General features: G+C 70.4%; 47 protein-coding genes and 1 tRNA gene (1 of these 48 running past the window's edge). 11 read left to right on the forward strand and 37 right to left on the reverse strand.

Annotated elements, in window-relative coordinates:
- Window positions 1-681: the 3' portion of a mechanosensitive ion channel family protein gene (locus ABD883_RS08415; RefSeq protein ID WP_137319442.1), read on the forward strand. The gene continues 393 nt to the left of window position 1, outside the view; only the last 681 of its 1,074 coding nucleotides appear in the window; its start codon lies beyond the left edge, outside the window; it ends in the stop codon at window positions 679-681.
- Window positions 682-772: 91 nt separating this feature from the next.
- The gene (locus ABD883_RS08420; RefSeq protein WP_276087543.1) at window positions 773-1,201 is read left to right on the forward strand and encodes a globin; all 429 of its coding nucleotides are present in this window, start codon (window positions 773-775) and stop codon (window positions 1,199-1,201) included.
- Between the two features lie 45 nt (window positions 1,202-1,246).
- On the opposite strand, the gene ABD883_RS08425 is transcribed toward ABD883_RS08420, so the two are convergent.
- The gene (locus tag ABD883_RS08425) at window positions 1,247-1,945 is read right to left on the reverse strand and encodes a DUF8185 domain-containing protein (protein ID WP_247425399.1); all 699 of its coding nucleotides are present in this window, start codon (window positions 1,943-1,945) and stop codon (window positions 1,247-1,249) included.
- A gap of 1 nt (window position 1,946) precedes the next feature.
- Window positions 1,947-2,483 carry an acyl-CoA thioesterase gene (locus ABD883_RS08430; RefSeq protein WP_247425397.1) on the reverse strand — a complete coding sequence of 179 codons (537 nt, stop codon included), beginning with the start codon at window positions 2,481-2,483 and terminating at the stop codon, window positions 1,947-1,949.
- Between the two features lie 242 nt (window positions 2,484-2,725).
- Here ABD883_RS08430 and ABD883_RS08435 point away from each other — a divergent pair, with 242 nt between their 5' ends.
- The gene (locus tag ABD883_RS08435) at window positions 2,726-3,607 is read left to right on the forward strand and encodes an acyl-CoA thioesterase (protein WP_295687634.1); all 882 of its coding nucleotides are present in this window, start codon (window positions 2,726-2,728) and stop codon (window positions 3,605-3,607) included.
- A gap of 123 nt (window positions 3,608-3,730) precedes the next feature.
- Here the strand turns inward: ABD883_RS08435 and ettA are convergent, their stop codons facing one another.
- The 5 genes from ettA to ABD883_RS08460 form a co-directional block, all read right to left on the reverse strand.
- Window positions 3,731-5,413 (reverse strand): energy-dependent translational throttle protein EttA, encoded by a 1,683-nt coding sequence (gene ettA / locus ABD883_RS08440; RefSeq protein ID WP_137319437.1) that lies wholly within the window; start codon window positions 5,411-5,413, stop codon window positions 3,731-3,733.
- A gap of 66 nt (window positions 5,414-5,479) precedes the next feature.
- Window positions 5,480-6,139, reverse strand: a complete 660-nt coding sequence (locus ABD883_RS08445) for a DUF6993 domain-containing protein (RefSeq protein WP_295687637.1) — start codon at window positions 6,137-6,139, stop codon at window positions 5,480-5,482.
- Between the two features lie 77 nt (window positions 6,140-6,216).
- Window positions 6,217-6,834, reverse strand: a complete 618-nt coding sequence (ssb, locus tag ABD883_RS08450; RefSeq protein WP_175406938.1) for a single-stranded DNA-binding protein — start codon at window positions 6,832-6,834, stop codon at window positions 6,217-6,219.
- Between the two features lie 136 nt (window positions 6,835-6,970).
- Window positions 6,971-8,554, reverse strand: coding sequence for a GTPase (locus ABD883_RS08455; RefSeq protein WP_295687642.1), 1,584 nt, complete (start codon window positions 8,552-8,554; stop codon window positions 6,971-6,973).
- On the reverse strand, window positions 8,551-10,263 hold the full coding sequence (locus ABD883_RS08460) for a dynamin family protein (RefSeq protein ID WP_295687644.1): 1,713 nt from the start codon (window positions 10,261-10,263) through the stop codon (window positions 8,551-8,553). Before ABD883_RS08460 ends, ABD883_RS08455 begins: the two co-directional genes overlap by 4 nt.
- Before the next feature lie 215 nt (window positions 10,264-10,478).
- On the opposite strand from ABD883_RS08460, the gene ABD883_RS08465 reads away from it, so the two are divergent.
- The gene (locus tag ABD883_RS08465) at window positions 10,479-10,688 is read left to right on the forward strand and encodes a hypothetical protein (protein WP_137319433.1); all 210 of its coding nucleotides are present in this window, start codon (window positions 10,479-10,481) and stop codon (window positions 10,686-10,688) included.
- A gap of 185 nt (window positions 10,689-10,873) precedes the next feature.
- Here ABD883_RS08465 and ABD883_RS08470 read toward each other — a convergent pair.
- The 5 genes from ABD883_RS08470 to ABD883_RS08490 all read right to left on the reverse strand — a co-directional run bounded on the left by ABD883_RS08470 (window position 10,874) and on the right by ABD883_RS08490 (window position 15,370).
- Window positions 10,874-10,946: transfer RNA gene (locus ABD883_RS08470), tRNA-Arg, on the reverse strand.
- A gap of 95 nt (window positions 10,947-11,041) precedes the next feature.
- Window positions 11,042-12,889: a pyruvate kinase gene (locus ABD883_RS08475; RefSeq protein WP_295687647.1), complete on the reverse strand. Its 1,848-nt coding sequence runs from the start codon at window positions 12,887-12,889 to the stop codon at window positions 11,042-11,044.
- A gap of 158 nt (window positions 12,890-13,047) precedes the next feature.
- The gene (locus tag ABD883_RS08480) at window positions 13,048-13,359 is read right to left on the reverse strand and encodes a thiamine-binding protein (protein WP_137319431.1); all 312 of its coding nucleotides are present in this window, start codon (window positions 13,357-13,359) and stop codon (window positions 13,048-13,050) included.
- Window positions 13,360-13,400: 41 nt separating this feature from the next.
- Window positions 13,401-14,588, reverse strand: coding sequence for an acetyl-CoA C-acetyltransferase (locus tag ABD883_RS08485; RefSeq protein ID WP_137319430.1), 1,188 nt, complete (start codon window positions 14,586-14,588; stop codon window positions 13,401-13,403).
- Between the two features lie 287 nt (window positions 14,589-14,875).
- Window positions 14,876-15,370, reverse strand: coding sequence for a Dps family protein (locus ABD883_RS08490; RefSeq protein WP_265808557.1), 495 nt, complete (start codon window positions 15,368-15,370; stop codon window positions 14,876-14,878).
- A 336-nt stretch (window positions 15,371-15,706) separates the two neighbouring features.
- On the opposite strand from ABD883_RS08490, the gene ABD883_RS08495 reads away from it, so the two are divergent.
- Window positions 15,707-17,308 carry a cell division protein gene (locus ABD883_RS08495; RefSeq protein WP_295687653.1) on the forward strand — a complete coding sequence of 534 codons (1,602 nt, stop codon included), beginning with the start codon at window positions 15,707-15,709 and terminating at the stop codon, window positions 17,306-17,308.
- A 101-nt stretch (window positions 17,309-17,409) separates the two neighbouring features.
- Here the strand turns inward: ABD883_RS08495 and ABD883_RS08500 are convergent, their stop codons facing one another.
- Window positions 17,410-17,715: a hypothetical protein gene (locus ABD883_RS08500; protein WP_247425370.1), complete on the reverse strand. Its 306-nt coding sequence runs from the start codon at window positions 17,713-17,715 to the stop codon at window positions 17,410-17,412.
- Window positions 17,716-17,744: 29 nt separating this feature from the next.
- On the opposite strand from ABD883_RS08500, the gene nucS reads away from it, so the two are divergent.
- From nucS to ABD883_RS08515, 3 genes are read left to right on the forward strand one after another with little or no spacing between them, the layout of a single operon-like run.
- The gene (nucS, locus tag ABD883_RS08505; protein WP_295687656.1) at window positions 17,745-18,440 is read left to right on the forward strand and encodes an endonuclease NucS; all 696 of its coding nucleotides are present in this window, start codon (window positions 17,745-17,747) and stop codon (window positions 18,438-18,440) included.
- Between the two features lie 28 nt (window positions 18,441-18,468).
- Window positions 18,469-19,551 carry a pirin family protein gene (locus tag ABD883_RS08510; protein WP_295687659.1) on the forward strand — a complete coding sequence of 361 codons (1,083 nt, stop codon included), beginning with the start codon at window positions 18,469-18,471 and terminating at the stop codon, window positions 19,549-19,551.
- On the forward strand, window positions 19,548-19,937 hold the full coding sequence (locus ABD883_RS08515; RefSeq protein ID WP_295687661.1) for a GNAT family N-acetyltransferase: 390 nt from the start codon (window positions 19,548-19,550) through the stop codon (window positions 19,935-19,937). Before ABD883_RS08510 ends, ABD883_RS08515 begins: the two co-directional genes overlap by 4 nt.
- Window positions 19,938-20,014: 77 nt before the next feature.
- On the opposite strand, the gene ABD883_RS08520 is transcribed toward ABD883_RS08515, so the two are convergent.
- The 23 genes from ABD883_RS08520 to ABD883_RS08630 all read right to left on the reverse strand — a co-directional run bounded on the left by ABD883_RS08520 (window position 20,015) and on the right by ABD883_RS08630 (window position 44,432).
- On the reverse strand, window positions 20,015-20,947 hold the full coding sequence (locus tag ABD883_RS08520) for a hypothetical protein (RefSeq protein WP_295687664.1): 933 nt from the start codon (window positions 20,945-20,947) through the stop codon (window positions 20,015-20,017).
- Window positions 20,948-21,220: 273 nt separating this feature from the next.
- A complete protein-coding gene (murA, locus tag ABD883_RS08525; RefSeq protein WP_247425365.1) occupies window positions 21,221-22,525 on the reverse strand; it encodes a UDP-N-acetylglucosamine 1-carboxyvinyltransferase in 1,305 nt (434 codons plus the stop codon).
- Window positions 22,525-22,989 carry a DUF2550 domain-containing protein gene (locus tag ABD883_RS08530; RefSeq protein WP_137319423.1) on the reverse strand — a complete coding sequence of 155 codons (465 nt, stop codon included), beginning with the start codon at window positions 22,987-22,989 and terminating at the stop codon, window positions 22,525-22,527. The genes murA and ABD883_RS08530 overlap by 1 nt, the downstream gene beginning before the upstream one ends.
- 20 nt (window positions 22,990-23,009) lie before the next feature.
- Window positions 23,010-23,267: a F0F1 ATP synthase subunit epsilon gene (locus tag ABD883_RS08535; RefSeq protein WP_137319422.1), complete on the reverse strand. Its 258-nt coding sequence runs from the start codon at window positions 23,265-23,267 to the stop codon at window positions 23,010-23,012.
- A gap of 4 nt (window positions 23,268-23,271) precedes the next feature.
- A complete protein-coding gene (atpD, locus tag ABD883_RS08540; protein ID WP_137319421.1) occupies window positions 23,272-24,726 on the reverse strand; it encodes a F0F1 ATP synthase subunit beta in 1,455 nt (484 codons plus the stop codon).
- A 35-nt stretch (window positions 24,727-24,761) separates the two neighbouring features.
- A complete protein-coding gene (locus tag ABD883_RS08545) occupies window positions 24,762-25,709 on the reverse strand; it encodes a F0F1 ATP synthase subunit gamma (RefSeq protein ID WP_295687671.1) in 948 nt (315 codons plus the stop codon).
- A gap of 37 nt (window positions 25,710-25,746) precedes the next feature.
- Complete coding sequence (atpA, locus tag ABD883_RS08550) at window positions 25,747-27,405, reverse strand: F0F1 ATP synthase subunit alpha (protein ID WP_345031379.1); 1,659 nt, start codon at window positions 27,403-27,405, stop codon at window positions 25,747-25,749.
- 102 nt (window positions 27,406-27,507) lie between these two features.
- Window positions 27,508-28,314, reverse strand: a complete 807-nt coding sequence (locus ABD883_RS08555) for a F0F1 ATP synthase subunit delta (RefSeq protein WP_345031382.1) — start codon at window positions 28,312-28,314, stop codon at window positions 27,508-27,510.
- Window positions 28,314-28,874, reverse strand: coding sequence for a F0F1 ATP synthase subunit B (locus ABD883_RS08560; RefSeq protein WP_345031385.1), 561 nt, complete (start codon window positions 28,872-28,874; stop codon window positions 28,314-28,316). Before ABD883_RS08560 ends, ABD883_RS08555 begins: the two co-directional genes overlap by 1 nt.
- A gap of 21 nt (window positions 28,875-28,895) precedes the next feature.
- Window positions 28,896-29,129, reverse strand: coding sequence for an ATP synthase F0 subunit C (gene atpE, locus ABD883_RS08565; protein WP_137319416.1), 234 nt, complete (start codon window positions 29,127-29,129; stop codon window positions 28,896-28,898).
- Between the two features lie 85 nt (window positions 29,130-29,214).
- A complete protein-coding gene (gene atpB / locus ABD883_RS08570; RefSeq protein ID WP_345031387.1) occupies window positions 29,215-30,006 on the reverse strand; it encodes a F0F1 ATP synthase subunit A in 792 nt (263 codons plus the stop codon).
- A gap of 271 nt (window positions 30,007-30,277) precedes the next feature.
- Window positions 30,278-30,691, reverse strand: coding sequence for a Cg1360 family ATP-synthase-associated protein (locus ABD883_RS08575; protein ID WP_345031389.1), 414 nt, complete (start codon window positions 30,689-30,691; stop codon window positions 30,278-30,280).
- Window positions 30,688-31,794 (reverse strand): MraY family glycosyltransferase, encoded by a 1,107-nt coding sequence (locus ABD883_RS08580; RefSeq protein ID WP_345031391.1) that lies wholly within the window; start codon window positions 31,792-31,794, stop codon window positions 30,688-30,690. The genes ABD883_RS08575 and ABD883_RS08580 overlap by 4 nt, the downstream gene beginning before the upstream one ends.
- Entirely contained in the window at window positions 31,795-32,445 is a 651-nt protein-coding gene (locus ABD883_RS08585) for an L-threonylcarbamoyladenylate synthase (protein WP_137319412.1), read from the reverse strand.
- Window positions 32,445-33,329 (reverse strand): peptide chain release factor N(5)-glutamine methyltransferase, encoded by an 885-nt coding sequence (gene prmC / locus ABD883_RS08590; protein ID WP_345031395.1) that lies wholly within the window; start codon window positions 33,327-33,329, stop codon window positions 32,445-32,447. The genes ABD883_RS08585 and prmC overlap by 1 nt, the downstream gene beginning before the upstream one ends.
- A gap of 6 nt (window positions 33,330-33,335) precedes the next feature.
- Window positions 33,336-34,430 carry a peptide chain release factor 1 gene (gene prfA / locus ABD883_RS08595; RefSeq protein WP_137319410.1) on the reverse strand — a complete coding sequence of 365 codons (1,095 nt, stop codon included), beginning with the start codon at window positions 34,428-34,430 and terminating at the stop codon, window positions 33,336-33,338.
- A gap of 3 nt (window positions 34,431-34,433) precedes the next feature.
- Window positions 34,434-36,587 (reverse strand): transcription termination factor Rho, encoded by a 2,154-nt coding sequence (rho, locus tag ABD883_RS08600; protein ID WP_345031399.1) that lies wholly within the window; start codon window positions 36,585-36,587, stop codon window positions 34,434-34,436.
- A gap of 362 nt (window positions 36,588-36,949) precedes the next feature.
- The gene (thrB, locus tag ABD883_RS08605; protein WP_295691187.1) at window positions 36,950-37,930 is read right to left on the reverse strand and encodes a homoserine kinase; all 981 of its coding nucleotides are present in this window, start codon (window positions 37,928-37,930) and stop codon (window positions 36,950-36,952) included.
- Window positions 37,930-39,018, reverse strand: coding sequence for a threonine synthase (thrC, locus tag ABD883_RS08610; protein ID WP_137319407.1), 1,089 nt, complete (start codon window positions 39,016-39,018; stop codon window positions 37,930-37,932). Before thrC ends, thrB begins: the two co-directional genes overlap by 1 nt.
- Window positions 39,019-39,061: 43 nt before the next feature.
- Entirely contained in the window at window positions 39,062-40,372 is a 1,311-nt protein-coding gene (locus ABD883_RS08615; protein WP_247425351.1) for a homoserine dehydrogenase, read from the reverse strand.
- Window positions 40,373-40,379: 7 nt separating this feature from the next.
- Window positions 40,380-41,816, reverse strand: coding sequence for a diaminopimelate decarboxylase (gene lysA / locus ABD883_RS08620; RefSeq protein WP_345031403.1), 1,437 nt, complete (start codon window positions 41,814-41,816; stop codon window positions 40,380-40,382).
- A 2-nt stretch (window positions 41,817-41,818) separates the two neighbouring features.
- Window positions 41,819-43,456: an arginine--tRNA ligase gene (argS, locus tag ABD883_RS08625; protein ID WP_345031405.1), complete on the reverse strand. Its 1,638-nt coding sequence runs from the start codon at window positions 43,454-43,456 to the stop codon at window positions 41,819-41,821.
- Between the two features lie 154 nt (window positions 43,457-43,610).
- The gene (locus ABD883_RS08630) at window positions 43,611-44,432 is read right to left on the reverse strand and encodes a DUF4352 domain-containing protein (RefSeq protein ID WP_345031407.1); all 822 of its coding nucleotides are present in this window, start codon (window positions 44,430-44,432) and stop codon (window positions 43,611-43,613) included.
- 166 nt (window positions 44,433-44,598) lie between these two features.
- On the opposite strand from ABD883_RS08630, the gene ABD883_RS08635 reads away from it, so the two are divergent.
- The 3 genes from ABD883_RS08635 (at window position 44,599) to ABD883_RS08645 (ending at window position 47,623) form a co-directional block, all read left to right on the forward strand.
- Window positions 44,599-45,879, forward strand: a complete 1,281-nt coding sequence (locus ABD883_RS08635; RefSeq protein ID WP_345031410.1) for a sensor histidine kinase — start codon at window positions 44,599-44,601, stop codon at window positions 45,877-45,879.
- A 14-nt stretch (window positions 45,880-45,893) separates the two neighbouring features.
- Window positions 45,894-46,592, forward strand: a complete 699-nt coding sequence (locus ABD883_RS08640) for a response regulator (protein WP_345031413.1) — start codon at window positions 45,894-45,896, stop codon at window positions 46,590-46,592.
- Between the two features lie 215 nt (window positions 46,593-46,807).
- Window positions 46,808-47,623, forward strand: a complete 816-nt coding sequence (locus ABD883_RS08645; RefSeq protein ID WP_345031416.1) for a hypothetical protein — start codon at window positions 46,808-46,810, stop codon at window positions 47,621-47,623.
- 303 nt (window positions 47,624-47,926) lie between these two features.
- On the opposite strand, the gene ABD883_RS08650 is transcribed toward ABD883_RS08645, so the two are convergent.
- A partial coding sequence (locus ABD883_RS08650) for a hypothetical protein (protein WP_345031418.1) occupies window positions 47,927-48,115 on the reverse strand: 189 nt, incomplete at its 5' end.

Consider the following 48,115-nt stretch of genomic DNA (forward strand, 5'->3'; position numbering starts at 1 on the left):
GCCGGTATCGCCGGTGTCGCGATCGGCTTCGGCGCGCAGACCCTCGTCAAGGACTACCTGTCCGGATTCTTCATCGTCGTCGAGGACCAGTACGGGATCGGCGACTCGGTGGACCTCGGTGAGGCGATCGGCATCGTCGAGGAGGTCGGGCTGCGCACCACCCGGGTGCGCGGGGTCGACGGCACCCTGTGGCACGTGCGCAACGGCGAGATCCTGCGCGTGGGCAATCAGTCGCAGGGCTGGGCGCGCGCGGTGATGGACATCCCGCTGCCCTACAGCTCGGACCGCGCGACGATCGATGCGGTCATCGCCGACGCCGTCGCCGCCCTGCGGCGCAATCCCAAGATCGCCGAGGCGATCCTCGAGGATCCCGAGATCTGGGGTGTCGAGGCGATCAGCGGGGAGTCGATGACCATCCGGACGGTGATCAAGACCGAGCCGAACGAGCAGTGGGCCGTCGCACGCGCCTTCCGCGGGGAGATCAAGAATCAGCTCGACCGCCGCGGCCTGCGCATCCCGCTGCCGCAGCAGACGGTGCTGCGCACCCTGCCCGACCCCGCCCATGCCCACAAGGACCCCGATGCGGAGACCGAGTCCGGGGACGGCGGCACGGGGACGACGAGGAAGAGCACGACCGGCTCGGGCGTCGCCGATGGCGGCTCGACGAAGCCGATAGGCTGAGCGGACGTCCCCGCACCGAGGGACGTCGACGACCGGAAGGGCCCCGATGATCGACCACGTGTCGCTGCAGCGACCGGACAGCTTCTTCGCCATGATCGGCGGGCATGCGACCTTCACCGCACTCGTGGACACCTTCTACGCGGAGGTCGCGGCCGACGAGTACCTCATCGCGATGTACCCGGAAGGTCATGAGCTCACCGGCGCCAAGCACCGCCTGCAGACCTTCCTCGAGCAGTATTTCGGCGGGCCGACGACGTACCAGGAGGAGCGCGGCCATCCGCGGCTGCGGATGCGCCACTTCCCGTTCCCGGTGACCCCCAAGGCCCGCGACCACTGGCTGCGCCACATGCGCACCGCGATGGACACGATCGCCCTGCCGCCGATGTACGACGCGATGATGTGGGACTACTTCCAGCGCGCGGCGACCGCGATGCTCAACACGCCGGCCGAACACGACGAGCCGGCCACCGGCACCTGCCCGGCCTCGGGTCCCGGACCTGGAGGTCCGCAGGACCGTTGAGCCGGCGACCCCGCCGACGGGGCGGGCGCGCCGCGAGGGGCGGCCTCACCCGCGATGACGGGTGAGCACGTGCCCGACCGGGGTGGACAGCCGCAGCCACGTCCCGCAGCCGCGCACCTCGACCGGCGCTCCCTCGACCAGGAATCCGAGCCCGTGGAGCGCGAACGCCGCCCCGGAATCGGGGTCGACCGTGGGGCGCTCCCCGGGCACCGGTCCCGATGCCGCCGTGCCGGCCGCCTCGTGGAGCGACCGCGACCACACGCGTCGGCGCAGTGCGCTCACCGCGGGCCCACCGGCGGCCTCCGGACTGCCGGCGGCGACCTCGGCGATGCCGGCCTCGGCCGCGCGCACGACGATCCCGGCGTCGAGCGACCCGAGCGGCTCCCACGGTCCGCGCGGCGGAGCGATCCCCGCCCACGCGGCGTGCACCTCCTGAGGCGGCACCGGCACGTGGAGCAAGCCCTGTGCCCGGGCTCGGGCGAACCGGTCGGTGAGCGCGGCGAGCGGCACCACGGCATCGAGCCCGTCGAGGTCGGATGCGGGCAGGGGCACGATCCGCATCCCGAGCGTCAGGGGCGTGGTGTCGCCGAGGCCGTGCGGGTACAGCGGGGAGACCGTGAGCACGAGGCGCGCCCCGTGCACGGTGAGGCGCATCGCGCCGTCCGGATCGAGGCGCTGAGCGCGCTGCGTGAATACCTCCCAATCGCGCAGGTCGTGGGCATCGGTGAGTCGGAGATCCGGCATCTCAGCGCCTGCGCAGCGGCACGCGGTCGCCGACGACGGCGCGCAGCTGCACGGTCTCGGACTCCGTGAGCCGGCGCGCACGGCCGGTGTCGGCGTCGACCATCGCGATGACCGATTCCGCCACGGTGTAGGCGCGCGAGCCGTCGGGTTCGGCGATGACATAGCCGACATCGACGGTGGCGGGGCCGACGGCGGAGATCACCGTGTCGACCGCGATCGGGCCGGTCCGGTACGGGATCGGCTCGCGGTACTCGATGCGGTGGGAGAAGACGAGGATGTCGGTGTCGCCCGAGGCGTCGCCGAACACCGGCGGGATGCCCGGCCCCAGGACGACTCCGGAGACTCCGGGGGCGGCCGGTGCGGCGGCGTCCCGGTTCGCCGTGGGCGAGCCGAACGCGCGCACGCGGGCCTCCTCGAGGATGCGGAACTGGGCGACGTTGTTGATGTGCCCGTAGGCGTCGAGGTCTCCCCAGCGCAGCTCGATGAGCACCCGGGTGAAGGGGCCGCGCAGCAGGGGGTCGGTGAGCGTGGAGTCCATTCCCCCATTGTGCCAGCCGCGCACCGACGACACGGCCGTCACCGCACCGCTGTCCTCTCGGCACCGACTCCGGCGGGCAGCGGTGCGGTCCGGAGTCGGGACCCTCGCGCACCACGCGCCGACGGCGCGATTAGACTCGATGTGATCTGCGTTGCAGGACGGCTCCCGCGTCGTCCACACCACCCGTCATGGGCGGCCCGCACCCGCACCGCCGCGGACCGCCCCGAGCCCCCTGGAGCACGATGAATCATTCCGAGAACGTCGCCGCACTGCGAGGCGTCCTGCAGCTCTCCCCGACCGACCCGATCCACGAGAGCCGGGAGACGGAGTTCTTCGAGGGGCAGAGCCAGTTCAAGCCCGACGGCCGGGTGTTCGGCGGCCAGGTGCTCGCCCAGTGCGTCATGGCCGGCGGTCTCACTGTCGCGGACGACCGCCCGATCCATTCCCTCCACGGGTACTTCCTCCGCACCGGCGACGCCACCCGGCCGATCGTGTTCGGGGTGGAGAACCTGCGCGACGGCGGCTCGTTCTCGGCCCGCCGGGTCCACGCATACCAGGACGGGCAGCCGATCATGTCGGTGATGTCGTCCTTCCAGCTCGTGCAGGAGGGATACGACCACGGGGACGACTTCCCCGCCGGGATGCCCGATCCCGAGGACTGCCCGGAGATCAAGGACCTCGTCGGCTCGGTCAACCTCCCGCATGTGCAGGAATGGCTGGTCAAGCGACCGTTCGATGTGCGCCCGGTCGAGCCGTCCCTCTACCTCGCGCATCAGGGCGACGAGGTCTCGCACCAGCACGTGTGGATCCGCGCCTCGGCCGAGTTCCCGGCCGACCCGCTCCTCAACGCCGCCGCCCTGGCGTATGCGAGCGACTTCAATCTCCTCGAGCCCGCGATGCGACGTCACGGGCTCGCCTGGCAGGAGCCGGGCCTGCGGCTCGCGAGCCTCGACCACGCGATGTGGTGGCACCGTCCGATCCGCGTGGACGAGTGGATGCTCTATTCCCAGAACTCCCCGTCGGCCGAGGGGGGACGCGCGCTCGGTGCCGGCCGGATCTTCGCCCGCGACGGGCAGCTCCTCGCCACGGTCGCGCAGCAGGGCATGATGCGCGTCAAGCGCTGACCGGGACGTCGATCCTCGAAGGTTCCTGACCGTCGAACCGCAAGGAATCGACAGGTCACAGCACTGCAGCGCCCCCGGGATCCATAAGGCTCCCGGGGGCGCTGCAGTGCTCCACCGAGGTGGTCAGTCGCGGGTCAGGCGACGGTGGGTGACGCGGTGCGGCCGGGCCGCCTCCTCGCCGAGGCGCTCGACCTTGTTCTTCTCGTAGGACTCGAAGTTGCCCTCGAACCAGTACCAGCTCGACGGGTTCTCCTCCGTACCCTCCCAGGCCAGGATGTGGGTGGCCACGCGGTCGAGGAACCACCGGTCGTGGGACACGACCACGGCGCAGCCCGGGAACTCGAGGAGAGCGTTCTCGAGCGAGCCGAGGGTCTCGACGTCGAGGTCGTTGGTCGGCTCGTCGAGCAGGAGCAGGTTGCCGCCCTGCTTGAGCGTGAGCGCGAGGTTGAGGCGGTTGCGCTCACCGCCGGACAGCACGCCGGCCTTCTTCTGCTGGTCCGGCCCCTTGAAGCCGAAAGCGGACACGTAGGCGCGAGACGGCATCTCGACCGCACCGACCTGGATGAAGTCGAGCCCGTCGGACACGACCTCCCACAGGCTCTTGTCCGGGTCGATGCCGCCGCGGGACTGGTCGACGTAGGAGATCCTCACGGTGTCGCCGATCTTGAGGTCGCCCCCGTCGATCTCCTCGAGTCCGACAATGGTCTTGAACAGCGTGGTCTTGCCGACGCCGTTGGGGCCGATGACGCCGACGATGCCGTTGCGCGGCAGCGAGAACGACAGCCCGTCGATGAGCGTGCGGCCGTCGAAGCCCTTGACGATGTCCTCGGCCTCGATGACGATGTCGCCCAGGCGCGGGCCCGGCGGGATCTGGATCTCCTCGAAGTCGAGCTTGCGGGTCTTCTCCGCCTCCGCGGCCATCTCCTCGTAGCGGGCCAGGCGGGCCTTCGACTTGGTCTGGCGGGCCTTCGCGTTCGAGCGCACCCACTCGAGCTCCTCCTTGAGGCGCTTCTGGAGCTTCTGGTCCTTCTTGCCCTGGACCTTGAGGCGCTCGGCCTTCTTCTCGAGGTAGGTCGAGTAGTTGCCCTCGTAGGGGTACAGGTGACCGCGGTCGACCTCGGCGATCCACTGCGCGACGTGATCGAGGAAGTACCGGTCGTGGGTCACGGCGATGACGGCGCCGGGGTACGAGGCGAGGTGCTGCTCGAGCCACAGCACCGATTCCGCATCGAGGTGGTTGGTGGGCTCGTCGAGGAGGAGCAGGTCGGGCTTCTCGAGAAGCAGCTTGCACAGCGCCACCCGGCGGCGCTCACCGCCGGAGAGGACGGAGACGTCGGCGTCCGGCGGAGGACAGCGCAGGGCGTCCATCGCTTGTTCGAGCTGGGAATCGAGGTCCCAGGCGTCGGCGGCGTCGATGGCCTCCTGGAGCTTGCCCATCTCCTCCATGAGCGCGTCGAAATCGGCGTCCGGGTCGGCCATGAGGGCGGAGATCTCGTTGTAGCGGTCGACCTTGCCCTTGATCTCGCCGACACCCTCCTCGACGTTGCCGAGGACGGTCTTCTCCTCGTTGAGCGGCGGCTCCTGGAGGAGGATGCCGACCGTGTACCCGGGGCTCAGGCGAGCTTCGCCGTTCGAGGGCTGGTCGATCCCGGCCATGATCTTGAGGATCGTCGACTTGCCGGCGCCGTTGGGCCCGACCATGCCGATCTTCGCTCCGGGGTAGAACGACATCGACACGTCGTCGAGGATGACTTTGTCACCGTGCGCCTTGCGCGCCTTGTGCATGGTGTAAATGAATTCGGCCATAGTGACACCAGGCTATCGGCTCGGCACAGCGGCGGCGAATCAGGCGCGGCGCATGCACCCGCGGCGTCAGTTGCCGCCGAGCTCCGGAGGTCCGTCCCCGGAGCCGCCGTCGGTGCCGCTCCCGCCGCCGGATCCCCCGGTGCCGCCGTCGGTGCCCGAGCCGCCGCCGGTGCCCGACCCGCCGGAATCCTCGGTGGGCGATTCCGTGGCCTCCTCGCGCGGACGGTTGATCTCCTCGCCCGGGATGTGCCCGGCGCCGTTGTCGGAGTCGTCCTCGCCGCGCTCCTCGCCGGAGGGCGCATCGACGCCCTCGGGCCGTTCGACGGCGCCGAACAGGCAGGTGTCGACGGACTCGCTGGGCGGCATGAGCCGGGCGGTGGCCGCTCCCCCGCGGATCTCCCCGACGACGCAGCCGTCCTCGACGCGCACGCCGAACATCTTGGCCGGCACTTCGTTGCCCAGCGGCGACTCGTCGAGCGTCGTCTCGATGTCCTCGGCGTCGTACCCCGCCTCGATGAGGGTGTCGAAGAGCTCCTGCGAGTTCGGCAGCGGCTCCTCATCACCGGTCAGCGGTTCGAGCGCGGTGATGACCTCGTCGACGACGGCGGGCTCCTCGGTCGGCTGCGCCGGCCCGGGTTCGACGGGCTGCTGGAACAGGGAGCACCCGGTCAGGGCCAGGGACGAGAGCAGCAGGACTGGCACTGCCGCACGCGCGTGGAACGTCATGGATCTCCTTCGCAACCGGCACCGACTCGCGTGCACCACTGTAGCGCCTCGGCGAGCCCGCGCCGGTCCCGGGAGACTCAGAACGGCGCGTCCTCATCCGTCGAGGATCCGGGCTCCGCACCGACGAGGGCCGGTTCGGGATCCCCGGGGGCGGCTGCTCGGTCCCCCGTGCCGACCGGAGCGAGGTCTGCGGCATGCTCCGGCGGCGCCCCGTCTGCCTGGGCGTGTTCGGACTCCCACGGAACCGGGCCGGCCGGCGGGCGCTGGGACAGCCCACCCCACTCGGTGTCGGATCCGGAGTCCGAGGCCGGATCCTCACCGCCGGAGGACCGACGCCGGGAGCTGCGGCGGCTGAAGGACCCGGTGCCGAAGCGCAGGTTGTGGCCGATGGCATCGGCGATGATCTCCACCGCGGTGCCCGACCTCTCCCCCGACGTCCAGTCGCGCACCCGGAGTCGTCCGACGACGATGACGGGGTCGCCCTTCGACAGGGAGCAGGCGCACGCCTGGGCGATCGCGCCGTAGGCGGCGACGTCGTACCAGCTCGTGTCGCCCGATTCGTAGGCGCCGGTCTCGGAGTTGAAATAGTCGTGGTTCACGGCCAACCGGAAGCCGACGTAGGGCCGGCCGTCGGTGAGGGTGCCCGTGCGGGGGTCGCTGCCGATGGTGCCGATGAGATGATTCGTGGTCTTCACCGTTCTCGTCCTTTCGAGTGGAGGTGAGTCCACGCTCGCCCCGGCGTGCCTCGTGCACCAGGGACGAGTTCGGCCTGTGGAGGAGCGGGCGCTCCTCCACAGGCCGCGGTCACCGAGGACGGCGCACTGTCCTCAGTCAGCGCAGACCGTCGTAGACCGCCTTGTGCTCGCCGAGGATCGCGGTGATCGGTTCGAGGTAGGAACCCGCCGCGGCGCGCTGCACCGCCTCACGCAGGCGCTCATCGACCTCGGCACCGGCCTCGCGGGCACCCTTGGCACGGGCCGAGGCGGCGGTGACCGAGGTGACGATCGAGCCGATGATCCCGATCCCGAGCAGCGCTCCGGGGACGATCCACAGCCAAGGGGATCCGTCGACGAGGACGCCGGCGAACATGAGCACGAGCTGCGCCACGAGCCACAGCGCGCCGATCACGGTCGCGAGGAAGAACAGGATCTGGAAGAAGCCGGCGACTCCCCACCACCCCGGGGTCCGCCGCTCGATGTCGACAGCGGTGACCGCGGAGTCGAGGGTGTGGGTCAGCTCCGCCGTGCTCTGCTTCTCCGCGTGGGAGACCGCGTGGCGCCACTGCAGCGGGAGCGAGCGCACCGCCTCGGCGACGAGTTCGTGCGCGGCGAGGTTGACCCGCGCGCTCTGCGTGCGGGTGGTCTCCGGGACGGCGGCACGGATGAGGTCGTCGCGGTCCCCACCGTGCTTGGCGCCGAGTGGGTCGGCCTGCCCGCGCTGGGCGAGCGCGAGAGGCGGGTAGCCGGTCTTCCGATAGGCGCGCCGCTGGTAGTCGTCGCGCACGGTCTGCGCGACGGCTTCGACGCCGGCGGCGTCGACCATCGCGTCGACGAGGCGGTCCGCACCCGGCAGGCGCGTCGGGTCGGACAGCGGCTCGCCGAGCTCGGAGCGCATCTGGGCGGCGAGCGAACGCATATCGGCGAGCAGCCGCTCCGAGGCGGCCTCTTTCGCCGACACCGTCTGCGTCAGGGTGTCACGCAGCTGCGGGACGCCTTCTCTGGTGACGGCCGAGGCGAGCTGGATCCGGGCCCCGTCGAGACCGTCCTGGGAGAGCAGCTGCCGCAGGTGGTCATGGCAGGCCTCGCGCTCGGCCGTGGTCAGCGTGTCGATCTGGTTGAGCACGACGACCATGTTCGTCGTGTGCTCGGCGAACTGGGAGAGGTAGTGCGAGTGGAGGGAGAAATCCGCGTACTTCTGCGGGTCGACGACCCAGAACACGACATCGACGAGGCCGACGAGGCGATCGGATTCGATCCGGTGCTCGGCAGCGGTGGAGTCGTGGTCGGGCAGGTCGAGGAGGATGAGTCCGTGGAGCGATTCCTCGTCATCACCGTCGAGTGCGCTCTCGCGCCAGGTCCGGTTGTCGACGGGCACCCCGAGCCAAGACAGGAGCTCTTCGCCGCCCTCTCCCCAGACGCAGGCCGTCGGCAGCGAGGTCGTGGGCCGTCGCACGCCGACCTGCGCGATCTCGAGCCCGGCCACCGCGTTGAACAGAGAGGACTTGCCCGAGCCGGTCGAACCGGCGAACGCGACGACGGTGAAGTCCTCGCCGAGGTTCATCCGGGCGTCGGTCTTCTCCAGGAGCTCTCCGGCGCGCGCGACGGTGGTGCGATCGAGACGGCCCTCCTCGAGGTCGAGGGCGCGGCGGATGCCGGCGGCCAGCCGGCTGATGGCCTCGTGGGTCTGCTGGCTCACAGGGTCTCCTCCAATCGGTCTCCGGCTCCACGCAGCACCCCGGCCTGCCGGGGCGGCACCTCGGTGTCGGCGAGCGCCTGATCGAAGGGAGCACGGTGCCGTTCGAGCACCGCCCTCGCCCGTTCGACGAGCTGCTCGCGAGCGGTCTGCGCGAGGTCGCGGGTCACCTGGTCGCCGAAGATCGTGTCGAGCAGCTTGCCCGCGACCACGGCGGTGCCCCCGGCGATGCCGGCCTCGGCACCGGTGAGTCCCCCGGTGCCGGCGAACACGGCGAGCATGAGGACGGCGCCGACGCCGTTGACGCCGAAGGACAGGATCCGGGCCTTGGCCCGCTTGCTCTGGCCGACCTCGCGCACGAGGTCGTTGACGCCGGAGGACCAGTCGGCGACCATCCGGCCGACCTCGGCATCGAACTGCGGGGGCAGCGTGGCCATGGCAGGACGCTCGTCGACGAGCGCGGCGCCCTCGGGGTAGGCCTGCCAGCGTTCGGCGGTCTCCGCGACGGCACGCACCGTCTGCTCCCGGATGAGGAGAGCCACGCTGCTCTCGATGGCCTGCTCGAGCGGCTCGGCGGCGTCGCGCTTGCCGGTCACGGCTGCGGTGATGCGGTCGCGCACGCGCGCGACGGTGGGCTCGAGGCCGCGGAAGAACTGGCCGGTGCCGACGAAGTCCTGCCAGCGGGCCAGCACCTCGCCGCGCAGCACCCGGCCGTCGGCGAGGGACTCGGCGAGATCGGCGGCGCTGCGGCCGAACTCCTCGTCGACCACGGCGTGCAGACGCTGGTGCGCGTCCTCCTGGCCGGACACGATGTCGGCGAGCTCGCGGACCTTGGCCGGGACGGCGGCGAGCGCACCCGTGAGCGTGCGGGAGATCACCCGGTCGCGGGCGGTCGCATTCATCCCGAGATTGAGGATCCACGAGCGCACCGGGAACACCGCGGCGTCGGGCAGCAGGCCGTCGGTGAGCTCGAGCTCGGGGATGGTGAAGATCGGCGCGGAGCCGAGCCCGGAGTCGGAGAGGAGCCCGGACAGGTGGTGGCGCACCTCACGGTTGGCCTGCGGAGGGACCCGGTCGAGCACCATCGCCACCGTCGTGCCGCGCTCGACCGAGGTCTTGAGGAGCTCCCACGGCACGGCGTCGGCGTAGCGGGCGGCGGTGGTGACGAACAGCCACAGGTCCGCCGCGGCGAGCAGCTGGCGGGCGAGCGTGCGGTTGGATTCGAGCACGGAGTCGATGTCCGGGGAGTCGAGGAGCGCGAGACCGCGCGGCACGCCCTCGTGCGCGACGAGGCGCACCTGCGGCTGCTCGAGGTCGGTCTCGGCCCGCACGACGCGTCGGAGAGTGGGGAGGATGCGGTCGGAGGTGAAGTACTCGCGGTCCTCGGGATTGTGGACGAGGACCGGCCAGCGGGTCGTCGGGCGCAGCACGCCCGGGTTGGACACCTCGGAACCGATGATCGAATTCACCAAGGTCGACTTGCCGGCACCCGTGGAGCCGCCGACGACGACGAGGAGCGGCGCGTCGGTGTCCGACACCCGCGGGAGCAGGTAGTCGGTGAGCTGGTCGTCGATGTCCCGCTGCAGTGCACGACCGTCCTGCGCGTCCGCTGTCTGCAGGGGGAACCGCGACTCCCGGACCCGTCTGACCAGGTCGGAGAGCGCCGGCGCCACCCCGGGCGCGAGGGCATGGAGATTCGATCGGGTAGTCACGGCTCCACTCTGTCGGTTTTCGCCGCACGTCACCACTCACCACGCCGACCACCGCGCCGATTCGCGCGTTCTCGAGCGGATTCCGCCCGCCGCGTCACGCGCATCCGGTCGGCGCCGCGAATGTGGCGTGGGTCACAATTTCCAGCGAACTCCCAGGTGCAGAACGGTCGTTCGAGCGTAGTGTTCAAGCACCACACCGAAAGGGGTTGATTCCGATGACGGGATCGCGTTTCTTCCAGGCCGCTGCGGCCATGTCCTTCCTCGCCCTCCTGCTCGTCGTGTTCGGCGGGGTCAGCGTCCTCTTCGTCGATGTCGCCTTCTTCATCCAGGCGTTCGCGCTGCTCGCCGCGCTCGCCGGGATCGGCCTCGCGATGAGTGAGCGGCTCGCGTTCTGGGGCAAGCCCGCCAGCCCGTACCTCGCCTGAGAACACAGCCGGGGCCGCTTCCCGGACTCGGTGCCCGGACATGTCGGGAGCCCGCGGATTCAACGGAGAATCCGCGGGCTCCCGTCATGCGCGGGACGGTTCTCACAGCCTCCACGAGGGCCGATGCTCGAGCGCCGCTGCTCGATCCGGGCCGACCGTGGTCGAGCGCCGTGATCCCGATGCTGCGCCCCCAGCAGGATTCGAACCTGCAACCTACGGATTAGAAGGCCGTTGCTCTATCCATTGAGCTATGGGGGCCGGGCCGCACGGAGCGCCGCCACTCAGGCTACTACACGGCCCTCCCCCGCCGGGCACGGCCTCACAGCGGCCGGGACCTCACGGCGACGACGACCTCACAGCGACCACGACTCGAGCTGACGGAGCATGTCGCGCTTCTTGCTCGTGTGCCCGCCCATCCGCGACAGGATGTCCGACAGCGCCTCGATCGCCTCTTCGATGTAGGGGCCCTTGTTGAGCATGACGCACTCGGCGCGCTGCGCCATCGCCGCGTCGGTGATCTCCGCGCGTGACGGCAGACCGGACTTCGCCAGGCTCTCGAGCACCTGGGTCGCCCAGATCACCGGGACGTGCGCGGCCTCGCACAGCCACAGGATCTCCTCCTGGAGCTCGGCCATCCGCTCGAACCCGGCCTCGACCGCGAGGTCGCCGCGGGCGATCATCACCCCCACGTCCTGCCAGCGCATCGCCTCGAGCAGCATCCGCGGCAGCTCCTCGAACGCCGCGACGGTCTCGATCTTGAGCGTGATGTCGACGTCCTCGGCCTGTTCCGCGGCGAGCGCGTCGATGAGCTGGGCGACGTCGGCGGCGGAGCGGACGAAGGACAGGTTGACCATGTCCGCATGCGCGGCGACGAACGGAATGTGGGAGCGGTCGGCATCCGTCAGCGCCGGGATGCCGATCGTCGTGTCCGGCAGGTTGATGCCCTTCTCCGCCTTGAGCTTCGCCCCGCGCGGACCCGCGCTCGTCACCCGCAGCTCGAGCGCGTCGGTACCCCCGGCGGTGACGACGGCGCCGATCCGGCCGTCGTCGATCCACACCTCGTCGCCGATCGCCGCGTCGTCGAACACCTCCGGCAGCGAGCAGCCGATGACGAAGGGCGGGTCGGTGACTGCGGGGCGCGGCTCCATCGAGCGGGTGAGCACGATGGTGTCGTCGAGGTGCACTCGCATACTCTGCTCGACACCGGGCAGCGGGCCGACGGTGAGGACGGCGTCGAGCGCGTGCACCTCGGTCCCGGTCATCCAGTAGATCGTCTTGTCCGCCGACAGCAGGATCCCGGCCGAGCCGCGGGCCTCGATGCGCAGCCGACGGTGCGAATCCCGGGCGTCGGTGAGACGGACCTCATCGCCCTCGTCGAGGCGGGACAGCGCCTCGGTGATCGCCCCCGCGTCCCCGGCGAGCGGCAGCGCCTCGGCGTCGAGAGCGCCCTCGATGCCGCGGGCCGCCTGGTCGTCGACCCTCCCCAACCACACGATTGAGCGCTCGACGACCCGTCCGGAGACGTCGCGCTCCGGGCGGATCTTGAGGACGGGCGGCCCGGGCAGGAGCGGACCGGTGCGGAGCTTCGGACCGGCGAGGTCCATCGCGATGAGCGGAGGGGATATGCGACCGGGACCGCGCTGGGCGCGGATCGCAGCGATCATCGCGGTCCACGTGTCCTCGTCGTCATGTGCGCAGTTGATCCGCGCGAGGTCCATCCCGGCGGCGGCCATCGCCGCGACGAGGTCGCCGTCGTGGGCCGACTCGGTGGGCATCGTCACCATGATGCGGGTCCGGCGATCGGCCGGTTCCGGGCCGAGGAGCCGCGCGGTGTCACGCGCCAGGATCTCCCGGCCGGCCACCGGGGTGAGCGCCTGCGGATCCGGGTCCGGAGCCTGTCCGAGCTGGGCGCGCAGCGCGGTGAGGACCACGTCGAGGTGTCCGAGCACCCCGGCCTCCATCCGGCCGAGCGAGGACACCCCGACCTCGGCGAGCCGGTCCTGGAGCCCGCGGATGTCGAGCGCCCGCAGGGCGACGTAGTGCACGAGGTTCCGCGCGGATTCCCGGTGCCGGTCGCGCACGCGGGCGATGAGCTCCGCGCTGCGCGCCTCCGCGGCGAGCACAGCGGCGCGCACCTCGGCGACCTCGCTGATGAGGGATTCGACGCGCTGTGCAGCGGGGATCGTGTGGTCAGTGGTCATACGGCAGCACCTCCAGCACGGGAGCGTAGTGCTCCGAGGTCAACGGGAGGTGAACGGCGCGTGCGCGCGGACGGGGCGGAGCAGGGGACGTCCCATGCTCCGCCCCGTCCACAACGGCCCGGCGCGTGCACGGCGATTCGGCGCGAGCGCGCGTCGGTTCAGTCGGCGCGCTCGTCGAGCGCCTTCTCCAGCCGATCGAGCTTGCCGGTGAGCTCACCGGTGTACCCCGGCCGGATGTCGGCCTTGATGACGAGCGAGACGCGCGAGCCGAACGCCCCGACGGCCTCGGTGGCCTCCTTGACCACGGCGAACACCTCGTCCCACTCGCCCTCGATGGTGGTGAACATCGAGTCGGTGCGGTTGGGCAGACCGGACTTCCGCACGACCTCGACGGCCGCGGCGACGGCGTCGTGGACGGAGCCGGTGGGGTCGTCGCCGCCCGAGGGGGCGACGGAGAATGCGAGGAGCATGATCGATCCTTCCTTCGGAGAACGTCGGTACGCGGGGTGCGTCAGGTCGCGGGGACCTCGAGGACGAGCGCGTCGCCCTGGCCGCCGCCGCCGCACAGTGCGGCCACGCCCTTCCCACCGCCGCGCCGCTGGAGCTCGAGCGCGAGGTGGAGCGCGACACGGGCGCCCGAGGCGCCGATCGGGTGGCCGAGCGCGACGGCCCCGCCGTTGACATTGACCTTCGAGTCGTCGATCCCGAGGTCCTTCATGCTCGCCAGGCTCACCGCCGCGAACGCCTCGTTGATCTCGTAGAGATCGAAGTCCGCCGGGCTCATGCCCTCCTTCTCCGCGGCGGCCTTGATCGCCTGCGAGGGCTGGTGCTGCAGCGTCGAGTCCGGCCCGGCGGTCCAGGCGTGGGAGCGGATGACGGCGAGGATCGGCAGACCGAGCTCCTCGGCCTTCTCCCGCGAGGCCACGACGACGGCGACGGCCCCATCCGAGATCTGGGAGGCGGAGCCGGCGGTGATCGTGCCGTCCTTGCGGAAGGCCGGGCGGAGCTTCCCCAGGGATTCGGCCGTGGTGTCCGGGCGCACGCCCTCGTCCTCGCTCACCACGGTGTCGCCCTTGCGCCCGCGGATGGTGACCGGGGTGACCTCATCGGCGAAGCGGCCCTCCTGCCACGCGGCGGCGGCGCGCTGGTGTGACTGCGCGGCGTAGGCGTCCTGCTGCTCGCGGGTGAACTCGCCGTCGCCGGTGTTCGCGGACTCGGTGAGACCGCCCATCGCCTCGTCGGTGAAGGCGTCCCACAGTCCGTCGTAGTCCATGTGGTCGCGGACGGAGATGGTGCCGTACTTGTAGCCCGCACGCGACTTCTCGAGCATGTGGGGGGCGTTCGTCATGGATTCCTGGCCGCCGGCGACGACGAGGTCGTACTCGCCGGCGCGGACGAGCATCGCGGCCTGGGTGATCGCGTTGAGCCCGGACAGGCAGAGCTTGTTGACGGTGATCGCCGGCGTGGACATCGGGATGCCGGCCTGGGCGGCAGCCTGCCGCGCTGGCCCCTGCCCGCAGCCGGCCTGGAGGACCTGGCCCATGATGACGTACTCGACTGCCTCGCGTGCCACGCCCGCGCGGTCGAGGGCGCCGCCGATCGCCTCGGCGCCGAGGTCGACGGCGCTGAGCGATCCGAGTGCTCCGGACATCCGCCCCTGCGGGGTGCGCGATCCGGCGACGATGACGGCTTCGGTCATGTTCTCCTCCTTGAGCAGCCGACCGGCGGGGCGTCCCCGGCGATCGGGCGATGATGGTGGGTGCGTCCGGCACCCGGCCGGCCGCGCGGCGCACCGGCCCTTCGGCGCGCTCCCGTGCTCCGTCCAGGGTATCCGAGGACGTGATGGCCGACACAACCGCCGGCCGAGGCGGCCCGCGGACCGGCACGTGCCCGATCGGGATCAGGCCGGAACCGCACGCACCCGCCCCACCGGTGACGGCGGAACGGGTGCGTGCAGGAAGCGTGGGCCGGGGGCCGCCGAGGCGGTCAGCCCTTGAGGTTGCCGGCGCCGTCGTCGAGGTGCGCGCGGAGGAACCACTGGAACTGCTCGAGCTCCCGGGTCTGGGCGGTGAGGAGGTCCTCGCTCATCGGATCGATCTCCGCGGTCGCGGCGACGGCCTCGCGGTGGGCGGCGTTGACGTCGTCGTAGACGGCGTCGAGCGCGGCGATGTGCGCCTGGGTGCTGGCCCGGTCGAGCTCGTACTTCATGCCCGGGCGATCCCAGGCCACGCGGCTCGGCACACCGTTGGGGCTGCTGCCGAGAGCGGCGATCCGCTCGGCGATCTCGTCGGCGAAGCCGCGGACGAGCTCGACCTGCGGGTCGAGCATCTCGTGCACGCCGATGAAGGCGGGCCCGACGACGTTCCAGTGCGCGTGCTTGAGGATGAGGTGCAGTGCGTTCATCGCATCGAGCCGCTCCTGCAGGATGCCGGCGACCTTCTCGCCTTCGGCCTCGCTGAGTCCGGGAAGGGTGTAAGCCATGGGTGTTCTCCTCTGCTGCGTGTGACGGATGGACGGGTGAGCACTTCCGCCGTGGCACTCGAGCGGCCGGCGGCGTCTGCGCTCTCGATCGGTTCAACACGGACCGCGGTGCCGGTATTCCGCCCGCACCGCCCGCCCCCGGGTGAGATCCCTCGCATCCGCACCGGTGACGCCCAGGCCCCGGGTGCGATCCGCCGGGTCGTGGCCGATCGGGCACATCCGCTCGGAGGTCATACCCATGAATCCTCAGTAGAGTGGACCGAGAAGCTGAAGAGCACCGGTGAGACAAGGATGGGAGTCGAGAGAGTGACGCCTCTGGAAGAGTTCCGCACTGCAATGCGCGGATACGAGAAGAATGAAGTCGATGCCCGGATCGGGCAGCTGCAGACCGAGATCGATTCGCTGCGCAAAGCGCTGGCAGATGCACGGAGCCAGGTGATCACCGCCGATCGCGCCAAGCTGCAGATCGCCGGCGAGCTGTCCGAGGCGAAGCAGCAGCTCAAGAAGGCCGCGAACGACAGCGCCGAGGCGTCCGGCCCTCCCGGCAGCCGGATCGACCACCTGCTCAAGATCGCGGAGTCCCAGGCCCGCGAGACCCTCGCGCAGGCGACCGCGGACGCGGAGACGATCCGCAACAAGGCCCGCGCCGATGCCGCGAGCCAGCGCGCCCGGATGCACACCGAGAGCAACGACGTGCTCAACAAGGCCCGCTCCGAGGCCGAGGCGATCACCGCCTCGGCGGAGCTGCGTGCCGAGGAGACGATCAAGGCCGCGGACTCCCGTGCCGAGGAGCTCAAGGCCACCGCTGCACGCGAGGCCTCCCAGCACACCGACTCCGCGCAGGCGGAGGCCGAGCAGAGCCGCGAGACCGTCAAGCGCGAGATCGCCGCGCTGCGTGCGGACGCCGAGAAGGAGGCCGCCGACATCCGCGCGAAGGCGAAGAGCGAGGCGGACTCCATCCTCGCTGCCGCCCACGCCGAGCAGGAGAAGGCGAAGAAGGCCGCGAACGACCTCGAGGTCGAACTCGCCGACAAGCGCCAGCAGGCGGAGAAGTCGGAGAAGGAGCGCTTCGACAAGGCCACGGAGGAGAACGCGAAGCTCATCTCCGAGGCCCAGGCCCGCGCCAAGAAGGCCGACGAGGAGGCCAAGGCCGCCGCCGAGCGCGCGGAGACGACCCGCAAGGAGGCCGTCGAGAAGGCCGACCGCATCATCGCCGACGGACGGAAGCGCTCGCAGGAGCTCATCGCCGAATCCCGTGCCACCGCCGAGGCGACGATCGAGGAATCCGCCGCCGAGGCCAAGCGCAACGTGTCGAGTGCCCAGTCGCAGGTCGACCTGCTCACCAAGCAGCGCCGCACCATCACCGCCCAGCTCCAGCAGCTGCGGTCGATGTTCGCCGCTCCCGGACTCTTCGACGGCGTCGACATGACCGAGGACAAGTCGGATCAGGAGGCCGCCGCCGCGCTCCCCACCGAGAAGATCGCCTCCGGCTCCGAGCTCGACGACCTCACCGCGCCTGCGGATGCGGAGAGCGCCGCGGCCGCGGCGCAGGAGTCCGGCACGACCGACGGCTCCGGCTCCTCGGGCGCTGCCGGCACCACCGGCGGCGGGGCGCAGAAGCCCGGGGCGCGGAAGCTCGATGAGAAGCCTGCCGGCACGCCCGGCGCCTCGGGCTCCTCGCAGACCGGCGGCCAGCAGCCGAGCGACCGGAAGAACGACGGTGAGAAGCCTGCCCCCGCGCGGCAGTCCGAGGGCGGAACGAAGGCCGATGGCACCGCGAAGCCCGATGGCGCCGCGAAGACCGCCGCCGGGTCGAAGGGTTCCGCGAGCGGTTCCGGCGGCTCGGGGCCGGCCGGCGCCTCGGCGGGTGGAAAGGCTCCGCAGGGCGGCCGACCCGCCCGCGACCCGAAGTCGCGCGACTTCAACCGGCTGCGCTGAGACGGGCGGACACCGACCCGACCCCCGCACCGCGGACGATCCCGCCGTTCATGTCGAACGGCGGGATCGTCGTGTCCGGGGTGTGCAGGGGGCGGCTGTGCTCAGCGGCGCCGGCGGCGGGCGTTGAAGCAGGAGGTGTGCCAGTGGCGCCGGAACGAGACGCCGGCGGCCACCGCGAACTCGTCCTCGGAGCGCCAGGCGACGGTGTGGGCGATCGATGCCGGGAGGTCCTGCCGGCAGCCCGGGCACACGTAGGTCTTCCCCGAGCTGGTCCCGCGAACGTGCTGCACCACCCACTGTCCATCGGGTTCGTCGTGCACGCGGCGCAGGGAGTTGAGGGACAAGCTCAGATCGCGCGGCTCGCGGGACCACTTGTTGGACCGGCGGGAGGAGGACGAACGTGGCATGGCCCGATTCTCTCACGTAGGGTTGCAGGGTGCGTGTGGTGATCGCGAAGTGCAGTGTCGACTATGCCGGAAGGCTGACGGCCCATCTGCCGACGGCTGACCGGGTCCTCATGATCAAGGCCGACGGCAGCGTCCTCGTCCATTCCGACGGCGGATCCTACAAGCCGCTCAACTGGATGACCCCGCCGTGCACCCTGAGCGTGTCGGAGCCGGACGAGGACCAGCGGGCAGCCGGGTTCACCGAGATCTGGACGGTGACCCAGGCGAAGACCGACGACCGCCTGGTGATCTCGATCGCCGAGGTGATCTCCGAGACCGTGCACGACCTCGGCGTCGATCCCGGTCTCGTCAAGGACGGGGTCGAGGCGCACCTCCAGGAGCTCCTCGCCGAGCACATCGAATCGCTCGGCACCGGGTACCAGACCGTCCGCCGGGAGTACATGACCGCGATCGGGCCCGTCGACATCCTCGCGAAGGACGCGCTCGGCACCTCGGTCGCGATCGAGATCAAGCGGCGTGGGGGGATCGACGGTGTCGAGCAGCTCACCCGCTACCTCGAACTCCTCAATCGCGATCCCCTCCTCTCCCCCGTCAGTGGGGTCTTCGCCGCGCAGGAGATCAAGCCCCAGGCCCGTGCGCTCGCGGAGGACCGCGGCATCCGCTGCGTCGTCCTCGACTACGATGCGCTGCGCGGGATGGACGACCCCGAGACCCGGCTCTTCTGAGACCGCCGGCCGCTGCCGAAGGAGCCCGATGACGAATCACGAGATCGACCCGGCTGAGTACGAGTGCGCACACGTCACCTGCGCCGATGCCATCGACATCATCACCGCGCGCGAGGTGCCGCTCGGCGGGCTGCGGGCGATGACCGTGCGCCGCACCCTCCCCCAGCGCAAGCGCTCGCTCATCGGCCCCTGGTGCTTCGTCGACCACTTCGGTCCCGACGATGTCGCCGCCACCGGGGGCATGCAGGTCGCCCGCCACCCGCACACCGGGCTCGCCACCGTGACCCTGCTGTTCCACGGCGAGATCGAGCACATCGACTCCACCGGCTTCTCCAACATCGTGCGGCCCGGCGAGGTCAACCTCATGATCGCCGGCTCCGGCATCTCCCACTCGGAGTTCTCCTCCGATGCCACCGAGCAGCTCCACGGCGTCCAGCTCTGGTACGCGCTGCCCGACGCGCTGCGCAACGGGATGCCGGAGTCCCAGCACTTCGTCCCCACCTGGGCCGAGGTGCCCGGCGGCCGGGTGCTCACCTACCTCGGCTCCTTCGCCGGGCAGAGCTCGCCCGTGGACACCCGTGTGCCCGCGCACGCCGCGGAGATCCTCGTCGATGCGGGGCAGACCGTCGAGGTCGACCTCGATGCCTCCTGCGAGCACGGTGTGCTGCTCGACTCCGGTGCGCTCACGCTCGGCGTGCGCGATCACGAGCAGACGGTGGCGCCGGACGAGCTCGCGTACCTCCCGTCGGGTCCGGATGCGCTGAGGCTCACCGCCGGGCCCGAGGCGCCCGCCCGGGTGATCGTCGTCGGCGGGCGGCCGTTCGGGGAGAGCATCGTCATGTGGTGGAACTTCGTCGGACGCAGCCACGACGAGATCGTCGCCTACCGTCGCGCGTGGCAGACCGAGATCGGTCGCGCCGAGGACGACGGCGCCGATGGCGCCGGTGCCGCTGAGCCGCTGGGCGACGGCGAGGGCGGTGACACCACCGCCGAGCCTGTGGGCGACGGCGTCGAGGGGCCGCGGTTCGGCACCTTCCCGCCCGACCAGCCCGAGCCGATCCCGGCGCCCCCGCTCCCCCGCGTCCGCATCAAGCCCAGGAGGCAGTCATGAGCGATCCTGTCATCGAAGTCACCGACAACCCTGCCGAGCACCGCTACGACATCACCGTCGACGGCGCGCCGGCGGGGTTCTCGGCCTACCGCGACACCACGGCGCCCCGCGGCGGCGGGAGCGGATCCGGTGAGGGGGACGCCCCCGGCGGGGGTTCCTCGGACCCGGCGCAGCAGCGGATCCTCTACCACACGGTGATCGACGAGGCCTTCTCCGGCCGGGGGCTCGCCTCCCGGCTCACCCGGGACGCGATCGCCGCCGCCGTGGCCGAGGGCTTCCGGATCGTCCCGCTGTGCCCCTACGTCAAGTCGTGGGTGGGCAAGCACGACGAGTTCGCCGACCACATCGACCCGGTCAGCAGCGCCCACCTCGCCCTCTTCTCCTGACAATTTCCGAAGGTTCCTGAGAGCGATTCCGCGCGTCTGTGCGATCTCACGATGCAGGACCTCACGGACCCCCGACCTCATGCCCCGAATCCCCGGACCGTCGGCGAGGCGTCCAGGGCAGCGGCCGTGAGCGCGACGACCTCGGCCTCGGGCATGTCCTTCGTCACCCGGGTGCGTCGCCAGCCCTCCGACTCGAACGCCTGACCGCGCTCGATGTCGACCGCCCACTGGACGGGGTCGGTCCGGTGGTGCTCCCCCTCGTACTCGACGGCGAGTCGCTGCTCGACGTAGCCGACATCCGGATGGATCGTCCGACCGAGCGCTCGGATGTGGACGGGAGGATGGACGACCGGCTCCGGGAGCCCGCCGTCCACAAGCACGAGTCGCAGAGAAGTCTCGCGCGGCGAATCCACCCCCGGCCGCGCGCGGTCGAGCGCGGCGCGGAAGGTCGACCTGCCGCGGTACCGGACCGGCGCCTCGGCGACGGCGCGGAGCGAATCCAGGGTGGCGCTCGCCTCTCCGTGCCACGTGCCGAGCAGGCAGTCGAGGGCGATGGTCATGTCGCGCACGCCGAGCATCCCGGCGATCTGCCGCAGCGTCTGATCACGTGCGACGATCCGCAGGTCCCACTCCTCGACGACATCGAGCAGCTCCGCCGAATGCCCTTTGACACCGCGGCGGCGGATCGGCACGACGCCGATCATCGAGGTCACGTGGCTGTGGCGGAGCAGATCCTGCGGGACCGCCATGCCGTGGAGGACCGCCGCCGAGGTGTGGCTCGCGGCGCAGTCCGGCCGCACGTGCTGGAGGCCGAGCTGGCGCAGATGGATGGTCTTCCAATCCTCATCGGCCCAGTCGGGGATCTCGATCGTCTTCCGCCACTCCGGGTGCTCGCGCACGCCGTGATGCGGTGCACGGACATGTCCGCGCGCGGTGACGGAGTACGAGGACAGGTCGTAGGAGTCGTGATCGTCGGGGTTGAAGTACAGGGGGATCCGGTGTGCAGCCATGCCGGCACGCTAGACAGAGCGTCGCCCCGGCACCAGTGCGCGCCCCGGCCTGTGGACTGTTGCGGGCGCCGGCTCACGATTGTGACACCAGGACGCCGCGGCTGTGACCTCGCGACGCGGGCGATGACATCGGGGGCGCCTTCGCCACCGGGGAACTCCACCGGTCGCTGCGCTGCGACCAGCACCCGGACCCGTCACGGGACACAGTCGGCGGCGCGCTGACCTTGCGAAGAATCGCGGAAACGCTCTCAGGAATCTTCGGAAATTGAGGTCTCAGGGGCGGTCGAAGTCGAGGAGATCGGGCTTCTCCACCCGCTCGACCTGCGCACCGAGCGCCTGGAGCTTCTCCACGAAGTACTCGTAGCCACGATCGATGTGATCGACACCGGAGATCTGCGTCTGCCCGGTCGCGGCGAGCCCCGCGAGCACCAGACCCGCCCCGGCCCGGATGTCCGAGGCCTCGACCTCCGCCCCGGAGAGCTGCGGCACCCCGGTGATGAGCGCGTGGTTGCCGTCGATCGACACCTCCGCGCCGAGCCGGGCGAGCTCGTTGACGAACCGCCAGCGCGCCTCGAAGAGGTTCTCGGTCAGCAGCCCCACACCGTCGGCCACCGCGTTGAGCGCGATGACGAAGGGCTGAAGATCCGTGGGGAAGCCGGGGAACGGCAGGGTCGACACACGGATGCTGCGCGGCCGCTCGGTCCCACGCACCCGGAACGCGCCGCCGGGGTTGTCGGTGTCGCAGTCCGCGACCTCCGCCCCGGCGTCGCGGAGCTTGTCGACGACGATCGGCAGCAGGTCGAGGGACGCGCCCTCGACGGTGAGGTCGCCCCCGGTGATCGCGGCGGCGAACGCCCAGGTCCCGGCGACGATCCGATCCCCCACGCAGCGGTGCTCCACCGGCTGCAGGCGGGCGACGCCGTCGACGGTCAGGGTCGAGGTGCCGATCCCGGAGATCCGTGCGCCCATCGCCACGAGCATCCGACAGATGTCGACGATCTCCGGTTCGCGCGCCGCGTTCTCGATGACGGTCCGGCCCTCGGCGAGCGTCGCGGCCATGACGAGGTTCTCCGTCGCCCCGACCGAGGGGAACGCGAGGTGGATGTCCGCCCCGCGCAGGCCGTCGGGCGCCTCGGCGATGAAATATCCGTGGTCGAGGTGGACGGTCGCCCCGAGGAGCTCGAGGCCGGCTTTGTGGAGGTCGAGCCCGCGCGAGCCGATCGCGTCGCCGCCGGGCAGCGCCACGTGGGCGGCGTGCATCCGACCGGTGAGCGGGCCGAGAACGGAGATCGAGGCGCGCATCGCGCGGACGAGCTCGTAGTCCGCCTGGATCCCGGCCTCCTCGGGCACGTCGATCGCGACCGTCCCGGCCTCCGGGTCGTAGTCGATCCCGCAGCCGAGGCGTCCGAGCAGCTCGCACATGATCGACACGTCGAGGATGCGCGGCACATTGGTGATCACGGAACGGCCCGGGGCGAGCAGGGTCGCCGCCATGAGCTTGAGCACGCTGTTCTTCGCCCCGCGGACCTCGACGGAGCCGGACAGCACAGCGGGGCCGTGGACGGTCAGGACCTGCATCAGGTGAATCGTCCCATCGTGAGATTGGAGCCGGGAGGAGCCGACTCGAGCCAGGAGGAGAAGGCCGAGAGCGCCTCGGAGTCGAGGGCGAGGAGCACGTCCCGGGGATCCCCGTCATGGGTGCCGTAGCGGCACGTGATGATCTGAGCATCGGGCAACACCGCGTACTGCTCGTCCGGATCAGGCGCATTCCGCGCGGTGATCTCGAGATCCGAGCGCGGCAGCAGGAAGGCGGGGCGCCGGCCGAGGCTGAACACGGGGTACCACGCGAGAGCGGTGACGGTGAACACCCCGACCCCGAGACGCCAACGTGGGCGACGGGTACCGTCGCCCACGCGGGTGGAGCAGTCGAATGCGCCCGACAGACGGGTGATCGAGCGGCGTCGCATCGAGAACAGTGCGACGACGAGGATCGCCAGCCCTACCAATGAGAGCAGAACAATCAGTAGGGAGGAGGGGTTCACGTCTGCCAGTGTAGCGAAGCTCAGACGAGTTCGGCCTGGTCGGCGACCACGGTCACGCGATCGTTCTCCACGGACAGGAACCCGCCATCGGCCTGAGCCGTGAGGTGCTCGCCGTCCGCGGTCACGATGCGCACCTGCCCGCCGGCCACGATGCCGAGCACCGGCTCGTGGCCGGGCAGGATGCCGATCTCGCCCTCGGTGGTCTTGGCCACGACCCGGCGGGCCTCGCCGGACCACACAGCGTGCTCGGCGGCGACCACGGTGACCTGGAGACTCATCGGATCAGCCCTTCTTCTGGAGCTCGTCGTAGTTGCGCAGCACGTCGTCGATCGCGCCGACGTTGAAGAACGCCTGCTCCGGGATGTGATCGAAGTCGCCGTTGCAGATGCCGCGGAAGCCCTCGATGGTGTCCTTGATCGACACGGTCGAGCCCTCGACACCGGTGAACTGGAGCGCGGTGTAGGTGTTCTGGGAGAGGAACTGCTCGATCCGGCGCGCGCGGTGCACGGTGAGCTTGTCCTCCTCCGAGAGCTCGTCGACGCCGAGGATCGCGATGATGTCCTGCAGCTCCTTGTTCTTCTGCAGGATCTGCTTGACCTCGGTCGCCACGTCGTAGTGCTCCTGACCCACGTAGAGCGGGTCGAGGATGCGCGAGGACGAGGCGAGCGGGTCCACGGCCGGGTAGAGGCCGCGCGAGGCGATGTCACGGCTGAGCTCAGTCGTCGCATCGAGGTGCGCGAAGGTCGTCGCCGGGGCCGGGTCGGTGTAGTCGTCGGCCGGGACGTAGATCGCCTGCATCGAGGTGATCGAGTTGCCGCGGGTCGAGGTGATGCGCTCCTGCAGGACACCCATCTCGTCGGCCAGGGTCGGCTGGTAGCCCACGGCCGAGGGCATGCGGCCCAGCAGCGTGGAGACCTCGGAGCCGGCCTGGGTGAAGCGGAAGATGTTGTCGATGAAGAGGAGCACGTCCTGGTTCTGCACATCGCGGAAGTACTCCGCCATGGTCAGACCGGTGAGCGCGACGCGCAGGCGGGTGCCCGGCGGCTCGTCCATCTGGCCGAAGACGAGCGCGGTCTTGTCGAGCACGCCCGACTCGTCCATCTCGAAGATCAGGTCGTTGCCCTCACGGGTGCGCTCGCCGACGCCGGCGAACACCGATACGCCGCCGTGGTCCTGGGCCACACGCGTGATCATCTCCTGGATGAGCACGGTCTTGCCCACGCCCGCGCCGCCGAACAGGCCGATCTTGCCGCCGAGCACGTAGGGGGTGAGGAGGTCGATGACCTTGATGCCGGTCTCGAACATCTGGGTCTTCGACTCGAGCTGGTCGAAGTTCGGCGCGCTGCGGTGGATCGGCCAGCGTTCGGTGATCTCGTAGGGCTCGTCGATCATCGAGCCGTTGAGGACGTCACCGGTGACGTTGAAGACCTTGCCCTTGGTCACGTCGCCCACGGGCACGGTGATCGGGGAACCGGAGTCGACGACCTCCTGGCCGCGGACGAGGCCGTCGGTCGGCTGCAGGGAGATCGCGCGGACGATGCCGTTGCCGAGCTGCAGCTCGACCTCGAGGGTGACCTTGCGGGTCCCCTCGGACAGCGTGACCTCGGTGGTCAGCGCGTTGTAGATGGCCGGCACGGAGTCGAGCGGGAACTCGACGTCCACGACGGGGCCGATGACGCGGGAGATCCGGCCAACGGTCCCCTGTGCCTGGGGGGTTTCCGTAACTGTGGCAGTCATGGTCTTCTTTCTTCTCTGCTCTCGTAGGTGACCGGTCACTCGCCGCCGGAGGCGGCGAGGGCGTCGGCACCGCCGACGATCTCAGTGAGTTCCTGAGTGATCTCGGCCTGGCGGGCCGTGTTGGCCAACCGGGTGTAGGTCTTGATGAGTTCGTCGGCGTTGTCCACCGCAGTGTTCATCGCCTGCTGGCGAGCCGCCTGCTCCGCCGCCGAGGCGTTGAGCAGGGCGGCGAGGATCCGCGAGTCGATGTAGCGCGGGAGCAGCGCATCGAGCACTTCCTCCGCACTCGGCTCGAACTCGTAGAGCGGGAACACCTGATCCTGCTCGAAGCTCGGCGCGGTCGGCTCGGTGCGCACCTCGGGCACGCTCGAGTCGTCCTCCGCCTCGACGACCTCGAGCGGGATGAGCCGACGGTACTCCGGCTCACGGGCGATGCTCGAGATGAAGCGGGTGTAGACGAGGTAGATCTCGTCGACCCCGCCGTCCTCGACGGGAGTGTGGAACGCCTCGACGAGCTGCTCGCCGATCTCACGGGCGTGAGCGGCCTCCGGCGCCTCGGAGAACCCGGTCCACGCCCGGGCGAGCTCGCGCTCCCGGAAGGTGTAGTAGGTCTCCGCCTTGCGGCCGACGGTGTACAGCGACACCTGCTTGCCGTCCTCGCCGAGCATGCGGACGAGCTCCTCGGCCTCACGGATGACGTTCGCCGAGTAGGCGCCGGCGAATCCGCGGTCGGGGCCGATCACGACCACCGCGGCCCGCTGCGCGTTCTCGGGCTCGGTGGTGAGGGTGTGATCGACGTTCGACTGCGTGGCGACGGCGGACACCGCACGGGTGAGCGCATTCGCGTACGGGCTCGCGGCCTGCACGCGTCCGATCGCCTTCTGGATCCGGGACGCAGCGATGAGCTCCATGGCCTTGAAGATCTTCCGCAAGGACTTCGTGGAGTTGATCTTCGCCTTGAAGACCCTCTGCTGGGCTCCCATCAGATGTTCCTTTCGCTAGCGAGCGTCATGGGGTCGGTCAGGCCTTCTTGGCCGAGGACCCGCGCGACTGCTTGACGATCTTCTCCTGCTGCACCTCGTCGGCCTGGGCGGAGTCGAACTCCTCCGAGCCGGCGTGGATGCCCGCATCCGAGGACGGCTGGAAGCCGGCCTTGAAGTCGGTGATCGCCTGATCGAGCTCGCTGATGATCTCATCGGAGAGCTTGGCGGTGAGATCACGGATCGTGTCGAGCAGATTCGTCTTCCGCTCGAGGTGTTCGTGGAACTCCGCTTCGAACCGCAACACGTCCTCGACCGGGATGTCGTCGAGGTGACCCTCGGAGCCGGCCCAGATCGACACGGTCTGCTTCTCCGCCGACATCGGGGAGAACTGGTTCTGCTTGAGCAGCTCGGTGAGGCGGGCGCCGCGGGCCAGCTGCTGCTTGGTCGCAGGATCGAGGTCCGAGGCGAACATCGCGAAGGCCTCGAGCGAGCGGTACTGCGCGAGCGAGATCTTCAGCGTGCCCGACACACCGCGCAGCGGCTTCGTCTGGGCGGAGCCGCCGACGCGCGACACCGAGATGCCGACGTCGACCGCGGGGCGCTGGTTCGAGTTGAACAGATCCGACTGGAGGAAGATCTGGCCGTCGGTGATCGAGATGACGTTCGTCGGGATGAAGGCTCCGACGTCGTTCGCCTTGGTCTCGATGATCGGCAGGCCGGTCATCGAACCGCCGCCCATCGCGTCCGACAGCTTGGCGCAGCGCTCGAGCAGGCGGGAGTGGAGGTAGAACACGTCGCCCGGGTAGGCCTCACGACCCGGCGGACGGCGCAGCAGGAGGGAGATCGCACGGTAGGCCTCGGCCTGCTTCGACAGGTCGTCGAACACGATGAGGACGTGCTTGCCCTCGTACATCCAGTGCTGGCCGATGGCCGAGCCCGCGTAGGGGGCGAGGTACTTGAAGCCGGCGGGGTCGGAGGCCGGGGAGGCGACGATCGTGGTGTACTCGAGCGCACCCGACTCCTCGAGGCTGCGGCGCACCGAGGCGATGGTCGAGCCCTTCTGGCCACAGGCGACGTAGATGCAGCGGACCTGTTTCTTCGGGTCGCCGGACTCCCAGTTGGCCTTCTGGTTGATGATCGTGTCGAGCGCGATCGCGGTCTTGCCGGTCTTGCGGTCGCCGATGATGAGCTGGCGCTGTCCGCGGCCGATCGGGATCATCGCGTCGATGGCCTTGAGGCCGGTCTGCAGCGGCTCCTTGACCTCCTTGCGGTCCATCACGCCGGCGGCCTGGAGCTCGAGCTCGCGGCGGCCGGTGGAGGCGATCTCGCCGAGTCCGTCGATCGGGTTGCCGAGCGGGTCGACGACGCGTCCGAGGTAGCCGTCGCCGACCGGGATCGACAGGACCTCGCCGGTGCGGTAGACGTTCTGCTCCTCAGCGATGCCTTCGAAGTCACCGAGGATGACGGCACCGATCTCGCGCTCATCGAGGTTCTGGGCGAGGCCGAGGGTGCCGTCCTCGAACCGGAGGAGCTCGTTCGCCATCACGCCGGGCAGGCCCGAGACGCTGGCGATGCCGTCACCGGCGGTGATGACCTTGCCGACCTCGGTCTTGTCTCCACCCTGCGGGTTGTACGATTCGACGAACTTCGCCAGGGCGTCCCGGATCTCCTCCGGACGAATTGTCAGTTCCGCCATCTGGTTTCCCTGCTTCCTTGTTTTCGAAGAGCGTCCCCGAGGTGGTCGGGTGGACCGCTCCATACCGTGTATGTGTGCCCGAGGTGCGCGGGCGGTGGTGTGTCAGCCGGCGAGCCGGCGACGGGCGTCTGCCAGACGATCGGAGATCGTCGAGTTCATCACCTCATCGCCGACCTGCACGCGCACTCCGCCGACGACTTCGGGATCGACGTGCACGTTGAGGACCAGCTCCCTGCCGTAGGACGCAGAGAGCGCTGCGGTCAGACGGTCCTGCTGTTCGGGGCTCATCGGCTGGGCGACCGTCACCTCGGCGACGGAGCGCTGCTGGCGCGCCGCGAGCACCTCGGAGTAGGTGTCCAGCGTCTCCGAGACCCGCAGGCCGCGCGGGTGCGCGGCCGCCTGGGAGGCGAGACGGACGGTGTCGGCCGAGGCCCTCTCACCGAGCAGGTCCGCGACGAGCGCGCGCTTGGACTCCGCGGGCGCGGCGGACTCGAAGGCCCAGCCGAGCTCGTGATCGGATTCCAGCAGACGGCTGAAGCGGAACAGCTCCTCCTCGACCTGGCCGAGCCGGCCCGCGGTCTGAGCGTCGGCCGCGACCGCGGTGACGCCGGCGACCTCGAGCGCAGTGACGAAGTCCTGCGGCCTGGCCCAGTGACGGGCGGCCGCGGCGAGAGCGATGTCGAGCGCACGCTCGTCCACCGACCCGGAGAACAGGGTCTGGAGCACGCCGCGCTTGCGCTCGGCGTCGATCGCCGAGTCCGCCATGGCACGGCGGAGCTGCGCGTTGTCCGCGAGCACCGAGACCATGCCGAGCAGGCCGTCGGCCAGCGCGGCACCGGACTGCTGCCCGAGGGCCGCGTCCAGGTCCTGCAGCGTGAGGGCGAGTGAGCTTCTGCTCGACTGGAGCATCAGTACTCCTTCACCGGCTGAGCCGCAGGGGTCTGCGCTTCGAGGTCGGCGATGAAGCGGTCGACGACGTTCGCGGCGCGCTGGTCGTCGCGCAGGCTCTCGCCCACGATCCGCGAGGCCAGATCGGTGGCGATGCCGCCGACCTCACCGCGCAGCGAGACCATCGCGGCCTGCCGCTCGGCCTCGATCTGCGCCTTGGCCTGCGCGATGATGCGCTCGGCCTCGTCGTTGGCGTTCTGCTTCATCTCTGCCAGGATCTGCGCGCCCTCTTCCTGGGCCTCGGCCCGGAGCCGTGCGGCCTCGGCGCGACCGTCGGCGAGCTGCTTCTGGTACTCGGCGAGGGCCTTGTCGGCCTCCGCCTGCACCCGCTCAGCCTTCTCGATGCCGCCTTCGATGGCCTGTGCGCGCTCGTCCAGGATGTCCCTGAACTTCGGCAGCACGAGCTTCCAGAAGGCGAAGAAGATGATGGCGAAGCAGACCGCTGACCAGATGATGTCATAGGTCGCCGGCAGCAGGGGGTTGGCAGTCTCTCCTGCTGCAAGCACTGAAATCGGGGTCATGTGATCGCTCTGCTTCCGTTATCAGACGGCGAAGATGAAGTGTGCGGCGACGCCGAGGAACGCCAGGAGCTCGACGAACGCGATGCCGAGGAACATGGTGGTGCGCAGCTGACCGGAGACCTCCGGCTGGCGGGCCATGCCCTCGACGGTCTTGCCGACGAGAATGCCGATGCCGATACCCGGGCCGATGGCCGACAGGCCGTATCCGACGGTCGAGATGCTGCCGGAGACTTCGGCGAGAATGGTGGTGTCCACGTGGGTTCTTCCTTCCGATTACTGAAATCCGACTGGTGGGTCGGACTCGTTCCTAGCCGTTGGTTGACAGGTTCAATGGGCCGGCTCAGTGGTCGTGCGACACGCTGAGCTGGATGTAGGCGGCGGTGAGCAGCGCGAAGATGTAGGCCTGCAGGATCGCGACCAGGATCTCGAACAGCGTGAACGCGAAGCCGCCGATGAAGGTGAGTGCGCCGAAGGCCGCCCAGGCCCCGCCGAGCTCGACGACGAAGTACTGGGTGGCCGCGAAGCACAGCACCAGGAGGAGGTGTCCGACGAGCATGTTGAACGTGAGTCGGAGGGTGAGGCTGAGCGGGCGGGCGACGAAGGTCGAGACCGCTTCGATCGGGGTGACGAGGATGTACATCGCCTTGGGCACGCCGGCCGGGAAGAGCTGGCTCTTGATGTACTGGCCGCCGCCCTGGGCCTTGATGCCGGCGCCGATCATGACGACGTAGGCGACGAGGGCCATGACGAGCGGCATGCCGATGTTCGCGTTCGAGGAGATGTTGAGGAACGGGATGATGCCGGTGATGTTGAGAGCGAAGACCGACAGGAAGATCACCGCGATGAGCGGGAAGAAGCGGTCGCCGTCCTTCTTGCCGAGCATGTCGTAGGCGATGCCCTTGCGGACGAAGTCGAGCACCATCTCCGCGATCGACTGACCGCGCCCCGGGACGAGCTTGGGGTTGCGCAGGAGCCACACGAAGAGCAGCACGAGCAGCAGGCTCACGAGGATCCGGATGATCATGATCCGGTTGAGCTCGAACGGAGTGCCCGCGAACAGAACTGCCGGTGGATAGAACTCCTCGAGACCGGGGGCGTGGAAACCGCCTCCCTCGCTCGCTGCGAGAAGCATTGTCGGTGACAAGGCAGCTGGAGTGAACAGGGCTGACTCCTGACGACTCGGCGGGGCGAACCGGGCTCCCGATTGACCACCATGGACGAACACTGACCGGCGAGCGCACCTCGATCCCGGACGGGATGGGAGGTGGGGCTGGCGCCTGTGAAATCTGCACGGTGTGCGCTCAGGCACTCCACGGCGATTCCACAGTCACTCTACCAACCGTAGAGGGCCAGACCAAACCGGATCGCCGCTCCGGGCGGGGTGCCCCCGGCCCTCCGGGCGCCTACTTCGGGTCGATGATCGGGAGGCGGGCGCGCTGCACCGTGACGACGTCGACGATGAGGGAGGCGAAGGCACCGACGGCGAGTGTGACGAAGAGCACCCAGGGATCGTAGAAGTCGAGGTTCCGCAGGCTCGCGGTGAGCGCGATGAGGCCGGCGACCTTGAGGAGGAAGCCGCCGAGCACGGCTCCGGCCATGACCACCGGCGAGGAGTCCGCGGTGAGCAGCATGAGGAGCGCGGTGATCGCGAAGAACACGAATGCGGTGGCCGCGCCGATGAGGGCGCCCCACACCCCCGGCATGCCGGCGACGAGATACCCGACGACCGTGGCGATGACGGCGATGACGGCGGTGATGAGCAGACCGCGCACGATGATGCCGCGCATGATCGTCCGGACGGTGTCGTGGGCAGTCATATTTCCTCCTTGGCCCGCAGACGGGCACGCAGCGGGTAGAACGTCAGGATGAGGGTCACAGCGATCGCGACGAAGAGCACGGAGATCACGGTGCCCGGCGGGAGCATGAGGAAGGAGACCGTGCCGAAGGCGAAGATCGCCGTCCACAGGTAGAGCAGGAGCACGGCGCGGGCGTGGGAGTGGCCGAGCCGGAGCATGCGGTGGTGGAGGTGCTTGGCGTCGGCGGAGAACGGCGACTGGCCGGCGAGCATGCGGCGCACCACCGCGAGCATGAGATCGAGCAGCGGCAGGAACATCACCGCGACCGGGAGGATGATCGGGAGGAAGGTGGGGAGGACGCGCTCGCGGCCGAGCAGCGCCGGGTCGACCTGGCCGGTGACGCGGATCGTCGAGGCGGCGAGGAGCAGGCCGATGAGCATCGAGCCGGAGTCGCCCATGAAGATCCGTGCGGGGTTGAAGTTGTGGGGCAGGAAGCCCAGGCAGGCGCCGACGAGCACGGAGATGATGAGCGAGGCGAGGTTCGCGTAGCTGTCCGGGCTGGTGTCGACGGCGAGTCCGTAGGAGTAGACGAAGAACGCCACTCCCCCGATCGTCACGACGCCGGCGGCGAGCCCGTCGAGGCCGTCGACGAAGTTCACCGCATTGATCGTCACGAGAACGACGAGCACGGTGACGATGATCGACATCCGCGGCGAGCCGATGATGACCTCGTTGAACGGGATCGAGAGCATCGCCACGCCGTTGAGCGCCATGAACCCGGCGGCGAGCGTCTGCCCGGCGAGCTTGGTGATCCAGTGGAGGTCCCAGATGTCGTCGATGACGCCGAGCAGGCAGACCATCGCCGCGGCCCCGGCGATCCCGATGACCGGTGCCGGCTGCTCGAAGAGCTCCTCGAGGAACGGGGTGCGCGAGGCGAAGAGCAGACCCACCATGACCCCGGCGAAGATCGCGACCCCGCCGAGGCGCGGCGTCGGCACCGAGTGGACGTCGCGTTCGCGCAGGGGCGAGAAGATCAGCCCCCGCTCCGCGATGCGCCGGACCATCGGGGTCACGAGGTAGGTGGTGATCGCAGCGATCACCACGATGAACAGATAGGCGCGCACTCAGCCGTCCACATCCACGAGGTCCGGCACGACCTCGAGAAGCTGCCCGTGGGTGATCGGGCCGGAGCGGACGAGGCGCGGGGGTCGCGCGGTCATGTCGACGATCGTCGAGGACCTCCCGCCGAGCACCGGGCCGCCGTCGAGGTAGACGTCGACGGCATCGCCGAGCATCGATTCGGCCTGGTCCGCGGTCGAGGCGGCCGGGGATCCCGTGGTGTTCGCGCTCGACACCGCGAGCGGCCCGGTGAGGACGAGGAGCTCGCGCGTCCGGTCCTCGTCGGGCATCCGGATCGCGACCGTGCCGTGGGTGTCGCCGAGGTCCCAGTCGAGGAACGGCTGGGCGGTGCAGATGATCGTGAGCGGACCCGGCCAGAAGCGCTTCGTCAACGTGAGGATGCGTTCGTCGGCGACCTCGGCGAGCCCCATGAGCGCCTCGCGCCGGCCGACGAGGACCGGCGGCGGCATGTCCCGGCCGCGGCCCTTGGCGGCGAGGAGCTTCGCCACCCCCTCCGGGGAGAAGGCGTCGGCGGCGATGCCGTACACCGTGTCGGTGGGGAGCACGATGAGCCCCTGGGCGCGCACGACGCGGGCGCACTCCTCGAACACGAGATCACGGACATCGTCGTTGCGGACGTCGAAGGTGCGTGACATCAGCTCTCTTCCGGTAGTGCGGCGGTCGTGAAGCGGTCCCTGTCAGTGTAATCGCGGTGGGTGCGCGCACCGGTGAAGCCGCTCGCCGTGAGCAGGGTGCGCAGCGCCGCACCCTGGGTGTCGTCGTGCTCGACGACGATCGTGCCGCCGGGTCGGAGCACCCGGACGCCGGCGCGCACCACTGCTGCCGGCAGCTCCATGCCGTCGGCGCCCCCGCCGAACAGCGCGCTCGCCGGGTCGTGCTCCCCGACCTCGGGGGCGTCCGGCGTGCGTCCGGCGGGGATGTAGGGCGGGTTGGAGACGAGGACGTCGAAGGCGCCGATCTCCGGGAGTTCGCGGATGTCGGCGGCGAGCAGCGTGACCGTGCTGCCGGCGGCTGCCACGGCGTGCCGGTGGGTGTCGACATTGCGATGCGCGGCGGCGAGCGCGGCTTCCTCCTTCTCCACCGCGACGACGGTGCTGCCGGGCACCTCGGTCGCGACGGCGAGGGCGATCGCGCCGGAGCCGGTGCACAGATCGAGGATGCGCGGCCGCTCGATGCCGCGGGCGGCGGCGATCACCTGATCGACGAGGAGCTCGGTCTCGGGGCGCGGGATGAAGACCCCCGGGCCGACAGCGAGCTCGAGGTAGCGGAAGGCGGCGGAGCCGGTGATGTGCTGGAGCGGCTCGCGGGCGCAGCGGCGCTCGAGCAGGTCGGCGAGGCGGGCGCGCACGGGCTCCGGGACGGCGGTGCCGCGCAGGGAGCGCAGCCCGAGCTCACCCGGGGTGCAGTCCCAGGCGTGGGCGAGGAGCAGCCGCGCGTCGGCCGACGGCGAGGGCACTGCGGCCTCACGCAGCCGGTCGGCCGTGACGGCGAGCACGGCGTCGGGGGTGGGAGCGGGCATCGGGGCTCAGCCGATCGCGTCGAGCCGGCGGGCGCGCTCGGCGGCCCGGGAGGACTCGATGACCGGGTCGAGCTGGCCGGACAGCACCTGGTCGAGGTTGTGGGCCTTGTACCCCGTGCGGTGGTCGGCGATCCGGTTCTCCGGGAAGTTGTACGTGCGGATCCGCTCGGAGCGGTCGACCGTGCGCACCTGGGTGCGGCGCAGGTCGTTGGCGGCGGCGGCCGCTTCCTCCGCCTGGCGGGCGAGGATCCGGGCGCGCAGGATGCGCATCGCGGCCTCGCGGTTCTGGAGCTGCGACTTCTCGTTCTGGCAGCTCGCCACGATGCCGGTGGGCAGGTGGGTGATCCGGACGGCGGAATCGGTGGTGTTGACGGACTGGCCTCCGGGTCCCGAGGAGCGGTAGACGTCGATCCGGAGGTCGGAGTCCGCGATCTGGACCTCCTCGGGCTCGTCGACCTCGGGGAAGACGAGCACGCCGGCGGCCGAGGTGTGGATCCGGCCCTGCGATTCGGTCACCGGTACGCGCTGCACGCGGTGCACGCCGCCCTCGAACCGCAGCCAGCCGTACACTCCCCCGTCCTTCGACTTCACAGCGAGGGTGACGTCCTTGCTGCCACCGAGGTCGGAGGCGGTCCGGTCGAGGATCTCCGTCGTCCAGCCGCGGGAGTCCGCCCACCGCTGGTACATGCGCAGGAGGTCGGAGGCGAACAGCGCGGATTCCTCGCCGCCCTCCCCCGCCCGGATCTCGATGAGGGCGTCGCGGGCGTCGTCGGGGTCGCGCGGCACGAGCAGCTCGCGCAGGCGGGCGAGCAGCGCGCTGCGACGCTCGGTGAGCTCCTCGACCTCAGCGGCGAAGGACGCGTCCTCCGCGGAGAGCTCGGCCGCGGCGCCGAGATCGGCGTCGACGGCGGTGAGCTCGCGCCAGCACTCGGCCACCTGGTCGAGCTCGGCGTAGCGCCGGGTCAGGCGCCTCGCCGACCCGGGGTGCTGGTGCACCTCCGGGTCGGCGAGGTCCTGCTCGACGCGCGCGTGCTCGTCGAGGAGCGAGCGCACCGTCTGGGTGAGCGATTCGATGTCCGCGCCGGCATGCCCTGCGCTCATCGATCAGTACTCGTCGGCGGCGGACTTCGGCAGCGGAGTCGTCTTCTGCACCTGCATGAGGAACTCCGCGTTCGAGCCGGTCTCCTTGAGCTTCGACAGGAGCAGCTCGAGCGACTGCTGCTGCTCGAGACCGGACAGCACGCGACGCAGCTTCCACATGATCTTCCGCTCCTCCGGGCTCATGAGGTTCTCCTCACGACGGGTGCCCGAGGAGTTGACGTCCACGGCCGGGTAGATGCGCTTGTCCGCGAGGTGGCGGCTGAGGCGCAGCTCCATGTTGCCGGTGCCCTTGAACTCCTCGAAGATCACCTCGTCCATCTTCGACCCGGTCTCGACGAGCGCGGTGGCGAGGATGGTGAGCGAGCCGCCGCCCTCGATGTTGCGCGCGGCACCGAAGAACTTCTTCGGCGGGTAGAGCGCATTGGCGTCCACACCGCCGGACAGGATGCGTCCGGACGCCGGCTGGGCGAGGTTGTAGGCGCGCCCCAGGCGGGTGATGTTGTCGAGGAGCACGACGACGTCCTGGCCCATCTCGACGAGGCGCTTGGCGCGCTCGATGGCGAGCTCGGCGATCGTCGTGTGGTCGTCCGCCGGGCGGTCGAAGGTCGAGGCGATGACCTCGCCCTTGACCGCGCGCTCCATGTCGGTGACCTCTTCGGGGCGCTCGTCGACGAGCACGACCATGAGGTGCACCGCGGGGTTGTTCGCGGTGATCGCGTTCGCGATCTGCTGCATGATCATCGTCTTGCCGGCCTTGGGCGGCGCGACGATGAGGCCGCGCTGACCCTTGCCGATCGGGGCGACGAGGTCGATGATGCGTCCGGAGATCTGCTTCGAGGTGGTCTCCATCCGCAGGCGCTCCTGCGGGTAGAGCGGGGTGAGCTTGGAGAACTCGACGCGCCGTTTGGCGTCCTCGACGCTCAGGCCGTTGACGGAGTCGAGGCGCACGAGCGCATCGAACTTCTCGCGCTTGCCGGAGCGCTGCTCGCCCTCGCGGGACTGGCGGATCGCGCCGACGACGACGTCGCCCTTGCGCAGGCCGTTGCGCTTGACCATGTTCGCCGAGACGTAGACGTCGTTCGGCCCCGGGAGGTAGTTCGTCGTGCGCAGGAAGGCGTAGTTGTCGTGGACATCGAGGATGCCGCCGACGGGGATGAGCACGTCGTCGGGCCGGAGCTCCGGCTCGTCGAAGTCGTTGCGCCCACCGCGCCGCTTGCGGTCGCGCCCCCGGTTCCGGCCGCGCCGGTCGGAGTCGCGGTCGTGGCGGTCGTTCCCGCGGTCCCGGTTCCTGCCGCCGCGGTCGTTGCGGTCGTTCCGGTCATTGTTCCGGTCATTGCGGTCGTTGTTCCGGTCATTGCGATCACGGTTGTCGCCGCGCTCGTTCCGGTCGTTGTTCCGGTCATTGCCGCGATCGTTGCGATCGTTGCCGCGCTCGTTGTTGCGATCGTTGTTGCGGTCATTGCGGTCGCGGTTGCCGTTCCGGTCGCCGCCCCGCTCGTTGCGATCGCTGTTCCGCTCGCCGCCGTGGTCGTTGTTCCGGTCGTTCCCACGATCACGGTTCCGGTCATCGCTGCGGTCGCTGCCGTGGTCGCGCTTGTCGCCGCCCTGGTCTCCCCCGCGCTCGGCGCGGGAGTCGCCCTGGTCGCGGTTCTCGTCGCGGTCGCCGCCGCGGCGTCGGCCGCGGCCGGGCTGCTCGCCGCGCTCCTCGGCGGGGGTGCCGGACTCGGCACCCTGCCCACGGGTCTCACCGGCCTGCGCGGCATCGCCGCCGCGACGGCGCGGCGAGCGGCGCGAGCGCTGCTCGCCCTCGGTCTGCTCGGCACCCTGCATGTTCCCGGTGGGGGCCTCGGGCGCGGAGGCGGGGGTCGTCGGGGCGGCGGGCGCCTCGGCAGCGGGAGCGGCGGGCGCCTCGGCAGCGGGAGCGGCGGGCGCCTCGGCAGCGGGAGCGGCGGGCGCCTCGGCGGCCTGCGAACGGCGGGCCGGGGCGGCGCTCTGCCGTCCGCCGGCGGAGTTGATGGCGTCGATGAGGTCGCTCTTGCGCAGACGCCGGTATCCCTTGATACCCAGACCTGCTGCCATCTCCTGGAGCTGCGGGAGCCGCAGTGCGGTCAGGCTTCCCGTGCGGGCGGCAGAGTCATTGTTCGTGGTCTCAGTCACGAAGGTTCCTTCTCCCTCGTTCGGCTGCGGGGAAGTCGTACATGGATTCCGCAGCGGTGGACGGCGCGCATGACACTGCGCGCTCTCAATGGAGTACCCTGAAGATTTCAGATGCGGTACGAAGAATGTTCCCGGCGAATCCGCTTCGATACGGTAACGATCCGAACAGAGCCACGCTCGACGGAGTCGATCCGAACGGACCTGACAGCTCACGACTTCTCGTGAGGGAACGGCTCCAGCCTACACTTCGACACCGGTCAGCGCGAATCGGACCCGCCGTGCACCGCTCGGCTCCCCCACCCTGCTCCCCGCCGGCCGGACGGCTGGCCTGGGAGCCCTCCGTGGAGCCCCGGGCGATGTGCTCAGGACTCGTCGACGACCGTGGTGAGGACCCCCACCGGCGCGATCGCGGTCGCGAGGATCCGGGCCGGATCGCCGCGCAGCACGGCGGCCACGCGCTCGGCGAGGTCGTCACCGGTGCCGAGCACCGCGACGGTCGGGCCGGCACCCGACACGACGGCCGCCAGACCGGCGGCACGCAGCGCATCGACGCGCTCGAGGGACTCGAGCATCGCCGGCCGGCGGTAGTTCTGGTGGAGGCGGTCGACGGTCGCCTCGAGGAGCATCCCCGGGTCATGGGAGATCGCATAGGCGAACAGCCCGGCGATCGCGGAGTTCGCCGCCGCATCGGCGTGCGGGACCGTCTCCGGCAGCAGGGACCGGGCGATCGCGGTGTCGAGCCGGGTTTCGGGCACGATGAGCACCGCGCGCACGCCGTCGGCCACGGGGACCGACACCGACTGCGCGGCACCGCCGATGTCGGTGAAGCTGATCGTCACTCCCCCGAACAGCGCCGGCGCGGCATTGTCGGGATGACCCTCGAAGTGCGTCGCCCAGGCCAGCCGGCCGGCGGCGGTCTCCGGCTCGCATCCGGCGGCCTGCCCGATCGCGTCGGCGATCGCGATGCCGGCGACGACGGCGGAGGCCGAGGACCCCATGCCGCGCGACTGGGGGATGACGTTGCGGGCCTCGAGCTCGAGGCGGTCGCCGAGCTCGAGTCCGCGCGCGGCGAGCACCTCGCGGGCGACCCGGTGGATGAGGTGCGCGGTGCTCCGGGGCAGCACGTCCGCGCCCTCGCCGGAAACGGTGACACAGGCCTCGGGGTCGATGGGTGCGGGCGTGATCCGGGCGCGCACCGCATCGCGGATGTCGAGCGCCATGCCGAAGCTGTCGTAGCCGGCGCCAAGGTTCGCCGAGGTGGCGGGCACCTCGACGAGCACCTCGAGGCCGGCCGGGATCCGGTCACCGCGCACGGAGGAGTCGGCAGGCGTGCCCACCGGCATCAGCCCTCCTCGAGTCCGAGCGCACGGGCTGCCGACACGGCGTCGACCGACACCCGGGTGGGCTCGAGATCCGCGCCGTCGGCGGTGCGGATCGCCCACTGCGGGTCCTTGAGCCCGTGCCCGGTGACCGTGCACACGATCGTCGCTCCGGACGGCACCTCTCCGGCGTCGGAGCGCTTGAGCAGACCGGCGATCGAGGCCGCCGAGCCCGGCTCGACGAAGATCCCCTCGGTCGAGGACAGGAGGCGGTGCGCGGCGAGGATCTCGTCGTCGGTGACGGAGTCGATGAGGCCCTCGGACTCGTCGCGGGCGGCGATCGCCTGCTCCCACGAGGCCGGGTTGCCGATCCGGATCGCGGTCGCGACGGTCTCCGGCTCGTCGACCGGGTGACCGAGCACGAGCGGGGCGGCACCCGCGGCCTGGAAGCCCCACATCCGCGGGCGGGAGTCCGCCAGGCCGAGCTCCGCGTACTCGCGGTAGCCCTTCCAGTAGGCGGTGATGTTGCCGGCGTTGCCGACGGGCAGGACGTGGATGTCCGGGGCCTGCCCGAGCCGGTCGACGACCTCGAACGACGCGGTCTTCTGGCCCTCGATGCGGTCGGGGTTGACCGAGTTGACGAGGTGCACCGGGTAGGCCTCGGAGAGCTTGCGGCACAGGGTGAGGCAGTCGTCGAAGTTGCCATCGATCTCGAGGAGCTCTGCGCCGTGCGCGACGGCCTGGCTCATCTTGCCCACCGAGATCTTGCCGGCCGGCACGAGCACCGCGCACGTGAGCCCGGCCTTCGTCGCGTAGGCCGCCGCCGAGGCCGAGGTGTTCCCGGTCGAGGCGCAGATCACGGCCTTGGCACCGTACTCCACCGCCTTCGAGATCGCCATCGTCATGCCGCGGTCCTTGAAGGAGGCGGTCGGGTTCATGCCCTCGTACTTGACCCACACCTCGGCACCGGTGCGCTCGGACAGGCCGGCGGCGTGGATGAGCGGCGTGCCGCCCTCCCCCAGGGTGACGGCGGCGGTGGTGTCGGCGATGTCGAGGAGGCCGCGGTACTCCTCGATGACTCCCTGCCACTGGTGGCGGTGCTGTGCGTTCATGGGGTTCCTTCCGGACATGTCGGGCGGGCGGGGCGCGGGCGGCTCAGTGGCCCTCGATGCGCAGCACCGAGGTCAGGGCGTTGACGACGTCGAGCGCGGCGAGCCGGTCGACGGTGCGGCGCAGCGCGGCATCGGTGCCCGAGTGCGTGGCGATGACGAGCTTGGCGCGCTGCTCGGTGCCCTCGGGCTCGTCGACGACCTGGGTCTGCTGGACGAGCTCGATCGACACCTGCTCCGAGGCGAACACCTCGGTCACCCGGGAGAGCACCCCGGGCCGGTCGAACACGTCGAGGGTGATCTGGTAGCGGGTGGTGATCGCGGAGATCGGCAGCACCGGACGGCGCACCGCGACCGCGCGCTCGTACTGGCCGCGGCCGCCGAGCACCTTGCGGCGGCCGACCGACACGACGTCGCCGAGCACGGCCGAGGCGGTCGGCGCCCCACCGGCGCCCTGGCCGTAGAACATGAGCTCGCCGGCGGCCTCGGCCTCGACGAACACCGCGTTGAACGCGCCGCCGACGCCGGACAGCACGTGGTCGCGCGGGAGCAGCGCGGGGTACACGCGGGCGGAGACTCCCGGGCCCTCGGGCGAGTCTGCGAGCTCCTCGCAGATCGCGAGCAGCTTGATGGTGAAGCCCTGCGCACGGGCGGTCTCGATCATGTCAGCGGTGACGCCGGTGATGCCCTCGACGTCGACGTCGTCGATGGTGACGGGGGTGTGGAAGGCGATCGCGGCGAGGATCGCGGCCTTCGCGGCGGCGTCGTGGCCGCCGATGTCCGCCGTCGGGTCCGCCTCGGCGAAGCCGAGCTCCTGCGCGGTGCGCAGCGCGGTGTCGAAGTCCCACCCCTCGGAGTCCATCTGGTCGAGGATGTAGTTCGTCGTGCCGTTGACGATGCCCATGACGCGGGTGATCCGGTCACCGGCGAGCGAGTCGCCGACGGGGCGGATGATCGGGATCGCCCCGGCGACCGCGGCCTCGTGCTCGAGGCGCACCTCGGCGGAGTCGGCGGCCTGCATGAGCTCGCCGTAGGACTCCGCGAGCAGCGCCTTGTTCGCCGTCACCACCGAGGCCCCCGAGCGCAGCGCCGCGAGGATGAGCTCGCGGGCGGGTTCGATGCCGCCCATGAGCTCGATGACGATGTCGGCACCGGCGATCGCGGCCTGGGCGTCGGTGGTGAGGAGCTCCGCGGGGATGCCGGGGCGCTCCTTGTCCGCGTCGCGCACGGCGACGGCGGTGAGCTCGAGGCGCGCTCCGGTGCGCTGGGCGAGATCGTCCCCGTTCTCGAGGATCCGGCGGGCGACCTCGGTGCCGACGACACCGCAGCCGAGCATGGCGACGTGCAGAGATTTCATAGGGCTCTCACTCTTCGGGATCGGTCCCGGGCGCGAACCCGGGGTCGGTGGCGAACATGTCCTGATAGCTCTCGGGGCGGATCGCCCAGCGGACCTCGGCGCCCTCGACGGCGAGCACCCCGGGGCGGGGCACGTGGTTGTAGTTCGAGGCGAGCGGTCGGCAGTAGGCGCCGGTGCCGGGCACCGCGATGAGGTCGCCGGCGGTGATGTCGGCCGGCAGGTACTCGTCGCGGACGACGATGTCCCCGCTCTCGCAGTGCTTGCCGACGACGCGCACGACGACGGGCGGTTCTGCCGAGGCGCGGTTGGCGAGCGTGCACGAGTAGTCGGCGTCGTAGAGGGCGGTGCGGATGTTGTCGCTCATCCCGCCGTCGACGCTGACGTAGCAGCGCACTCCGCTGCCGGTGTCGACGGGTTTGACCGTGCCGGCCCGGTAGAGGGTGAACATCGCCGGGCCTGCGATCGCGCGACCGGGCTCGAAGGACACGAGCGGCATCGCGCTGCCGTGCTCGGCACACGCCTTGGCGACGAGGTCGGCGAGCTGCTCGGCGATCTCGGCGAACGAGGTCGGGGTGTCCTGCGAGGTGTACTGGATGCCGAACCCGCCGCCGAGGTCGACCTCGGGCAGGGAGACCCCGTGGGCCCGCTCGAGCTGGGCCCGCAGGCCGATGATCCTGCCGGCGGCGACCTCGAACCCGGCCTTGTCGAAGATCTGCGATCCGATGTGGCTGTGGAGCCCGAGGAGTTCGAGCTCGGGGACGTCGATGATCTGCGCCGCAGCCGCGGCGGCGTCCCCGCCCTGTAGGCTGAGCCCGAACTTCTGGTCCTCGTGGGCGGTCGCGATGAAGTCGTGGGTGTGCGCCTCGACGCCGACGGTGATGCGGAGCATGACGGGTGCGGTGATGCCGCGGGCGGCAGCGGCGGCGGCGACCCGCGGGATCTCGTCGAAGGAGTCGATGACGATGCGGCCGATCCCCCAGTCGAGGGCGTAGGCGATCTCCTCGTCCGACTTGTTGTTGCCGTGGAGGCCGACGAGCGCGGGGTCGAAGCCGGCCCGCTGCGCGACCATGAGCTCGCCCAGCGTGCAGCAGTCGAGGCCGAGTCCGGCCTCGGCGATCCAGCCGGCGGCCGCGGTGCAGAGGAACGCCTTGCCGGCGTAGTAGCCGCGGGCACCCGGGCCGACGCGCTCGAAGGCGCGGGAGAAGACGGTGGCGAACTCGGCGGCGCGGGCTCGGAAGTCGGCGACGTCGAGGACGTACATCGGGGTGCCGTGCGCGGCGGCGAGGTCGACGACCGAGTGCCCGGCGATGCGCAGCACCCCGTCGTCGCCCTTGGTGACGTTCGCCGACCACAGGCTCGGCATGAGCGCGTTGACGTCGTCGGGGAACGGCAGCCAGACCGGGGACGGGACGGCGTGGAGACTGCCGGCGATGTGTGCGGGCACCCCTACATCCTCTCAGGCGCGCCGACGCCCAGCAGCCCGAGTCCATTGGCCAAGACGGTCGCGGTGGCCCGGTCGAGCATGAGGCGCGAGGAGTGCACGGGGGTGATCTCGTCGTCGGTGCGCGGGGTCACGCGGCAGGCGTCGTACCACTTGTGGAACAGTCCGGCGACGCTCTCGAGGTAGCGCGCGATCCGGTGCGGCTCGCGCAGCTGCGCGGCCTGGGCGACGACGCGCGGGAAGTCGGCGAGCGCGGCGAGCAGCACCGTCTCCGTCGGGTCGGTGAGCGCGGCGGGGTCGAACGCCTCGGTGGTGATCCCGGCGGTCACGGCGTTGCGCTCGATGCTGCATGCGCGGGCGTGCGCGTACTGGACGTAGTAGACGGGATTGTCGTTGCTCGCCGAGCGGAGCACCTCGGGGTCGAGGGTGAGCGGCGAGTCCGCCGGGGTGCGGGCGAGCGAGTAGCGCACGGCGTCGGCGCCGAGCCAGTCGATGAGGTCGCGCAGCTCGATGATGTTGCCGGCGCGCTTGGAGAGCTTCGCCCCGTTGATCGAGATGAGCTGGCCGATGAGGACCTCGATGTTCGTCTCCGGATCGTCTCCGGCGGCCGCCGCGATCGCCTTGAGCCGGCCGATGTAGCCGTGGTGGTCGGCACCGAGGAGGTAGATCTTCTCGGTGAAGCCGCGGTCCTTCTTGTCGAGGTAGTAGGCGGCGTCGGCGGCGAAGTACGTGGGCTGGCCGTCGGCGCGGATGAGCACCCGGTCCTTGTCGTCGCCGAAGGTCGTGGTGCGCAGCCACACCGCTCCCCCGTCCTCGTAGACGTGGCCCTGCTCGCGGAGCCGGGCGACGGCCTTCTCGATCGCTCCGGAGGCGTGCAGGGACGCCTCGGAGAACCACACGTCGAAGTGCACGCCGAAATCCTGCAGCGTGCTGCGGATGTCGGCCATCTGCAGGGCGTAGGCGCGGTCGCGGACCTCGGCGCGGGCCTCGTCCTCGGGGGCCGCGGCGAGTGCGGGCCGCTCGGCGCGGATCGCCTCGGCGATGTCGGCGACGTACTGCCCCGGATAGCCGCCCTCGGGGACCGCGCGACCGTGCATGCGGGCGAGGACAGAGTTCGCGAAGGTGTCCATCTGCGAGCCGGCGTCGTTGATGTAGTACTCACTGGCGACCTCGGCCCCGGCGGCGCGGAGCACACGGGCGATCGCGTCGCCGAGCGCGGCCCAGCGGGTGTGGCCGAGGTGGAGCGGACCGGTGGGGTTGGCGGACACGAACTCCATGTTGACGACGTGTCCGGCGAGCGCGTCGCCGGTGCCGTAGGACTCTCCGGCGGCGACGATGTCCGCGGCGAGGCGTCCGGCGGCATCGGCGGCGAGGGTGATGTTGAGGAAGCCGGGTCCGGCGACGTCGACGGCGTCGATGCCGGAGCGGGCGCGCAGCCGCTCGGCGATCTGCTCGGCGAGGTCGCGCGGCTTGAGGCCGGCCCGCTTGGCCGTCTGCAGGGCGATGTTCGAAGCCCAGTCGCCGTGGTCGCGGTTCTTCGGGCGCTCGACGACGATCGTGTCCGGCTCGGTGATCGCGAGGCCGGCGGCGTTGAGTTCGGCGATGACGGCGCTGATGGCCGACTTGAGTTCTTCAGGAGTCACCGTCTCAGGGTATTACCCGCAGGGCCGCGGGTGCGAGCCGGGTGGGGAGGGTGCGCCGGCGGGCGGGCACGGATCCGGTCGGCGGCACCGACCCGGCCGGCGGTGCAGTGCCGCCGGCCGGGCCCCTCGGTCTGGGCGCCGAGAGCAGTGGTGCTCAACCGATCGCGATCTCGATCGGTTCGTCGAACAGGCCGCCGCGGAACACGAGGGTGTCGGGCTCCACGCCCTCGGGCACATCGAACAGCACGATCCCGTCGACCGTGTTGCCGGGATTGATCTCCTCGAGGAAGGAGTTGCTGTCCTCGAGGTACATCGCGGAGCCCTCGTCGGCGGCGTACGTGCGACCCTCGGCATCGGTGAGCTCCACATCGCTGGAGAAGAACATCACCGGCGAGTCCCCGACGTTCGTCACCTCCATGCTCACGACGACGAACTGTCCCTGTGCCTCTGCCCCGAACATGTCGTCACCGACCGAGGAGACCCCGGACTCGACATCGGAGACGGTCACCTCGAAGTCCCCGCTCGCGACCGGCTCGCCGATGCCCGCGGACTTCTCCTCCGGCGCCTCGGCCGCGGCCGCGTCCTCCGCGGCATCCTCGCCGCCACCCTCTTCTTCCGCCGGGGCGCGCTGCTCCACATCCTGCTCTCCGGCGGTGTCCTGACCGGTGTCGGAGGTCTGCTGCTCGCCGCCTCCTCCCGCGCAGCTGCCGACGATGACGAGGAGCACGACGACGCCCACCCAGAACCACCAGCGCTTGAAGATCGACTTCCGCTTCGGCGGCGCCGGGTGGGGCGCGCCCGGGGGCATGCCGTAACCGTTCGGGCCGGGCTGCGGGCCTGCGCCCCACGGCTGCTGGCCGGGCGGCACGGGATGCCCGTACGGGGGGCGGGGCGGACCCTGCGGATCGTGAGGTCCACCGGCGTGCGGGTGGTGCCCGCCCGGGTGTCCGGGCTGCGGGGTCGGGTTCTGGGACATGGGATCTCCTCGGGGTTCGGGTGCGGGCCGGTGGGCCGACCGTGCGATGGTGCGGACGAGACCCATCGTCGGTCGCCCGTCGCTTCCCCCACATCAGCCGATCGGCTCGACCGCACCGACCGATCGGCTGATGGCCGTGTCCGGACCCCGCACTACGGTGGGGATCGTGAATACCCTTGCCGGGCGGATCGTGCGCCTCTCCCTGCTCACCCTGTGGGACATCGTGCTGTACCTGCTGGGTGTCCTCCTCACGTTCCTCAGCATCGAGGGCGTGCCGGGCGCCACCTCCGGACCGGGGCTCCCGACCGACCTCGGGATCGTCGTCCTGCTCCTCGCCTGCCTGCTCTGGCTCACCGTGTTCCTGCGGCGACGCTTCCCCGTCGTGCCGCTCGTCGCAGGTGCCCTCCTCACACTCGTCGGCATGGACTACTGGCTCGTCCTCATCGGCGCCTTCCACGCTCTCGCACGGCTGCGCGGATGGCCCGCGATCGCCGCAGCGGCCGGCGCGGGGGTGCTCGTCGTGTTCGCCACGGTGCGTGACATCGTCCGCGATCCGCAGTCGACGATGACCGGCTCGCTCTTCGGGGTCACGGGCACGCCGGACACGCCCGGCAGCGGGGCGGTCGCCGCGATCGTCGTCCTCATCGTCGCGGCGATGTCGCTCGGCACCACCGGCGGGCTGGCACTCCTCGTCCGCAGTCGGCGCGAGACCGCCACCGCACGCACCCGCGTCGAGGCCGTCGACGCCCGCAACGCCGATCTCAGCTCGGAGCTCGCCCGCACGTCCGAACGGGACCGGCTCGCCACGGAGATCCATGATGCGCTCGCCCACCGGTTGTCGGTGATCTCCCTGCAGTCGGGGGCGCTGGAGACGGCGACGCACACTTCCGACCCGGCACTCGCTCACGCCGCGCGCGTGCTCCGGGGACAGGCGCACGCCTCGCTCGAGGATCTGCGCGGTCTGCTCGGGGATCTGCGGACCGGCGGCCCGGCCTCCTCCACCGGTCCGACCGAGGCACCGGCCACCGCCTCCATGCGCGCACTCCCCCGCCTCGTCCGCTCGCTGCGCGAGGCCGGGACGGCGGTGGACGCCGTCGTGCTGCTCGACGGCACGGAATCGGCCCCGGCCGCCCTCGATCGCAGCATCTACCGGATCGCGCAGGAATCCCTGACCAACGCGCTCAAGCACGCGCCGGGCGCCCCCGTCTCGCTGTACGTCGAGGGTGCGCCGGGATCGGATATCAGGATCCGGGTGTCGAATCCGATCGGCAGACCCGTGGACCCGGTGCTGCAGGGCTCGGGCGCGGGCTCCGGGATCGCAGGCATCCGCGAGCGGGTGCGCCTGCTGTCGGGCGCGTCGTGGATCGGCGTCCATGAGGGCTGCTTCGTCGTCGACGCGACGCTCCCGTGGCCCATCGAGGCCGCGCAGGCCTGGCGCGGGGTGTGACCTATATTCGAGAGGTGACCGCCGACCCCGAACCGCCCCCGCGGACCGCCCCGATCCGGGTCCTCGTCGTCGACGACGACCCGTATTCGCGAGCGGGCATCCGGGCGATCCTGCAGCAGGCGCCGGATCTCGAGGTCGTCGGCGAGGCGGCGGACGGTGCCGAGGCGATCGACCGTGCCGCCGCGCACTTCCCCGACGTCGTCATCATGGACATCCGGATGCCGGGGATGGACGGCATCACCGCGACCGCCGCGCTCGTCAACGCCGTGCGCCCTCCGCTCGTCGTGGCGCTCACGAGCTTCGACAGCGAGGACGCGGTGTTCCGGGCGCTCGAGGCCGGAGCGGTCGGCTTCCTCCTCAAGGACACCCCTCCGGCGGACCTCGTGGGTGCGATCCGCACCGTGATGGCCGGTGACGCGTTCCTCTCCCCGCGCGCCACTCTCCACCTCATCCGAAGGTTCGGGGTCGGTGGGCGGTTCACGGTGCAGCACGATGCCCAGCGCCTGCTCGGCACCCTCACCGAGCGCGAGCGGGAGGTCGCCGAGCTCGTGGCCGAGGGCCTGACGAACCGGCTCATCGCCGACCGGCTGTTCCTGTCCGAGGCGACGGTCAAGGTGCACCTGGGACGCGTCATGCTCAAGCTCGCCGCGGACACCCGGGTGGGTGTCGCGATCGCGGTCGAACGGGCCCGCCCCGGCGGCCGGCGCCGCTGAGAACCGAGCTGCCGCGCGGGAGGCATCGATGGCCGGCGGAGGCGCCGACTCGTGGCCGAGGCGGCGGGCGGACGGCACGTCCGGACCATCGCGCGGCCCAGGCTCTGCGCCGTTCATCGCGTGCCCGTTCGCCGCTCGTTCAAGGTTCATTCATCGGGCCAGCACATCCAGAGCATGTAATGGCGGTGGATCACTCGCTCACCGTAAGGGGAATCATGAAGAAGTCTCTGGTCCTGGCACCTGCGATCGCACTCGCTCTCACCGGTCTCGGCGCGCCGGCGATCGCGGCCGCCTCCATTCCGGCGTCCGTTGCCGCAGCGGCGGCCGAGGTCGTCTTCCCGAAAATCACCACCTCGGACATCACCTACACCGAAGGCGACGACGACGCCACCATCAGCATCACCGGCACCGCCACACCCAACACCCCCGTCGACATCCGCCAACTGGCGATCATGACCACCTCCGGCAACACCTACTACGTCAAATCCGACGTCCCCGAGGTCACCACCGACGACACCGGCGCATGGACCCTCGAACTGCCGCTGTCGACCACCTTCGGCGCCCAATACCGCGACGAGGTCCACCGACAGCTCTCCAACACCGACGACAGCCTCGACGAAGTCGTCACCGGCGACACCCTCTCGATCATGGTCAGCGCGGCAGGCAAGAGCAGCAACACATTCATCACCCTCACCGTCGACGACGCACCCGAAGAACCCGCCGAACCCGGTCACGGGGTCCGAGTCGATGCGCCGGCGGAAGTCACGCGGAAGGACCTGAAGAAGGGTTTCGTGATCTCGGGTACGAACTCCACCGGAGAGCACATCATGGTCTCCGTCCACCCCTCGAACGATGACCGCAAGCCCACGACCTTCCGGTTCCCCGGATCCACGACGGAATGGGCGAAGACGTTCAAGAACATCAAGCACACCGCGGGCGTGGAGCCCGGTGACACGCTGACCGTCGAAGTCCGCTATGCCAAGGGCAGCAAATCCGTCATCACCACGGAGACCATCGCCGTCACCGAGTGATCGGCGCACTGCACTGCCGCTGGCCGACCGCTCTCGGCAAGCAGTGCCCCCGCCCCGTTCAGGGGAAGCATCTCCGGCAGTGAAAATGCGAAATCCCGCGGTTCCGTTCTCAGGAACCGCGGGATTTCGCGATGTGGTGCCCGCGACAAGATTCGAACCTACGACCTTCTGCGTCGCAGGTACGCATGTTGACTAGTGGGAGCTGACATGGGTAACACCGCAGTTCAAAAGCTTATATCGACAACTACTCGCTGACATCAGTTGACCTGGGTTAATAGCGATAGACGCGACTCATTGCGTACCTCAGTGCGTACTATCAGTGCGTCGGCGCTGCGCCTCGAGGAGCATCGGCCCGACCTGCCCGAGATCGGTGTAGTGCTCGCGGCTGACAGCGGCGGTGTGACCGAAGTGGGGTGTATCAAGGTTCTTGGACAGTTCCTCTTGATGGGAGAGGATCAAGAGCATGGCAAGTGCATCACGGCGGAAGTTCAG

Origin of the sequence: Brevibacterium pityocampae (assembly GCF_039541555.1) — a bacterium.
In the GTDB taxonomy this organism is placed as follows: Bacteria; Actinomycetota; Actinomycetes; order Actinomycetales; family Brevibacteriaceae; genus Brevibacterium; species Brevibacterium pityocampae.

Bases quoted from the DNA above. Each gene is read 5' to 3' on its own strand.
- ABD883_RS08420 (WP_276087543.1), top strand. From the start codon at position 773: ATGATCGGCGGGCATGCGACCTTCACCGCACTCGTGGACACCTTCTAC.
- ABD883_RS08425 (WP_247425399.1), bottom strand. From the start codon at position 1,945: ATGCCGGATCTCCGACTCACCGATGCCCACGACCTGCGCGATTGGGAG.
- ABD883_RS08430 (WP_247425397.1), bottom strand. From the start codon at position 2,483: ATGGACTCCACGCTCACCGACCCCCTGCTGCGCGGCCCCTTCACCCGG.
- ABD883_RS08435 (WP_295687634.1), top strand. From the start codon at position 2,726: ATGAATCATTCCGAGAACGTCGCCGCACTGCGAGGCGTCCTGCAGCTC.
- ettA (WP_137319437.1), bottom strand. From the start codon at position 5,413: ATGGCCGAATTCATTTACACCATGCACAAGGCGCGCAAGGCGCACGGT.
- ABD883_RS08445 (WP_295687637.1), bottom strand. From the start codon at position 6,139: ATGACGTTCCACGCGCGTGCGGCAGTGCCAGTCCTGCTGCTCTCGTCC.
- ABD883_RS08465 (WP_137319433.1), top strand. From the start codon at position 10,479: ATGACGGGATCGCGTTTCTTCCAGGCCGCTGCGGCCATGTCCTTCCTC.
- ABD883_RS08475 (WP_295687647.1), bottom strand. From the start codon at position 12,889: ATGACCACTGACCACACGATCCCCGCTGCACAGCGCGTCGAATCCCTC.
- ABD883_RS08480 (WP_137319431.1), bottom strand. From the start codon at position 13,359: ATGCTCCTCGCATTCTCCGTCGCCCCCTCGGGCGGCGACGACCCCACC.
- ABD883_RS08485 (WP_137319430.1), bottom strand. From the start codon at position 14,588: ATGACCGAAGCCGTCATCGTCGCCGGATCGCGCACCCCGCAGGGGCGG.
- ABD883_RS08490 (WP_265808557.1), bottom strand. From the start codon at position 15,370: ATGGCTTACACCCTTCCCGGACTCAGCGAGGCCGAAGGCGAGAAGGTC.
- ABD883_RS08495 (WP_295687653.1), top strand. From the start codon at position 15,707: ATGCGCGGATACGAGAAGAATGAAGTCGATGCCCGGATCGGGCAGCTG.
- ABD883_RS08500 (WP_247425370.1), bottom strand. From the start codon at position 17,715: ATGCCACGTTCGTCCTCCTCCCGCCGGTCCAACAAGTGGTCCCGCGAG.
- ABD883_RS08510 (WP_295687659.1), top strand. From the start codon at position 18,469: ATGACGAATCACGAGATCGACCCGGCTGAGTACGAGTGCGCACACGTC.
- ABD883_RS08515 (WP_295687661.1), top strand. From the start codon at position 19,548: ATGAGCGATCCTGTCATCGAAGTCACCGACAACCCTGCCGAGCACCGC.
- ABD883_RS08520 (WP_295687664.1), bottom strand. From the start codon at position 20,947: ATGGCTGCACACCGGATCCCCCTGTACTTCAACCCCGACGATCACGAC.
- murA (WP_247425365.1), bottom strand. From the start codon at position 22,525: ATGCAGGTCCTGACCGTCCACGGCCCCGCTGTGCTGTCCGGCTCCGTC.
- ABD883_RS08535 (WP_137319422.1), bottom strand. From the start codon at position 23,267: ATGAGTCTCCAGGTCACCGTGGTCGCCGCCGAGCACGCTGTGTGGTCC.
- atpD (WP_137319421.1), bottom strand. From the start codon at position 24,726: ATGACTGCCACAGTTACGGAAACCCCCCAGGCACAGGGGACCGTTGGC.
- ABD883_RS08545 (WP_295687671.1), bottom strand. From the start codon at position 25,709: ATGGGAGCCCAGCAGAGGGTCTTCAAGGCGAAGATCAACTCCACGAAG.
- atpA (WP_345031379.1), bottom strand. From the start codon at position 27,405: ATGGCGGAACTGACAATTCGTCCGGAGGAGATCCGGGACGCCCTGGCG.
- ABD883_RS08555 (WP_345031382.1), bottom strand. From the start codon at position 28,314: ATGCTCCAGTCGAGCAGAAGCTCACTCGCCCTCACGCTGCAGGACCTG.
- ABD883_RS08560 (WP_345031385.1), bottom strand. From the start codon at position 28,874: ATGACCCCGATTTCAGTGCTTGCAGCAGGAGAGACTGCCAACCCCCTG.
- atpB (WP_345031387.1), bottom strand. From the start codon at position 30,006: ATGCTTCTCGCAGCGAGCGAGGGAGGCGGTTTCCACGCCCCCGGTCTC.
- ABD883_RS08575 (WP_345031389.1), bottom strand. From the start codon at position 30,691: ATGACTGCCCACGACACCGTCCGGACGATCATGCGCGGCATCATCGTG.
- ABD883_RS08585 (WP_137319412.1), bottom strand. From the start codon at position 32,445: ATGTCACGCACCTTCGACGTCCGCAACGACGATGTCCGTGATCTCGTG.
- prmC (WP_345031395.1), bottom strand. From the start codon at position 33,329: ATGCCCGCTCCCACCCCCGACGCCGTGCTCGCCGTCACGGCCGACCGG.
- prfA (WP_137319410.1), bottom strand. From the start codon at position 34,430: ATGAGCGCAGGGCATGCCGGCGCGGACATCGAATCGCTCACCCAGACG.
- thrB (WP_295691187.1), bottom strand. From the start codon at position 37,930: ATGCCGGTGGGCACGCCTGCCGACTCCTCCGTGCGCGGTGACCGGATC.
- thrC (WP_137319407.1), bottom strand. From the start codon at position 39,018: ATGAACGCACAGCACCGCCACCAGTGGCAGGGAGTCATCGAGGAGTAC.
- ABD883_RS08615 (WP_247425351.1), bottom strand. From the start codon at position 40,372: ATGAAATCTCTGCACGTCGCCATGCTCGGCTGCGGTGTCGTCGGCACC.
- ABD883_RS08630 (WP_345031407.1), bottom strand. From the start codon at position 44,432: ATGTCCCAGAACCCGACCCCGCAGCCCGGACACCCGGGCGGGCACCAC.
- ABD883_RS08645 (WP_345031416.1), top strand. From the start codon at position 46,808: ATGAAGAAGTCTCTGGTCCTGGCACCTGCGATCGCACTCGCTCTCACC.